Source organism: Paracoccus contaminans (assembly GCF_002105555.1).
GTDB classification, from domain to species: domain Bacteria; phylum Pseudomonadota; class Alphaproteobacteria; order Rhodobacterales; family Rhodobacteraceae; genus Paracoccus; species Paracoccus contaminans.
Genome location: NZ_CP020612.1, coordinates 2,680,399 through 2,734,835, shown reverse-complemented (window position 1 = coordinate 2,734,835; position 54,437 = coordinate 2,680,399). Strand labels below are relative to the sequence as shown.

The following is a 54,437-nucleotide window of genomic DNA, read 5'->3' as shown; positions in this document are numbered from 1 at the left end:
TCTGGCGCGGCTTCGGTGATCGGGCTGTGGGCTGTGGTCGCCGCCGGGGTCCGACAGCGGATCGGGGGGCGATGATGGAGGCCGCGCTGACCACGCTGGTCGCCGAGATACTGAAACAGGGCGTGCTGGCCTGCCTCGCTGCATATTTCTACCTGTCCCGCGAGTCCGAGCGGAAAGACCGCCGCGCGACCGAGCAGGTCGCCACCGAGCTGCTGATGAAGGTCAAGGACCAGCATCACGAGGTCCGCATGGGCGACGTGACTCGCACCTACGAGGTCATGCAGGCCAACGCCAAGATGATCGAGGCGCACACCGCGCAGCAGGCGCAGCTGACAGCCGAGATCCGCGAGTTGGCGCAGGAAGTGCGGCGGCGCCCATGCCTCGACGGGGGGAAGTGATGGCGTGGCGCTGGTTCTCCCGCACCCCAAACCCCAGCGATGCAATCGCCGCGATGGAACAGATTGCCAACAGCCCGGAGCGAGCCTCGGCGACCGAAGCCCAGATCCGCGCGCGACGGGCGCAGGCGAGCCTTCTGGAAATGATGAACTTGGTTGTGGCCTCGACGGCGCGGCCGGAAGGAGGGCGAGATGATCGCTAACGAGGTATCGGCGGCGGTCAACATCGGCCTGGCGCTGGCCGCCATTGCCGCCATGCGCGCCTATTGGCCCCGTGCGCCGCTGCATCCCGGTCATGGGCCGGGCCGCACGTTCTATTTCGCTTTCCTGCTGCTGGGCGTGTCCGTCGCCATGAACGCCGCTGCCTGGGGATTGTGGCGCATCGGCACGTCGGGCGGATTCTGGTGGGCCGAGCCCATGCGGACCTGGTTCGCATGGGGCGACATTCTCTGGAAAGGCACCAGCGCGGCCGGGTTCCTGCTGCTGCTGCGCGCCAAGCTGGACGCACTCGATGAAGACGAGCGCCCCAACTGGAACATGCTGACCATCGCCTTCCACCCGAACAGCGACGCGCTGTTCGTGCGCATCTGCGGCGCTCTGCAGCGTCGATCATTCACGAAGCGAGGCTGACATGACGCGCAAGGAATACCCCGTTCAGGACTGGCGGCCCATCCAGCAGCAGCTGCGCGCCCTGTCGTTTTACAGCGGCACGATCGACGGCGCCCGCGGCGCGCTGACCAACGAGGCGATCGTCGCCTTCAAGCGCAGCCTCGGGTTCGCCGCCACGCCGTATTACGGCCCGCTGACCCATGCGCGCCTCATGTCCCAGCCCGCCGCTGAATCGGTCATGCCGTGGATGAACGAGGCGTGGGCCGTGCTGGGCGTCCACGAGGTGCGGGACAAGTCCCGGCTGCGCGCCTGGTTTGATAGCGCCGTCGCATGGATCGACCCGGCCGAAATCCCTTGGTGCGGCGCCTTCGTGGCGACGTGCTTGCGGAAGTGGAAGCCCGAGATCGAACTGCCCGGCAACCCGCTGGGCGCCCGCCAGTGGGGCGCATGGGGCGTGCGGTGCAAGCCGCAGGTCGGCGCGATCGCCGTCTTCTCGCGGCCGGGCGCAAGCTGGTCCGGCCACGTCGGCTTCCTCGTCGGCGAAGGGGTGGGTGTCGTCCACGTCTTGGGGGGCAACCAGTCAAACGCCGTCACCGTGGCGCCGATCAAGAAGGACCGGCTGATCGAAACCCGTTGGCCGTCCCTCGCCACCCCCGCCGATCGCCCGCTGCCGTTCAACAAGGTGGCCGGCCGCATCAGCAGCAACGAAGCCTGACAGGAGAACACCGTGAACCTGAACCTCTTTGCCCTCGCCGTCTTCATGGGCATCGCCGCCGGAGGCGCGGCCCACGCTGGCATCGTCACCGACGCGATCGCGCCGCAGGTCCATCTGATCGTCGCAAGCCTCGTCACGCTGGCCCTCGGCTATGCCTGGGGCGTGCTGTCCCGGTTCGTCAGCGCCCGCGCCGCCGCGGCCAATGCCAAGGCCGCCGCTGAACGCACCCTTGCCGACCGCGCCGCGATCCTGGCCGAACAGGAACTGCGCAAGGCCAAGATCGAGCAGTTGACCGAGTTCGGCATCCGCTGGGCCAAGGCGAACGTCGACCGTCTGACCCCGGCGCTGGCGCCGATGAAGCAGGCCGATGATCTGGTGACGGAATACCTCGAGGCGCTGACGCGGCGGAACCCGGATCTCGCCGCCTATATGCGCCTCGATCGGGCATCCGCGACCGAGCGCCTGGCCGACGCAATCACCGACGCCCTGACCGCCATCGGCCAGCCGCCGGCCACTGGCGCGGTGTCCGGGCAGTTCTGAATCGACGGGACGTAAGCCCCCCGAGCGACGAGCCCCGGCCATGCGCCGGGGCTTTTCGTTGGCGGAAATGTGCGGAACATTCTGGTCCACATGATGCGGCACGCGGCATCCCATATTGCCAGCATCAGCGCATTTTCCGGGAAAAATGGCGGAGGGAATGGGCCTCCAATCCAACCTTCTCCACCTTAAGTCATTGAAAGTCATTATGTTTAAATCTCGGCAATCTTCAGCTTGCGCTTCCACATGACGCGATTAGCGCAGACCTTGCGCATATCCCCCTGGGGGGATAAGAGCGCACGATGTCCGAGTCAGCCCAGCACAGTTCGCACCCCCATATCATCAACCGCCTCAAACGGGCGGAGGGACACCTCAGATCCATCATCGCCATGCTGGAGGCGGAGAAGCCCTGCGCCGAGATCGCGGGCCAGATCAAGGCGGTCGAAAGCGCTGTCACAGCCGCCAAGCGGATGCTGATTCACGACCACATCGACCATTGCCTGGGGCACGGCGGCGAGAGCGATCTCGTCGAATTGCGCGCGCTGGCCAAACTTCTCTGAGAGGCACCATGCTCGCCGTCCTTGCCAACCGCACGTACCGTCATCTGTTCGCCGCGCAGGTCATTGCGCTGATAGGCACCGGCTTGGCCACGGTCGCTCTCGGGCTTCTGGCCTGGGATCTCGCGGGGGCCGATGCGGGGGTGGTGCTCGGCACCGCGCTTGCGATCAAGATGGTCGCCTATGTGACGCTTGCGCCGATTGCCTCGGCCTTTGCCGACCGGGTGCCGCGACGGGCGATGCTGGTGGCGCTCGACCTGATCCGGGCGACGGTCGCGCTGGCGCTGCCTTTCGTGTCCGAGGTCTGGCACATCTATGTGCTGATCTTCCTGCTGCAGGCGGCATCGGCTGGCTTCACCCCGACCTTCCAGGCGACGATCCCGGACGTTCTGCCCGACGAGGCCGAGTACACGCGGGCACTGTCGCTCTCGCGGCTGGCCTATGATCTGGAGAACCTGCTCTCGCCGATGCTCGCGGCCGCGCTGCTGACGGTGGTGAGCTTTCCGGTCTTGTTCGGCGGCACCGTCATCGGCTTTCTGGCATCGGCCGCACTCGTGACGACCGTCACTCTGCCGTCACCCCGGCCGACGCAGCCGCGCGGTATCTGGGACCGGACCACCCGCGGCATCCGCATCTATCTCGCCACGCAGCGCCTGCGGGGGCTGCTTGCGCTAAACCTTGCGGTGGCCGCAGCAGGGGCCATGGTGATCGTCAACACGGTCGTGCTGGTTCAGGCGCGGCTTGGCCTCGGCGAAGAGCAGGTGGCGCTGGCACTCGCGGCGTTTGGCGGCGGCTCGATGGTCGCGGCGCTGCTGCTGCCGCGGCTGCTCGACCGAATGCCGGACCGACCGCCGATGATTGCGGGTGCCATGATCCTCGTTTGCGGAACGGCCCTCGGCCCGCTTGTCGGATCGCTGCCTGCGCTGATGGCGCTGTGGCTTGTCATTGGCTTCGGCTACAGCCTGACACAAACACCGACGGGGCGGCTGCTGCGCCGTTCCGCCCAGCCAGAGGATCGGCCGGCGATCTTCGCCGCCCAGTTCGCGCTCAGCCATGCCTGCTGGCTTCTCACCTATCCGCTGGCGGGCCGGTTCGGGGCCGCATTCGGTCTGGATGCGACCTTTCTCATCATGGCGGGCCTCGCCTCCCTCGGGGTGGCGGGCGCACTGAAGCTCTGGCCTGCGGCAGAGGCGGAGGTTCTGCCGCATGAACACCCCGATCTGCCCGAAGGCCATCCGCATCTGTGGGAACATGGAGAGGGCGGCCACAGCCACGCCGTGGTGATCGACGACCTGCATCGGCAATGGCCGCGCCGGCGGGCCTGACCGGTTCCTCATGGGCGATCTTGCCGTTTATGGCGGCCTGTTTCTGGCTGCCTTCACCGCTGCGACTCTGCTCCCTGCCCAGTCCGAGGCACTGGTTATGGGTCTTTTGCTGGCCGACTACGCGCCATGGCTGGTGCTGGCCGTAGCAAGCGTCGGGAATGTCCTGGGTTCTGTGGTCAACTGGTTTCTCGGGCGAGGGATCGAACGTTTCCGCGGCCGCCGCTGGTTTCCGGTGAGCTTCGCCGCACTGGCGCGGGCGGAAGGCTGGTATCTCCGCTACGGCAGATGGTCGCTGCTGCTGGCCTGGGCGCCGATTATCGGCGACCCGCTTACTATCGTAGCGGGCGTGCTGCGCGAGACCTTCCTGGTATTCCTGCTCCTCGTCAGCATCGCGAAGATAGGCCGCTACCTTATTCTGGCAGCAGCGACCTTGGGGTTCGGCTGACTATGGCTCTGTGTGTGCCTCGACTCGCAGTGCGAGCTGCGGCTTCTGACCTTCAATCCGGAGAAGGCCTGAAATGCTGTCTCCGTTCGGGGATCGGCGCTCGCTGCCCTTGTCCATCCCGAAACGCCGAGTTCACCTCGCCGGTTCTCGCTTCAGATCACGAACACCGGCGCGAACCCGCCACCTGGCGTCCTGAAGTTCGTGGTCTGACCTTGATAAAGGCGCGCGGCCACCAGAAGCACCTGCCCTTCGTAGGTGTACAGTCGCACGTCCATCTTGCGCCTCTGGGGTGTCTCGTCGATCTTGATCATGCGTTCGCTGGGGCGGACCAGCGTCTGGGCTACGTATCCGCCCTCCGCGATCTCCGCCCAAGCTCCTTTCGTCAGCTTGTCGCCACGATAGACCGCCTTGCCGCCATGCCCGCCGGTCGGCTTGAAGAACAGGTCCCTGCGGGATTTCCAAAGTGCGTCAGCGTTATCGGGATTGACCAGGACGGTGCCTGGAACGGCATCAAGCAGGGCGCGAAGTCTCGGCTCCACGCCCCAGGCCTCCAGCGTCGCGGGTTTTGAAAGAAGCGAAAGGTTGCGCTTGTCGGCAAGGAGCGCGTGGTTGTGCGGATTCGGCGTCACAACCACCGCGCCGTCCCGGTAGGCTTCCTGCAATGCCTTGTGCTCGGGCTGATCGAAGGCGAAATCGGTGACCCGGTTGTAAACGAGGTCGATTCTCTTTCCATCGACGCTGAGCCGACCATCGTCGTAGCGAAGTTGGCTGGCATCGGCGATGACCGCGTCTACCCCTCGTGCCGCGAAAACCCGCCGCGCGAGCACGAATTCGGGATAAAGATACTGTTCCGGCGGATTGTCGTCGACGATGGCGATGCGTTCTGGCGCGCCCGTTCCACGCTGCCGAATCCATTCGTTCTGGAACATGCGGAACGCCGCGTCCTCAAAGGATAGCAGCGTCGGGGGGATGTCCATTTCGGCACAACACGCGCGCTGCGCCCTTGCAAGAAAGGCATTGAGAAATGCCCCGCCGGCGTTGGTATTGATCTCGATCAGCCGGGGGCCGTCTTCGCCAAGATGAAAGTCGTAGCCCATCAATGCCCCGATCGGACCGTGATCCGCCCGCGCGATTTCCGGCGCCCAGGAAAGGACCGCGGCTTTGTATGCCGCGAGTTGGGCGGTGGTCTCCACAGCCGCTGCGATCGCGCGCATCTCATCCACGGTGGTGGCCGAAAGGAACACCGGTACGTGCGAGAACAGATGGGCTTTGGGGCGGATGAACGTCTCGAAGAATGCCGGCTCACCGGCCTCGCGCTCCATCGCTTCGCGCAGCGATGGAAGGTCCAGTGTAACGCAGAAGCAGTTCTTGTTGAGCCGGTCCGTGCGGTCCTGAACCCGCTTCGATGAACTGGAGCCGGGATTGTTCATCGAGGGAAAACCCGAGGCGGCGCCAAGATCGAGCGCGCTTCAAATGCCAAGTAAGCCATGAATAATCCCACGAACATCCCTCCCAAAGGTTTCGCCATCAGGTCGATCCAAATATGCCGCTTCTGTTCGGCGGCCTCAACTGTGACCGGTGGGCCTCGGGAAGTTGCACTGCCGGTCGCACGGGCAGCTCCATCCCGAAGGTGCCATCAGTGTGGTTGCGACACATTCTCCTGGTAGGTCCGCTCGCGCTCTGGCCAGGTGCTCTTGATATAGGCGAGGACAACCCGGATCTCGGCGTCGCTGAGAAGATCGGCAAACCCCGGCATGTCGCTCTCATAGCCGCCCCCGACGATGGCGGCCGTGCCTTCCCTGACGATGCGGAACAGGATGTCATCGGGATGGTGCCACGTGTGGCCGCCGGCATCGTGCGGTGGCGCCGGGAGACGCCCGGACGGAAGGGGTGTCTTCCAGTCCGGCTGCCCCTCCAGGTCCGCACCGTGGCAGGAGGCGCATTGGTCCGCATAGACCTGCCGCCCCTGCTCGACTTCTGCAGATGCCGCGGCGGTGGAGGTTGTCCGGGCCTGATGCCATCCAGCGAGGATCGCCAGGATCAGGCCGCCGAGGAGCAATCCGAGCCACAAGATGTTACGGAGTTCTTTACTCATGAGTTGCATGATTGGTGGCGAGGAATTTCTATTGGCTATATGCCGAGGATGAAGTTCTGCCAGAGGCGCGACGCTTGGGGCAATGGACATTCCCGTGACCAGCGCCTATCTTTCCGGGATGTTCTCGCGCCTCGTCACCATGCTGGCCGTGCTCGTGATCGCCTTCATGACGACGGCGACGTCTGCGCATGCGGCGCGCCTGAGCGCAGGGCCGGATCACGCGGCGCATGTCAGCGAGATGACGCAGGTTGCGACCGGCAGCGACCGTTCCTGTGACGGCGAACAGCACTGCGGATCGATGGATGCTGGAAGCTGTGAGTTGCTTTGTTCAGGTCTTTCGGTCTTTCTGACATTTCCGAGGGAAGACTCGCCCAGCGTTTACGCGCCTGCCAGCCATGCCCTGCCAACTGCTAAAACCGTCGCCAGTCGGGCACCTGGACTGAACGAACGACCTCCCAAGCTCCGTCTCCTCTGATCGCGTCCGGGCCACGAGGCCCGCGGCGTCCTGTCGGTTTTGATGAACGGGACAGGCTGTCCCGAGGAGACGACCATGAATACCCTTTCACGACGCGGCTTCCTTGCCGCTGGCGCCGCCATGCTGGTCTATGCGCACCTACCGCGCATCGCGGCGGCGCAGGGCGCCGCCCCGCTGTCGCTGCGTGCCGCCACCCGGACGCTCGACATCGACGGTCGCGCCGCCACCGTCTGGGGTCTTGCCGGGCCGGCCGGACAGGGTCTGACACTTGATCCCGGCGCGCGGTTCCGGGTGAATCTGCGCAACGATCTCGATGTTGGCACGCTGATCCACTGGCATGGCCAGATCCCGCCCAACGCGCAGGATGGCGTGCCCGAAATGCCTTTGCCGATGCTCGCCCCTGGCGAGACACGCGCTTACGACTTCGCGCCGCTTCCCGGCACCTACTGGATGCACGCGCATGTGCCGATCCACGAGATGCGCCTTCTGGCAGCGCCGCTGATCGTGCGCAGCGCCGAGGATGTCGCCGCCGACCGCCAGGAGGTGGTGCTGTTCCTTCACGATTTCTCGTTCAAGGCGGCCGAGGAGGTGATGGCCGAGATCCTCGGCGGCCATGGGACCGCCGACGGTCACGGGGGCGGCCACGGCGCGGGCGTGGGCGGCATGGCGGCCATGGGTCAAGGCGCGATGGGGAACACGCCGATGGGCGGCATGGATCACGGCGCCATGGACGGCATGGCGATGGACCTTAACGACTACGACTGGGACGCCTATCTGGCCAACGACCGCACGCTGTCGGACCCCGAGGTGGTGCAGGTCGAGCGCGGCGGGCGCATCCGCCTGCGGGTGATCAACGCCGCCGCGGCGACGGTGTTCTGGATCGAGACTGGCGAAGCGCAGGCCCGGCTCGTCGCGGTGGACGGCCATGCCGTTCAGCCGATTTCCGGCACGCGCTTCGGCTTGGCCATGGGCCAGCGGCTCGATCTCGAAATCGACCTGCCGAACGCGGGCGGCGCCTGGCCGATCCTCGCGCTGCGGGAAGGCGCGCGCGAGCGCACCGGGCTGATCCTTGCCACGCAGGGCGCCGACGTCCGACGCATCGACACCATGGCGGAGGCCGAAGCGCCTGCCTTCGAAACCGACCTTGCCCAGGAATCGCGCCTGATCTCCGCCAATGCCCTGCCGGATCGCCCGGTGGACCGCCGCCATATGGTGATGCTAGGCGGATCGATGCAGCCCTATGTCTGGACCATCAACGGGGCCGTCTGGGGCCAGCATCGCCCGCTTGCCGCGCGCAGCGGCGAGCGGGTCGTGCTGTCCTTCCACAACATGTCGATGATGGGCCACCCGATGCATCTGCACGGGCATGTGTTCCAGGTCGTCGGGCTGAACGGACGTGCGGTCCGCGGCGCGCTGCGGGACACGGTCTATTTGCCGCCGATGTCGATGGTCGATATCGCGCTGGACGCGGGCGAGGCCGCACGCTGGATGCTGCATTGCCACCACATGCCGCATCTCGAGACCGGCATGATGACCGAATTCGCAGTCAACGCATGATCGGGCAAACCGCCAAGGAGGCGTGAGAAATGGCCAGCAAGACAGATCACCATCACCACAACCACGGCCATGTGCACGATCACGCGCATGACCACGCCGCCGTCGCGCGGGACGACACGCACAAGGTCAAGGACCCTGTCTGCGGCATGATGGTCGACCCGCACACGACCGAGCACAAGGCCGAGCATGCCGGCCGGCCGTATTACTTCTGCTCCGCCGGCTGCCGGGCCAAGTTCCTGGCAGAGCCGGAACGTTACCTCGATCCGGCGACCGCGGCGGCCACGGCAGAGCCGGTGCCCGAGGGGACGATCTATACCTGCCCGATGCACCCGGAGATCCGGCAGGTCGGCCCCGGCTCCTGCCCAATCTGCGGCATGGCGCTGGAGCCGGTGCTGGTCAGTCTCGAGGCCGGACCCAACGAGGAACTGATCGACATGACACGTCGGTTCTGGATCGGACTGGCGCTGACGATACCAGTGGTCGTCCTCGAAATGGGCGGCCATTTTCTTGGCTTGAGCCATTATGTCGGCCAGCTGACCTCGAACTGGCTGCAACTGATCCTCGCAACGCCGGTCGTTCTCTGGGCCGGCTGGCCATTCTTTCAGCGCGGCTGGCAGTCGCTGGTCAACCGCAGCCTCAACATGTTCACCCTGATCGCCATGGGCACCGGGACCGCCTGGATCTACAGCGTCGTCGCCACAGTTGCGCCCGGTATCTTTCCCGATGCGTTTCGCCAGCATGACGGTTCCGTCGCGGTCTATTTCGAGGCGGCGGCGGTCATCACCGTGCTGGTGCTGCTCGGGCAGGTGTTGGAACTGCGGGCGCGAGAGAGCACCAGCGGCGCCATCCGCGCGCTGCTCGACCTCGCCCCCAAGACCGCCCGGATCATTCGCGACGATGGCATGGAGGAGGAGGTTCCGCTCGACAGCGTGCATGTCGGCGACCGCCTGCGGGTGCGTCCCGGCGAGAAGGTGCCGGTCGATGGCGAAGTGCTGGAAGGCCGCAGCGCCGTCGATGAATCGATGGTGACGGGTGAATCGATGCCTGTGACCAAGGAGGCCGGTGCATCGGCCATCGGCGGCACCATGAACCAGTCCGGCGCGCTGGTGATCGAGGCGCGGAAAGTTGGCCGCGACACCATGTTGTCGCAGATCGTCCAGCTTGTCGCCGAGGCGCAGCGGAGCCGCGCGCCGATCCAGCGCCTCGCCGACCAAGTGTCGGGCTGGTTCGTGCCGGCGGTGATCGTGATCGCGATCCTTGCCTTCATCGCCTGGTCGATCTGGGGCCCGGAGCCGCGTTTCTCCTTCGGTCTGATCGCTGCCGTGTCGGTGCTGATCATCGCCTGTCCCTGCGCGTTGGGGTTGGCGACGCCGATGTCGATCATGGTCGGCGTCGGCCGTGGCGCGCAGGCGGGCGTGCTGATCAAGAACGCCGAGGCGCTGGAGAATATGGAGAAGGTCAACACCATCATCGTCGACAAGACCGGCACTCTGACCGAGGGCCGGCCCGCTGTGACCGCCATCGTTCCGGCTGCTGGCTTCAGCGAGGACGAGGCGCTGCGGCTTGCCGCCAGTGTGGAGCGGGCCAGCGAGCATCCGCTGGCGCTGGCCATCGTCCGCGCCGCCGAGGAGCGCGGGATCGCGACGGCGCCGGTTGCGGATTTCGACTCGCCGACCGGGAAGGGCGCGCTCGGGGTGGTCGAAGGCAAGCGCATTCCGCTTGGCAATGCGAAGTTCCTCGCCGAGCAAGGCGTCGATGTCGCTCCGCTCGCCGATGAAGCCGACCGGCTGCGCGAGGACGGGGCGACCGCGATCTTCATGGGGGTGGATGGCCGCGTCGCCGCGATCTTCGCTATCGCCGATCCGGTCAAGCCCTCGACGCCGGAGGCGCTGGCCGCGCTGAAGGCGCAGGGCATCCGCGTGGTCATGCTGACCGGCGACAACTGGACCACAGCGAAGGCCGTCGCGCGCCATCTCGGCATCGACGAGGTCGAGGCCGAGGTTCTGCCCGATCAGAAAAGCGCGGTCGTGCAGCGGCACAAGGCGGCGGGCGAGGTGGTGGCAATGGCAGGCGACGGCGTCAACGATGCACCGGCGCTGGCCGCTGCGGACGTTGGCATCGCCATGGGCACCGGCACCGATGTGGCGATGGAGAGCGCGGGTGTCACGCTGCTGAAGGGCGATCTGACCGGCATCGTGCGGGCGCGGCGGCTGTCGCAGGCGGTCATGGGCAATATCCGCCAGAACCTGTTCTTCGCCTTCATCTACAACGCGCTCGGCGTGCCGGTCGCAGCCGGGGTCCTCTATCCGTTCTTCGGCATCCTGCTGTCTCCGATCATTGCGGCCGCCGCCATGGCGCTCTCATCGGTCAGCGTCATCACCAATGCCGCTCGGCTGCGGAGGGTGAAGCTATGACGATGCCGGTGCCACGGCCCTCGGTTTGCCCATCACTCCCTTGTGAGCCGGATGCGGACCGTGACGGCGAGACAATACATCCATGAAAAAAGGTGTGACTATGAGAAACGACAGCAACATCAGCCGGCGCGCCATTCTGGCCGCTGCCGGCGCGCTGCCCCTGCTGATGTCCACGGCCGGCTGGGGACATGCCGAAACGCTGCCGCTGGTGAGCGTTACCAAGGATCCGTCCTGCGGCTGCTGCGATGGCTGGGTCGCGCATATCGAGGCCGCGGGGTTCCCGGTGCGGGTTGTGGAATCCACCGACATGGACAGCTTCAAGCAGCGCCTCGGCGTGCCGGCCGAACTGGCATCGTGCCACACCGCCGAGGTGGACGGCTATGTGATCGAGGGTCATGTGCCTGCCGCGGCGATCCGCCGCCTGCTGGTCGAGCGGCCTGACGCGACGGGGCTGGCCGTTCCCGGCATGCCTGCCGGCTCGCCCGGCATGGATTTCCCGGGCGTCGATCCCGAGCCGTATGAAGCGTTCCTGTTCGGCCCGACCACCCGGAGCTTCGGGCGCTTCCTCGGTTCGCGGGAAATCTGAAAGGCGCCGCCGACATGAACGCCAGGCTCGCGGATGATCTCAAACAGCACCTCGCTGTGGCGGCCTGCCTCCGTCCGCGGGGCTGGCGCCCCACGTCGGGTGGCGCGCGACGTGAACGCGACATCGCGCAGGGCCGGCGTGCCGCCGGCAAGGAAGGTGGCGCATGACCGAACGGGCGGGGGTCAAATTTCGGGCGAGTTGCGGCCGACTGCGCCGGTTTGCGATCTGCATCCTGCTGCTTGCCATCGGCGCACTGGTTCTGCAGGTCCCAGTCCATGCGAGCCCGACCGGACACGCCATCCACCAGCAACAGGCCGCTGCCCAGGCAAGCCACTGCACCCAGCATCACGTGTCGGACGACCATGGCGCCAATCAATCGGCAGGCTGCGTGAACACGGACAGTAGCCCAAACCTTGCGGATTGCTGTCAGACCTGTCTGACCGCCGCAGTTCCCGTCGCGCCGCCGGAGTTCGGCCCGCCGACGAGCGGTGAGGCTTTCACGGTTGTGCGCCCTGACCCGCACGACCGATTCCCCGAAGGCATCCTGAGACCACCACGTCCTATCGCTGCGTGATGCGCAGGGGATCGCCGCGAGAACGAATGTTGTCTCCGGCCGCTCCTGTGCAAACCCGAAAGACCAGCGAACAGAACGGAGAACCGCGACCCGAAACCCCGGGTCAGCGCTCTGGATCCAAAGGATGAAATCAATGAACCGAACCGCAATCGCCCTTTCCCTCGGCGTCCTGGCAGGCCTGCCTGGCGCTGCCCTCGCTCAGGCCGGGCATGACGCCCACCACCCGGGAACCCCGCCCGCGCAAGTGCAGCAGGCTCCCGTGCCGACGCCTCCCTCAGGCCAGATGGCTGGCATGCAAGGGATGATGCCAGAGCAGTGCCAAGCCATGATGCAGGCGATGGCCCCGGAATGCATGAGCGCGATGCACCAGATGATGCAGGGCGGAATGATGCAGGGGATGATGGGCGCGCCGAACGAGGGTGCCGCCCCGGCCAACGAAAGCCTTCCGGAGTTCACCCGGGCCTACGTCGAATCGATGAATGAAATGCACGGGCCGATGATGGACGGCGTCATGGCGGATGATCCGGATGTCGCCTTCGTCCGGGGCATGATCCCCCATCATCAGGGCGCGATCGACATGGCCCGGATCGTCCAGCAATACGGGGACGACCCGCAGACCAGGGCATGGGCGGACCAGATCATCGCGGCGCAGGAAGCCGAGATCGCCGAGATGCAGGCATGGCTGGAGGCGAAGGCCGGCGACGCGCCGTCGCCCTTTGCTCAGACCGGCGGAACGGTCTACTCCGCCAACGAGGGCGGCAATTCCATCAGCGCCTTCGATCTCGGCACGGGGGCGTTCGTCACGGTTACGATCCCGGTCGCGCCTCACAACGTCGATCTGACGCCGGATGGCAAGCTGCTGCTGGCGGTCGGAGATCCTGCCGCCGAGGGGGATCACGGCTCGGACGGCCATGGGCACGGCGCGGAGGGCGCGGCCGAGGGTCTGCTGGTCATTCTCGATCCGCGGGACCTCTCGGCGCCCACGGCGACCGTGACGGTAGGCTCGCACCCGGCCCATGTGGTCGCTGACCGGCAGGGGCGCGCTTTTGTCTCGCTGGCCGGCGGCAACGAGATCGCTGTGGTCGACCTCGCAAAGGCCGAGGTCATCGGGCGCATCGCGACGGGGGATTATCCGCACGGCCTTCGCCTCAGTCCCGATGAGAGCCAACTCTATGTGGCTAATGTCGAGGATGGCTCGGTTTCCGTCATCGACACGCAGGATCTGACGGAAGTTGCGCGCATTCCGGTGGGCGCAGCGCCCGTTCAGGTCGGGTTCACGCCGTCTGGCGATCAGGTCTACGTCTCTCTCCGGGACGAGAACCGTGTGGCCGTCATCGACACCGCCTCCCGCGAGGTGACGAACAGGATCGACGTCGGGCCGAACCCGATCCAGATGGTCGCGACACCGGATGGGGCCTACGTCTACGTGGCCAACCAGGGCACCGACGCGGAGCCTAACAACACCGTTTCCGTGATCGACACCGCGACCGGTCAGGTCGTGAAGACCCTCACCACCGGCGGCGGCGCCCATGGAGTCTCGGTATCGACCGACGGGGCATTCGTGTTCGTGACCAACATAGCCGACGATACCGTGTCGATCATCGACGTGGGGAGCCAGGACGTCGTCAAGACCCTACCAGTCGGTGATCGCCCGAACGGCATCGTCTACGGCGGCGCGGCCCGCTGAGTCTCTGGCGCCGGGGTTCACTCCGGCGCCAGCTTTCGACCACCGTTTTCACGATCGACGATGACCGTAAGGCTCGATGACGCGGGCATGACGTTCGCGAGCTTGCTTGCCTCCGACGGCCTTCCGGCGGCGGGGGCGCCCGCAAACCTCTAACGGCCGATGCGCCCGTTTGTTAACTTCTTCCAGACGTCCTTCCGACTTGCCTGGAGGAGACGAGAGGGGCGCTGATCCATCAGCGATATCATGCGCCGCGGACCCGGCTGAGCGCTTTTTTTGCGGCCTGCGATCCCGCGTGACGGCGTACGCAGCAAGCCTATCGGCATTGCGGGGATGTCCGATCAGCAGGTTGCCACTCTGCCTCGGGTTGGCTCGCTGCCCGCCGGCCGAGTCTTGGCAGCGGCGGCGCGCTGGTCTAGACGGCAACAAACCCGCTTGGACCCGGTGCAATTCCGGGTGGCTCTTCCGGCCGCCGATCCGCCGGACAACCTGTTTTCACCAGACACACAAGACGGCACCGATCCGGGTGCCGCCACAGGACGGTTCATGACTTTCTTCCCTAATTATCGCGACGAATGGCTTGGCAACATCCGAGCCGACATCCTTTCGGGCCTCGTCGTCGCCCTGGCGCTGATCCCCGAAGCGATCGCATTTTCCATCATCGCGGGCGTGGACCCCAAGATCGGCCTCTACGCCAGCTTCTCCATCGCCGTGATCACCGCCATCGTCGGCGGGCGGCCTGGGATGATCTCGGCCGCGACCGCTGCGACTGCGGTGCTGATGATCACCCTCGTGAAGGACCACGGGCTGGAATACCTGTTAGCTGCGACGGTGCTGGCGGGGCTGATCCAGATCGGCGCGGGACTGCTGAAGCTGGGCCGTTTCATGCGATTCGTCTCGAAGTCGGTGATGACCGGCTTCGTCAACGCGCTCGCAATCCTGATCTTCATGGCACAGCTGCCCGAGCTCGACCCAACGCGGGCCGGCCCGCTGACCTGGGCGCTGGTCGCAGCCGGGCTCGCGATCATATATCTGTTCCCGACGCTCACCCGCGCGATCCCGTCACCGCTGGTCACCATCGTGGTCCTGACCGCGCTGGCCTGGACAATGGGCTGGGACGTAAGGACGGTCGGCGACATGGGCGCGCTGCCTGACACGCTGCCGATGTTCCTGATCCCCGACGTGCCCGTGACCTTCGAGACGCTGGCGATCATCCTGCCCTACTCGGTCGCGGTGGCAATTGTCGGGCTGCTGGAAAGCCTGATGACCCAGAACATCGTGGATGAACTGACCGACACCGCCAGCGACCGCAACCAGGAATGCATTGGCCAAGGCGTGGCCAACACCGTCACCGGCTTCATCGGCGGAATGGTGGGCTGTGCGATGATCGGGCAGTCGATCATCAACATCAAGTCGGGTGGACGCGGCCGGCTGTCCAGCTTTGCCGCCGGGGTAATCCTGCTGTTCATGGTCGTGGTGCTGGGCGACCTGGTCGCCATCATCCCGATGGCGGCGCTGGTCGCGATCATGGTCATGGTGTCGATCGGCACCTTCTCCTGGTCGTCGATTAGCAACCTGCGCACGCATCCGCTGTCGTCGTCCGTCGTCATGATCGCGACGGTCGTCACTGTGGTTTACACGCACAACCTGGCGATCGGGGTGCTGGTGGGCGTGCTGCTGTCGGGCATCTTCTTCGCGGCAAAGATCGCGCAGCTGTTCCGTGTCACCTCGACGCTCAGCGAGGATGGCCGACACCGCACCTATGTCGTTGAAGGCCAGCTTTTCTATGGCTCGGTCGAGGATTTCATGACCGCCCTCGACTTTCGCGAAGCGGTCGAGCGCGTCACCATCGACGTCAGCCGCGCGCACATCTGGGACATTTCGTCGGTCCAGGCGCTGGACATGGCGGTGCTGAAGTTCCGCCGCGACGGGGCTGAAGTGGAGATCGCCGGCATGAACAAGGCGACCGAGACCATCGTCGACCGGCTGGCGGTCCACGACAAGCCGGGCGCCCTCGACAAGCTCATGGCGCATTGAGGAAGATGACATGACCAACACCATCATCGCCCTGATCGACGGGTCGGACTTCTTGCGCCCGGTTCTGGACCTCGCTGCCTGGGCCGCGACGCGCAACGACGCGCCCGTGCACCTGCTGCATGTGCTGCCGCCCAAGGGGCCGCCGAAGTCCGACCTGTCGGGCGAGATCGGGCTGGGCGCGCGCTCAGCCCTGCTGGGCGAACTGTCGGCGCTGGACGAACAACGTGCAAAGCTCGCACTGGCGCAGGGCCGCGCGGTTCTGGACGACGCCACCGAGATTCTGAAAGCCGCCGGGGTGACGCGCGTGACGGCACAGTTGCGGCAGGGCGACCTGCTGGAGAGCCTGGCCGCGCAGGAGGCCGGGTCGGGCCTGATTGTCGTCGGCAAGCGCGGAGAAAGCGCCGACCGCGCGCCGGGGCATCTGGGATCGAACTTCGAACGCATCGTGCGGGCGTCGAAGCTTCCGGTGTTGATGGCGCCCCGACAGACGCGCGAACACCTGCGTCGCGCGATCCTGGCCTATGACGGCAGTCCATCGGCGCGGCGGGCGCTGGAACGCGTGGCGCAGCTGCCCGCCTATCGCGGCCTCAAGATCGAGATCGTCCGTGTGGGCGACAGCGCGGATGCCCGAACGGCGCTCGATGAAGCGCAGGTCGTGCTGGCACGGGCCGGCATCCCCGCCACGACGCGGCTTCTGCACGGCACGCCCGAGGAGGCTATCCTGGCGCATCTGAAGGACAGCGGCGCCGACGTCCTCGTCATGGGGGCCTATGGTCATTCCCGCATCCGCAGCCTGATGGTTGGTTCCACCACTACGGCGATGCTGCAGAAGGCGCAGGTGCCGGTGCTGCTGGTACGATGATGGCAGCGCCTTCACCCGAGCCACCGCCACGGCGTCATCTCGCGAGACGGACTGGGGGACGGCAAGGAGACGTGCTCTGATGACGATCACGACCGGCGGCACCCAGACCGCGTCGCTATCGGCCGAAGGAAATTTCAGGTTCGCGACGAACATCGTCGATAGCAGCGTCTCGATCATCGACGTCGAGAGCCAGGACGGTCTCGGTCGCCGATCGGCCGAATGGCATTGGCGCCGGCGAATCCGGCCGCGGAGGAGGTGAATGGTGCCAGATGCAGTTCCAGCGCATTTTCACAGCCACCGCTGGAGCAGATCGGCAGGCCATCCTGGCATTGACACCAGGGACATTTCCACTATTCTGGAGATATGGAAAGAGAAGGCACCATCGCGGCCTTGGCCGCGCTCGCGCAGGAGACCCGTCTCGACATCTTTCGGCTGCTGGTGCAGGCGGGCAGCGAAGGACGCGCGGTCGGGCAAATCGGCGAGAAGCTCGGCCTGCCCTCGGCCACCCTCTCGTTTCACCTGAGCCAGCTGAAGCATGCCGGCCTGGTAACGTTCCGCCGTGAGGGGCGATCCTTGATCTACACGGCCAACTTTGCGGCGATGAACGGGCTGATGGCCTATCTCACGGAGAACTGCTGCGGCGGCGATGCCAGCGACTGCGCGGGTGGAGCCGTTGCCTGCGATCCGTTCAACAACACCGGGATCAAGGAGGGCAGCAGCGTATGAGCGCGAACGACACCGACGTCATCATCTATCACAATCCCGACTGCGGCACGTCGCGCAACACGCTGGCCATGATCCGCAACTCCGGGATCGAGCCTCACGTCATAGAGTACCTCAAGACTCCGCCCTCGCGCACGCTGCTGCAACGGCTCGTCGAGCGGATGGGCGTGTCGGTTCGGGACATCCTGCGCGAGAAGGGTACGCCCTACGGCGAACTCGGTCTCCACCTCCCCGGTCTGACCGAGGAGCAACTGCTCGATGCGATCGAGGCTCACCCGATCCTGATCAACCGGCCCATCGTGATCACGCTGAAGGGCGTCAAACTCTGCCGTCCCTCCGAAACCGTGCTCGACCTCCTGCCGTCCCAGACGGGGGCCTTCACCAAGGAGGACGGCGAGAGGATCGCCGATAGCGCGGGCAACAGGCTCGCCTGAAGCCACAAGGACGCCATCGCCCATGTCTGCATTTGAACGTTATCTTTCGCTCTGGGTCGCATTGGCCATCATCGCCGGTCTGGCGCTTGGCCAGATCGCGCCGGGGCTGATGAACTTCCTTGCCGCGCTGGAATACGGCTCGGTCAACTTCGTCGTCGCCGTGCTGATCTGGGCGATGGTCTATCCGATGATGGTGGCGGTGGATTTTCGGGCGCTGGCGCGGGTCCATGAACGGCCCAAGGGTCTGATCATCACGCTGGCCGTAAACTGGCTGATCAAACCCTTCACCATGGCAGCACTCGGCGTCCTGTTCTTCGACTGGATCTTTGCGCCGTTCATCGAGCCTGGCACATCGGGCCAGTACATCGCGGGTCTGATCCTGCTGGGCGCGGCACCGTGCACGGCGATGGTGTTCGTCTGGTCGCAAATGACCAGGGGGGATCCGAACTATACTCTGGCGCAGGTGTCACTGAACGACGCGATCATGGTGTTTGCGTATGCGCCGATCGTGGCCTTGCTGCTGGGTGTCACCGACATCACCGTGCCTTGGGCAACGCTGATCCTGTCTGTCGGCCTGTACATTGTGATCCCGCTCGTCGCGGGTATCGTGACGCGGATGCTGATGACGCGCGGCGCCGCCAATCCGGCCGCTGCCGAAGCCACCGTTGGCGCGTTTACAGCCAAGGTGAAGCCATTCTCGGTTGTGGGCCTGCTCGCGACAGTCGTGCTGCTGTTCGGCTTTCAGGGCGCGGTGATCCTGAGCCAGCCATTGGTCATCGTGATGATTGCGATCCCGCTCCTGATCCAGTCCTACGGGATCTTCGCGCTGTCATACTGGGCGGCGAAAGCCTGGCGTGTCCCGCATAACGTCGCCGCTCCCTGCGCGATGATCGGCACGTCGAACTTCTTCGAGCTGGCCGTCGCGGTGGCCATCGGCCTGTTCGGCCTGAACTCCATCGCCGCCCTTGTCACAGTGGTTGGCGTGCTGGTCGAAGTGCCCGTGATGCTGTCGCTGGTCTGGTTCGCCAACCGGACCACGCACTGGTTCCCGGCTGAGGAAACCGCCATCGGGGCACTCAGAACAAGGGAGCAGAACTGATGTTTCGACCAGCGCCGATTTCACTCGATTGCTCCGTCGCCCGAGGCCCGCGCGACCTCCTGCGCCATCCCGTTTGACCCCGAGCGCCGCGAGCAGAAGGATTTACAATGCGTTTGCGTCCACTTCCCGATCCCGACCACCTGCCAGCCCTGGACACGCGCTTTGTCCAGAGGCGCCCGGCGATCGGACTTGGACCCGAGGAACACAAACCGCGGATCCTGCTGCTCTATGGCTCGCTGCGGCCACGCTCCTATTCCCGGCTGGCGACCGAGGAGGCGGCGAGGTTGCTGCGCCTCTTTGGCGCCGAGGTCCGCATCTTCGATCCCTCGGACATGCCGTTCCCTGACCAGATCGCGGGCGACGATCACCCGGCGATCCACGAGCTGCGCCAGCATGCTGTGTGGTCCGAAGGCATGGTCTGGTGCAGCCCCGAGCGCCACGGCCAGATCACCGGCCTGATGAAGGCGCAGATCGACAACCTGCCGCTCAACATGGGTGGGATGCGCCCGACACAGGGGCGCACGCTCGCGGTGATGCAGGTATCCGGCGGCTCCCAGAGCTTCAACGCGGTCAACTCGCTGCGGCTCCTGGGCCGCTGGATGCGGATGATCACGATCCCCAACCAGTCGAGCGTCGCCAAGGCGTATGATGAGTTCGACGAGGCCGGGCGGATGAAGCCCTCGAACTACTACGACCGCATCGTTGACGTGATGGAGGAGCTGGTCCGCTTCACCATTCTCACCCGCCGCCATGCGGCACGCCTCGTCGACCGCTACTCCGAAAGGAAGGCCGCAGGAAACGCCGTGGATCCGGCGGTGGACCTCTCTTCGATTGCCACCGCGTCGCAGAAGCGCTCGGCATGAGAGGCGTCGACCATGATGTCGTGGTGATCGGGGGCGGACAGGCCGGCCTTGCGGTCGCCTACTACCTTCGCCGCGCCGGTCTCGATTTCGTGGTGCTGGACGCGGAGGAGCGGCCCGGTGGCGCCTGGCGTCATACATGGGACTCGCTGCGCCTGTTTTCGCCAGCGGGCTACAGCTCGCTGCCCGGCTGGCCCATGCCGCCGAGCCAGACTAAGGGCTTTCCGACCCGCGACGAGGTGATTGATTATCTGACGCGCTACGAACGCCGTTATGAATTCCCGATCGAACGGCCGTGCGAAGTGGAAGCCGTGGAGCGCGACGGCCAACGGCTGCGTCTCCGCCTGAAGGATCAGCGTGGCCTCACAGCACGCGCGGTCGTCAGCGCCACCGGGACATGGGGCGCGCCCTATTTTCCGGACTACGCGGACAGGGAGCTCTTCGGAGGCATTCATCTCCATTCGGCGCACTACCGAAACCCGCAGCCGTTCGCCGGCAAACGGGTGCTGATCGTCGGCGGCGGCAATTCCGGGGCGCAGATTCTCGCCGAAGTGAGCGAGGTCGCCGAGACCATCTGGGTCACGCTCAAGGAGCCGGTCTTTCTGCCTGACGACGTCGACGGCCGGGTTCTCTTCGAGCGGGCCAGCGCGCGGGTGCGCGGAGACTTCGATCAGGCCGCAACCACCACGCTGGGCGACATCGTCATGGTCCCGCCTGTGAAGGAGGCGAGAGATCGGGGCGTGCTCACCTCCGTCCGTCCCTTCGAGCGTTTCACTGCGACGGGCGTGGCCTGGCGAGACGGGACCGAGACGCAGATCGACGCTGTCCTGTGGTGCACGGGTTTCCGTCCTGCAACCGAGCACCTTCTGCCCCTCGGCGTGGTCGAAGCTGACGGGCGTATCGAGGTGGTCGACCAACGCGCTGTCAAGGAACCAAGGCTGTGGCTCGCGGGATACGGGAACTGGACGGGCGCCGCCTCCGCAACGCTGATCGGCGCAGGGCGCACGGCGCGAGAGCTGGCTCCCCGCATCAGGGATTCTCTTGCCGACGCAAGCCTGGCGTCCTGACCGCGCTCGTGCTGGCGGGGTGTCGTACGGGGCTGCGGGATGAACCTACTGCCCGCCACATCCCCGCGCCTGCTCCCGCATGACGGCGTAGTCGCTCAGCATTTCGGCGACCGCAGAACGCTCCGGCAGGAGCGCGAGTTCGTCTGCCGCCCGCGTCTGTAACTCCTGACTATACTCCACGACCGGCGGACAAAGTGCCATGATCCTTTGTTCAGAACCGACCGTCGCGCAGCCGCTCAGCAAGCTCGTCGCGATTGCGAGGACGGCGAGCCGCGGCCTCCAGCATCCGGCGTTGGGCATCATTGATCTTCTCCGTGGTCTCATAGCGTTCGGAGAGGCGGCCAGTGCGCTCGCCGGAACGCCGGAGTGCGAGCAGGAACAGCAGCACCGCGAGCGCGGTGGCGCCGTAGCGTAGCGTCGCCCGCATCCACGGGCTGGCGGCGAACCTGGTCAGGAGCGTGGCGATCATCGACGCCCCCGCTTCCAGTCATCGAGCCGCGCGTAGATCGTGACCGCGATGCCAACGAGCGCCACGGCGATGAACACCCAGCGCAGCGTGTCGAGATAAGACACGAGCGGCAGGATGGCGGTTTGCGTATCCGCCAGCACCTGCTGGGCCATCTCGACTCCGGCTGCGCCCAGCGTCGCCACACCGGCCGCTCCGCCACCTCTCATGGTGCGGCTCTCGGCCAGCACTTCGCGTGCGGGCGGGGCTTCCGCCGCGAAGTCAGTCCGCCGGACCGGGAAGCGCTCGCCCCATTGCCGCGCCGGGCCGAGGTCGACATGCATGAAGCCCGACCGGGGGTAGAAGCCGAACCCGAGGAAGCCAACCTCCCGCGCAGCCGCCTCGAACGCGACAGGATCGTGGTTCGCCACGGCGATGTCGAACGCCGTGCCGTCGAGGTGCTTGGAACGCGTTGCGCCACCGACGGCGCGGTTGTGTTCGGGGCTGCGATAGGCCGAGCGGACGATCAGCGGCTTGCCCAGCCGGTCGCGCAGCGCCTGCAGCCTGTCGAGCGCGGGTTCGTTGATCAGCAGCTTGCCGGTGCCCCGGCAGGCGATCTCGGCGGGCGAGAAGTTGGGCCAGCGCCACGCATTCTTCGGCACGTCGCGCCAGTGGCGGTGGAAGGTCGTGGTCATGGGGTTCTCCAGAAATGAAAAACCCGCCTCGAGGGCGGGTGTGGGTGAGCTGATGGTTTGAGGCGTTGTGCGGCTACGGGCTGCCGCGGAAGATCTTCAGCTTGATGGCGATGCCCGCCAGCAGCGCCAGCATGACGCCGGTGGTGATCATGCGAACGGCGGTCTGCATCGCGGTGCGCCGCACCAGCCGGATGCAGTCCACCAGGGAGCGCAGATCGCGGATGTCGAGCGCGGCTTCGTCGCCGTCGAGGCCGACATCGGAGAGTGCGCGCCTTGCGCCTTCCTCGGCCGCCCGCGTCAGGATCGCCTCGAACTCGTGGTCCGGCATGCGCACATAGCCATCGGATCGGGGCGGTGTCATGGGATCATCTCCTGCTTTTCAGCCGATATTGCAGCCAGTAATTGACCATCAGCCCTCGATACGGTGCTGCGATCGGCGGGGGCGGCGAGCCGGAACCCGGCCGCCCCGAAAACGTCCGGACAGGCGGCCTGTGGCGTGGTAAATTTGATCTGGAACGCGCCTTCCACGAGTTGTCGTCCATTCCCTGTAGCGCGATGTTTCTACCGACAAGGACACACCCATGAAGGCAGTCTGGCTTCGCCCGCCGGGCAATCTTGAGGCCCTCCGGATGGAGGACATGGCCGACCCCGGTGATCCCGGACCCGGCGCGATCCGCGTCCGCCTGCACGCAAGCTCGCTCAACTTTCATGACCTGCTCGTCGTCAGCGGCCGCATGGCGCCGGCCACACCGCTCGGCGAGGGCCGCATCCCGATGTCGGACGGTGCCGGCATGGTCGAGGCGGTCGGCGACGGGGTGACCGAGTTCGCAGTGGGCGATGCGGTGATCTCCCTCATCTTCCCGCAGTGGCAGGACGGCGGCGCGGCAGTCGCCAGCTTCTCCGGCACGCCCGGGGACGGCCTCGACGGCTACGCCCGCGAGGCGGTCATCGCGCCCGCGACCTGGTTCACCCAGGCGCCCCGCGGCTACAGCCATGCCGAGGCGGCCACCGTGGTCGTTGCCGGGCTCACCGCCTGGCGGGCGCTGGTCGTTGACGGCGGCCTGAAGCCCGGGGACGTCGTCCTGACGCTGGGTACGGGGGGCGTGTCCATCTTCGCCCTGCAGCTCGCCAAGGCCATGGGCGCGCGGGTGATTGTCACTTCCTCGTCGGACGCCAAGCTGGAGCGCGCCCGGGCGCTGGGGGCCGACCACACCATCAACTACCGCACCACCGAGCAGTGGGCGGGCGCGGTCTTGGAGCTGACCGAAGGCCGGGGCGCCGACCACGTGATGGAGATCGGCGGCCCGGGGACGCTGTCGCAGTCGATGGAGGCGTGCCGCATCGGCGGCCGCATCGCCATGATCGGCATCCTGACCGGCGCCAAGGGCGAGGTCCGCACCGGCCTGCTGATCGGCCGCCAGCAGCGGCTGCAGGGGCTGCTGGCCGGCAGCCGCAAGCACCAGCAGGACCTTGTCCGGGCGCTCGACGGGCTGAGCTTGCGGCCGGTGATCGACCGCACCTTTCCGCTGGAGCAGACGGCGGACGCATTCCGCTACGAGATGTCGGGACAGCACTTCGGGAAGATCTGTCTGGAAATCTGAGGCCGACGGCACAAGGGCATGGCCGGGTCCGAGTTCAGAAATCCGTCTCCACATACACCCCGGAGCAGTCGTAGGCGACGGCGGCCGCGGTCGCCCCGTTGTTCAGGTAAAGCCGGGGCGAGAGGAACTGGGTCGCGGCGGGCAGATCGGCGGCGATCTCCTGCTCGAAGACAGCGCCGGTGACCTCGTTGACGAGCCTGACCCAAACCGATGCAGCGTTTGGCGCGGCGGCGATGAACAGCGTCAGAACGCCGCCGGTTGCGACCGCGAATGCGGCGCCCATGTCGGTCAGGGTGGGCGCGCCGGTGGCGTCATTCGCCACCAGTTGCCAGTTGGCGTGCGTCCCGCGCTGGAAGCCGATGCCGATGCAGTTGACGACCGTGGCCAGCGTCAGCGTGATGGCCAGCGCGGCGGTGGAGCCGTAAAGGCCGAAGAAGCCCATGCCGGTGGCCTGCAGGGTCGTCAGCGAGAGCCGCGTGACAAACGTCCAGCCCCCGAGACCCGCCGCATTGCCGCGCCAGCAGGCCCAGCCCGCGGAGCGCTGGTCGGCGACCGAGTCAACCACCGCGGCCGAGGTCAGACGCCAGCGCCGCATCGAGGTGGCAAGGCTGGTGGCGGCAAGCGCCGGAGTGGAGACGGTGCCGACCGAGGTGATCGGCAGGCCTTCGGTGTTGATCGCGGTGTTGGTCGAGGGCGACCAGTTGGCGATGCGGTTCACCCCGAAATGCGGCTGCAGCGGGAAGTCCCGGCCCGAAGGCCGCATGACGTCGATCCAGGGGGCGCCCGCGCGGTTGCGGGCATAGACGGCGGCCTTGCCCGAAGGCGGCGGGATCGGGGCCGCACTCAGCCCCGGCAGGATCGTGGGTTGCGGCAGTTCGACCTGACCGCTGGTGCGGTCGATCTTCAGGGCGTCATGGAATGCCGATCCATCCGGGCTGACCTTGACGCTGAAATCGTCACTGCCCAGAAGCCCCACCAGAGCCCGTGCCGAAAACCCGGTCTTGAAGGCGAAGGCCGCGTCGTTGCCGGTGCCGGCCTTGTTGACCGTTGCCTCCACCCCGGCTCCGGCGTTGTTCAGCAGCACGGCCGGCGTATTGACCGACAGGCGATTGTAGTCGTCGGCCGTGGCCCCGCCGAGGCCCAGCAGCTGGGCCGTGAGGTTGGCCTGCGACATCCCGACCTGCGTGACGGCATTGGCGAAGGTGACGGTGGGCGTGTTGATCACCGTGGTCCCGCCTGCACCGGCCGTCGCCGAGCCGATGTTGATGACCGTCGTCGACCCGGGCGCGCCACCGGTGCCAAGGTTCACCGTCTTGGTGGCGCCGGAGGCCGTGGCGCCCGACCCCATGGCGTAAGTGGCGGTACCCGTTGCCGTGCCGATGCTGGCCGAAGCCGCCGAGACGGTGACGGTGCCCGAGGCCGTGAGGGTGCCGGAAAAGGTCTTGTTGCCGGTGAAGGTCTGGGTGCCGGCGAGGATCGCCAGTTCCGAAGAGGTGTTCGGCAGGGTGAAGCTGCGCGTCGTGCTGGTGCTGATCCCGGAGAGCGAGAACACGGCCTTCCTGGTCGGATCGGCGTCGTTCACGAGGCTGAAGACGGCGTCCGAGACATCGCTGGGCGCGCCGACCGTCTGCCAGGTCGCGCCGGTCCAGACCAGAAGCATGCTCTCGTCCTCGACCCATGCCCGCCATCCCGAGCGTGGCGGCAGACGCAGCCAGGCGCCGTCGGTCCAGACCGCCACGTTCAGGTCCCAGCCCGCCCAGTCGCCCGTCGCGCCCGAGCCGACGATGTAGCGGTCACCATCAGCGGGGCTACCGGGCGGCGCGGTCAGGTCCCGGTCGAGAACGGAGAGCTGCACGAGCCCGTCGAGGATCCGCAGCGCCTCGTTGTGGGTGACATGCTTCTGGGCCTGCGCCGCCAGGATGTAGGGCAGCAGGAGATGGGTCGTGGCGTCGGACATGGGATGGCCTTCAGAGTGTCAGCGTGACGGTCTTGGGCGCGCCCCGCCCGACGAGGGCGGAGAGCTGGGAGATGCGGATAACGAGCGTGTCGCCGGGGGCGAGCGGCGCGCCCCAGTCGGCGGTCTGCTGCGCGGCCGTGTAGACCGCGCTGGTCGTCGCCGTGCTCAGCACGCGCTTCACAGCAGGGCCGTCGAGGATCTCGACCTCGTAGACTTCGAGTTCCTCGGCCAGCGGCACCTCGAGCCCGCCCCAGTTGTCGGCGACCAAGGCGCGCGACCGGCGCGTCCAGCGGATGGTCAGATCGCCGGGCGTGCGCGGTGTGCGCCACGGCTGCTCGACATGAGCGACCGAGAACGACCGAAGCCCGGCGCCCGTGGGCGTGAAGGCCTGCTCTACATAGGTTTCGTCGCTGACGGGGCGGCTCGCCGGGCCGATGCGCCAGTTCCACGGGATGCCGAGATCGGCCTCAGCGATCGGCAGAGATGCGAGACTATCGTCCAGCACCACCACGCGTGCGCCTGCAGGTGCCGGGTTGCCCATCGCACCTTCGGTGCCGCGCTGGCCGCGCAGGAGCCGGGTCAGGCGATACCGGCCGGGCGCCAGCAGTTCCGCCGCGCCCGCCTGAACGATCTCCCACACGCCGGGCGCGCTCTCGATGGCCAGCGCGTTGGCCCCGCCGAACAGGGTCAGGTCCGTGACGCTCTCCAGCGTGCCGGTGAGCAGATCGACCACCAGCGCGTTGCCGAGGTCGAAGCGCGACGTCGGTCCCGCAAAGAAGTCCGGGACCAGTGTGCCGATCCGTGCGCGGCTGCCGAACGTGTTCAGCAGCTCAAAGCCATCCGTGGAGGGGCTGCGGAACACCGCCATCTCGCCGGGCCAGGGAACGGCGTGCGCCGCGACAAACGGCCGATGCGCGGGCTGATCCTCGGTCAGCTGCGGCAGGTCCATCAGCACCGCATCCGGCGCGCCGAACACCACGGCCCGCGTCAGCGACGCCGCGCGGGGATCGCCGGGGGGCAGGTCGTAGGTCGCGCGGTCCTGGCGGACCGCCTCGATGCCGCGCGCCTCCGCGTCGGCGATGGAGACGAACCGCAGATCGACGAGCCGCCCGTCATGCTCCAGCCGGATTGGGTCGGCCGGATCCAGCGCCAGGCGAGAGGGTGGAAGACGGAACGCCGCCGTCTCGCGCCCCACCCACGCCTCCATCAGCGCACGGCGGCAGCGGCGCTCGGCCTCCTCGGGCGGCACGGCCATCGGGAAGGACTCGGAGGCAATCCGCGTCGTGTCCACGGTGATGCGCCGCGCCTCGACGAGGGCCGCGTCGTAGTCCTCGTCGGCGCGCGCGACCTGCCACTTCAGCGCCTGCGGCAGTTCGGTCTCCTGGCCGCGGGTCAGTTCCAGCACGTCGCCCTCGCGGGCGGCCACCAGATCGTCGGGTGAGAGGGTGGCGACGGAGGCCCGCCCGCGCATGACGAAGCGGATCACGCCCTCGGTCTCCACCGCGTCGAACCCGAAATGCCGCGACAGCGTGGTGATCGAGGCGCGCGGGCTTTCGAGCGCCGTGATGGCGTAGCCTTCGACCGCGCCCCAGAGGCCGGAGACGTCGATCCGGGACTCGGGCAGCCCGGCGCGCAGGCAGAGGTGGCGGACGAGTGCCGCGAGCGACACCGCCCCGAGGCGACCCGTAAGCCAGTGACCGAGCCGCCAGTTCGCCCCGTCCGTCCAGACGTCGGTCAGCGCCGGGAAGAACGGGTACGGCCGTGCGTCCCAGGTCCAGGCGGCGCATTCGGGGACATGCACCATCCGGCCGCCGTAGACCGAGGACACCGGGTTGTGCGCGGCCTCGCCCCACCAGAGATACGTCGCCTCGAGATAGGCGCGCTGGATCGCATCGTCGCGCCAGCCCCGCGAGAAATGCGGCGTGAAGCTCTCCGAGGACTTCGGGTCAAAGAAGACGTTGGGCTGGTTGGTGCCCCGGTCGATGGCGGGACAGCCGAGTTCGGTGAACCAGATCGGCTTGGACTGCGGCGCCCACGCGGTCGGCGTTCCGCTCTCCACCCCGCCTGGGCGGTCGTAGTGCGCGTTCGACCACCAGGCGCGCAGGTCCTTGTAGCGGAACACCCATGGCTTGCCGGCGGCACCATCGGTGATCGGGGTGCGAACCTGCGCAGTGCGGGCGGCCGCGCTGGCATAGAACCAGTCGAAGCCTTCACCGCCCGCGATGTTCGTCTGCAGGTATCCCCGGTCGTAAATCGCGGGCCAGCCCTCGGCCGCGTCTGCATGGTCGAAGCCGTCCCGCCAGTCGGAAAGCGGCATGTAGTTGTCGATCCCGACGAAATCGATCTCCGGATCGGCCCAGAGCGGATCGAGATGAAAGAACACGTCGCCCGAGCCGTCACCCGGCTGATGGCCAAAATACTCGCTCCAGTCGGCAGCGTAGCCGATCTTGGTGCCGGACCCGAGGATCGAGCGCACATCCGCGAGCAGATCCCGATAGTCCTGCACCGCCGGATAGCTGGATGGCCCCGAGCGGATGGTCGTCAGCCCCGGCATCTCGGTGCCGATGAGGAAGGCATCGACACCGCCCGCCGCCGCGCAGAGATGCGCGTAGTGCAGCACCATGCGGCGCAGGCCCCAGTCGCCCGGCGCCCCGGTCCACGAAACCGACTGACCCGAAACGCTGAAGCTGGCGGGCGTTGCCGCGCCGAACAGCGCCGCGACCTGCGCGGCCGCAGTGGCGGTTTTGTCCACCGTCCCCGCGAAACCAGCGGCAGGCGAACACGTGATCCGCCCCCGCCAGGGGAACGCGGGCTGGCCGGTCTCGGCGGCGTTGTCGGAATAGGGGTTCGGCAGCGTGTTGCCGGGCGGCACGTCCATCAGGATGAAGGGATAGAAGGTGACCCGCAGCCCGCGCGCCTTCATCTCCTGGATCGCCTGCACCACCGCGAAGTCCGACGGCGTGCCGCCATAGACCGGGCGGTCCTGGTCGTCGCGGCTGACGAGGACGGCGTTGGCACGGCTGACACCATTGACCGACCAGCTGGCGGGCGTGGTCGACTTGGCCGACACCTCGACGCCAGGCCGCACCTTGCACGATCCCGCGCGCAGATCGTCGCCGAACCAGGCGACGACGAGGCTGACGCTCTCGACCGCAGGCGCCATCGCCTGCAGCCGGTCCAGCGCCACCACCATGTCGGTGGCATCCGGCAGCGCGTTCAGGTTCTCCGCCTGCGTTGCGCCGCCATCGGTCTTGCGGATCGCCTGCGTCGCGTAGGTGAACTCGCCCGAGGCCGGGATCATGGTGACGGCGCGGGTCAGCCCCTCGGCGGTGTCGGGGTCGGCGAGCGGCCGGAACACCTCGAAGGAAAGCTGCGGCAGGCGGTTGCCGTAGTTCGAGAGCGCCAGTTCCTCGAAGACCACATAGGCCGTGCCGCGATAGGCGGGCGTGCTGGCCGCGCCCATCTTCGCGGTGATGAACGGATCGGCGGTCTGCGCCTCGTCTCCAGAATACCAGCGCCAGGTGACGCCGGAGAGGTCCATCGGCTTGCCGTCGGCCCAGACGCGGCCGATGCCGGTGATCGGGCCTTCGCACAAGGCAACGGCGAAGCTCGCGTAGTAGAGATACTCGGTCGTCCTGACCTTGCCGCCCCCGCCACCCTTGCCGCCGCCCTGTGTGGTGGTCCTGGTCTCCTCGCGGAAATCCGTCGCCCAGATGATGTTGCCGCCCATCCGCATCCGGCCGTAGAGCCGCGGGATCACCGCGCCCTCGGTGGCCGAGGTGATGCGCAGCGTGTCGAGCCGCGCGCCCTCGATGCGCTGCGTGGGCGCCAGCGACGAGATGATCCAGCTGTCGACGACCGAGCCGATGGTCGAGCCGATGAAGCCGCCAATGGTCGCGGCGCTCACGCCGAGGATCGCGCCGCCGATCGAACCGCCAATGGCGGCGCCGGCCGCGCCGAGGACGAGGGTAGCCATGTAGGGATCCCATATCTGACGGCCGAAGACGACATTCCGCCGTCCTGCACGGCTGGGTGCAGCGTCTATCGTTGGCTGTGCCGCAGCTGGCTGCGGCCGATCCTCAACGGGTGAAGGTCGACGGCGACGGTTCCGGGCTGGACTGGCGCTGGCCCTGCTGTTCGAGCAGTCGCTCGACCATGGACCTCACGGCTTGCATCTGGACGCCGTTGCGCGTTCGCCATCTGTCGCCGCTGTAGCCCCAGAAGTCCCAGCACCCTCTGGGATTGCCTGGTGCTTCAGTCGCCTGCGGGTAAAGGACGACAATCCGGTTCGCCGCCGCCCAGCGATTGTAGCCCGCGTCACGAACGAAATCGTCGTGGACCCGCTCGTCACCTCGCGCGTCCGCATTCTGTCGACAGCCGTGGAACGCGACATGCAGCCGGCATTCCTCGGATCGGCAAACGTCTGGAATGTAGATGTAGCCGGCGCCGCTCAGGCCAGCTGACGGCGACGGCTGGAAGAACTCGGCCTGGTCGAAGGCGAGGAGGCTGCCCGCGTCGTGGGGATCGACCGGGTCCTGGACAAAGCCGTCAGGATAAAGATGCCGGAGCAGCCTCTCGGCTGCGTCGAAGCCGCACTCGATCACGAAGGGCGGCGCGTGCTCGGCGCAATCCACCCGCTCGAACCGACTGTCGGCGGCGAAGCTCTTGACCGGGATGCCATGGTTGGCCGGGCGGGGTGGATTCCCAGGCTCGATGTCGAGCGCCCCAGCATCCACGCCGAGAAGGCGATAGAGATCGGCGAGGCTGCCGGCGACTGCGGCCGGAACCACCGCATCGAGCTCCCCGCGGAACAGCCACACCCGATCGTCGGCGACATGCGCAGGATCGTCGATCTCCCCGTCCTGGTGTGCGGCCTCAATCAGTTTCCGGACGTCCTCGGCACGCGGAGGGTTGGGACGAAGACCCCAGTAGCGGTCTCCGAAGTAATGCGTGCAGGCGACCACCGCCGCGGAGGTACGGTCCAGCTTCCAGAACGGCCAGAACGGGTTCTTGATGACCTCCACGCAGCCATAGGGGCCGCCGGCGAGGATGCCGGCGCCCGCCACGGTCTGGGAGAAGGCTATGTGGAACTGGTGGGCGAAGAACCCGCCGGACGAGAGGCCGGAGACTGTCACCGACGCGGGGTCGAGCCGGAGGTCCGTCGGCATAGGCTGCGAAACCGAGAGCGGCGGCGGATCAGGAATGTCGTCGTGGCCAGCTGGCGACGGGTTCGCGCCGAGCAGCAGAACTGCGATCGCGTGCCATAGGCGGTTCAAGTGCATCTCGTCTCCATGCGGCCCGTCATGAGGGATTCACGCCCGCAACTGCAGCCGACAGCAACATGGCCCGCTCCCCGGCTGAGACCGCATGAACGTAGCAAGTTCCCAACAGCCAACCTTCGTCTTCCGCAGCCACCCAGGGTGCATCAATTACATGCGTCTGCGCGGACGAGGAGAAAGTGCCTTTCCCGCTCGTTGCGCGTGAGCCTGGCCGCCGCCTCGAACTCGGACCGAGCCTCGGCCAGTCGGCCACAGCGAAACAGCAAATCGCCTCTTGCGGCCGGCAACGGCGCGTAGTTGCGAAGCACGGGGTCGTCAACGATCTCGTCGACCAGACGCAGGCCGGCTTCGGGGCTGAAGGCCATGCCGTGCGCAACAGCGCGATTGAGATCGACCACCGGCGAGGGCATCACGGCGCGCAGCCGGTCGTAGAGCCCCGCGATGCGCGCCCAGTCGGTATCGGCCGCCTTTCGCGCACGCGCATGGCAGGCGGCGAGCGCGGCCTGCAGGACGTAGGGACCGTCGCCCCCGAGCGCCTCGGCACGAGCAAGCGCGTCGAGGCCGCGGCGGATCAGAAGCTGGTTCCAGCGCGCCCGGTTCTGCTCGGTCAGCGGTATCAGGGTGCCGTCCGGACCCGTGCGCGCCGCCAGACGCGAGGCCTGGATCTCCATCAGGGCCAGCAGGCCAAGCACGTCGGCATCGTTGGGCATCAGCCCGGCCAGGATGCGGCCGAGCCGCTGCGCTTCGCGGCAGAGGTCCGTCCGGACCAGATCGTCGCCCGCTGTCGCGGCGTAGCCCTCGTTGAAGACGAGGTAGATAACCTCCAGCACCGAGGCGAGCCGCGCCGCACGCTCGGCGCCGCGCGGCACCTCGAAGCTCAGATCGGCCTTCGCGATGGTCCGCTTGGCGCGGACGATGCGCTGGGCGATCGTCGCCTCGCTCGTGAGGAAGGCACGGGCGATCTCGTCCGTCGTCAGTCCGCCCACGATCCTCAGCGTGAGCGCCGCGCGGGCGTCGGCAGAAATCATGGGGTGGCAGACCGTGAAGATGAGACCCAGCAGTTCGTCGCCGAGATCGTCATCGATGGCCGCCTCGATCCCCTCGGCCGCGTTGTCGACAAGGCCGACCCATTCCTGCGCGATCTGGTCGTGCTTGCGCGCGCGCATCTTGTCGCGGCGCAGCGCGTCAATGGCGCGGCGCTTGGCGGTCGTCATCAGCCAGGCGCCCGGATTGGCCGGGACGCCGACCCTGGGCCAGTCGGACAGAGCGACGACCAGGGCGTCCTGAGCCAGCTCCTCCGCACGATCGACGTCGTGGACGACGCGGGCCAGGCCGCCGATGAGCCTGGCCCGCTCGATGCGGAAGATCGCCTCGATCACCCTGTGGGTCTGGCTTTGCGCCATTCCGCCTTGTCAGCCAAGGTGACATCGTAGGCAAGCGAACTGCGCCCGGACGTCTCAGCTGCCGGCGAGCCTCTGCCGGGTCTGCTCATGAAGCTCCCGGACCTCGGGCGTCGGCGTCACGACCTCGATGATGTCGGCGAGTTCGTACAGCGGCCGGATCTCGATCTCGCTCGGTCCCGGCATCGGATTGGGGCAGCGCTTCACCCAGGCGACCGCCTCGTCCATGTCCCTGACCTCCCAGAGCCAGTAGCCGGCGACCAGCTCGCGCGTCTCGGCGAACGGACCGTCGATGACCCTCCGGCCGGGACCGTCGAACGCGACCCGCTTGCCCTGCGAGGAGGGCTTGAGGCCGTCCCCGGCGAGCATGACGCCGGCGTTGACCAGCTCCTCGTTGAACTTGCCCATGGCCTCGAGCATCTCCCCCTCCTCGGGTGAGCCCTGGAAGCCTCCTTCGCTGTATTCGGTCGCCTTCACCAGCACCATGACACGCATCGTCCGTCTCCTTGTCTGAGCCCGCCTCACTCGGCTGGCATGAGGTCGACGAACGATGACGCGGAAAATCGACATCGCCCGAGAACTTTTTTCCGTCACCCGTCATCGGGGGAACAGGAAGGCGAAGGCGATGCGCCGCCGCCAGGCGTTGGTGAGCGGCTCCTCGATCACGCCGAGCCGCTCATAGGCGTGGAGGAAGCTGTTGGGACAGGTCAGGATCCCGACATGCTTCGCGATGGCGCGGGGCTTCATGCGGAAGAGCACCAGCGCGCCCGGACCTGCCGCCGCGGGTTCCACTTCGATCATCATCCGCCGCGCGCCCTCGGCCAGAACCTCGCGCGGGCCGGTCTCGCCCCAGTCCCGGCTGTAGGGCGGGATCGGGAATGGCTCGGGACCGACGACCTCGCGCCAGACGCCCCGGGCCAGCCCGAGGCAGTCGCAGCCGACGCCGCGCAGGCTGGCCTGATCATGATACGGCGTGTCGAGCCAGGACCGTGCGATGGCGACGACGCGCGCGGGGTCGGCCGATGCGAGAGGTTGCGTCACAGCACGCCTCCCTCATGCCCGCCATCCTTCGTGGCGTAGCGCAGCACGGCATCTTGGCCGGGGATGTGCGGGAAGCCGCGGAAGTTGGCCGTGTTGGCGAACTTCGCCCCGCAGGTCTCCATGCGCTTGTCGCAGCCCGCACGGATGATGAAGGCGTCGCCCTCGGCGATCGCGCGCACCGGCGCTTCCAGCAGGGTCAGGACGGCAATCCCGTCCGTGACGTCATGGCCCAGCACCTCGGTGCGCCGCCCGGCGTTCGCGCCGCTCGTCCATTCCAGCGTGCCGAAGGTGAACCAGCCGGACGTGAATGCGCCCAACCCCGAAGCAGTGAAGGCCCGGTCGCGCAGGAGATCGATGACGGCGCCCGTGCCCTTGAAGGCGGTAGCCTCCAGCTCGACGCCGCAGCGCGCATCGCCAAGCGCGGCATCGCAGGTCGCCTGGAAGGTCCGCCCGACCGTCTGGCCGAGCACATGGGCGAGCGACCGCACCTCGGCCACAAAGGCGAGCCGCCCGCGCCGGATCTGGCCGATGGCCCCACGCCGCATCAGGACGCGCTGGCCAGTGTCGGCCCAGTTCACCCGCCAGACCTCGACCTCGGCGTTGTCCCAGCGGCCGTCGAGGATGTCGGTCTCGGTGATCCTGTCGGAGGTCAGCACGCCCTCGGCGTCCTGCGCATCGACCGACAGGTCCGATCCTGAGCGGACCTCGAAGGCGGTGAGTCCGCTCTCGGGCTCGAAGTCGGTCCCATCGAGGGCGAGCGTCCGGTCGTGGTCGGTGAAGCCGAAGGTGACGGCGTCGGCGCGGCTGATGCGCCAGCACCAGGCGAGCGTCGTCGTGCCCTCATCGAGATGGGCCTGCAGGGCGGGAGCGAGGGATTTCATCGGCGCAGTTCCAGCAGCGGAATGGAGGTGATCGAGCCGAGCCGCTCGAGATCGAGCGTGACGTCGAGCGCATCGGTGTCGAAGCGGACCGGCACGTCGAACGCGAAGCCCGCGGTGATCGCGACGCCTGCGCCCGGTCCCGCGCCAAAGCTGACGACACCTGTCGTGGTGTCGACCGACCAGCCAGACGGCTGCTCCACGCCGCCGAGAGCGATGCGCACGCTGCCTGCCACTGGCTTGGCGATGGCGCGCGTCCAGGATTGCGCGCCGGACGTGTAGCGCTTCACCAACTGGAATTGCGTTGTCGTGGCGTCGCCGGTGCCGATCGCCTGGTCGGCGGGCGACGGCGTGCCCGAGGGCAGGCAGGACTTGTGGTCGCCCCAGTCCTTGAAGCGGAAGCCGTGGAGCCGGCCGTTGCGGGCTTCGAAGAAGGCCACGACCCCCGCCAGATCATCCGCGCGGCGGATGCCGTAGGCCACGTCATAGCGGCGGCGCGAGTTCGCCCAGCTGGCGTTGCGCTCCTCGTCGCCGGAAGCCAGCTCCACGATCTGGGTGCGCCGCTCCGGTCCGCCGCGCGCGCCGCGGCTGATGTCGTCCGGAAACCGGACTTCGTGGAAAGCCATGACTGATCCTCACATGCCCCTTCGTCCGAGCGAGACCGCGCGGGCGATGTCGGCCGCGATCTGCGTGCGGGATTGACGGAAGCTCTCGGCGTCCCGGGCGTTGATGTGCACCGTGACGTTGCCGCCATTGCCGTAGCCCGCAGCTTCGCGTCGGGAGAGTACCCGCTCGCCGCGCTGCAGGATTGCGGGCACCTCATCTGGCCGCAGACCCGCCCAGCCGCCATTGTGCATGCGCGGCGCCCCGGCGAAGGCCAGCGCCGGGACCATGCGGCGGGCGCCCCTGGCGCCGACCACACCGCCCGCATGCAGGACGTCGGCGAAGATCCCGCCCCCGCCACTCAGCGCGCCGGACAGTGCATTGGCGATGGGACCAAGGATGAACCGCCGCGCCGCGAGCTTCGCCAGATCGGCGAGCAGCGCCGTGACGAGATCACCGAACTTCAGCTTGCCGGTCTTCACGAACTCGCCAATGGCGTTCTCGGCACCCTGAAACGCGCCGACCAGCGCAGTGCCGATATCGCCGCCGATCTCGCGCGCCTTGGCGGCGTAATCGGCAAGCGTGGCGCTGACGGCGGCCCAGCCGGTGACAGCCGTTTCCGCCCCCGCAGCCGCATCCGCCCCGGCCTTGCGACCAGCGGCGCCGGCGCGACCCGCGGCACCGGTGGCGCCGTCCAGCGCATCGCCCAACTGGAGGGCGCCGCCCGTCGCATCGTCGAGCGCATCCCCGGCTTCGTCGCGGGTGCCGGTCACCGCATCCTTCAGCGCCTGCCAGCTTGCCATCGGCCGCGACGCGGCATCGGCCAGCATGCCGGCCGCCTCGCGATAGCCCTCGGCGCGTCCGCGCGCGGCATCGGCCATCGCGCCCAGGCCGGTGTCGGGGGCGGTGACATAGGTCTTGCCCAAGGCAGCGGTGAAGGCGTCCGCCGCAGCGGTGCCAGCCGCCGTTGCAGCCCCCTCGAACGGGTTCGCGACCCGCCCCAGAGCCACCGGGGCGAGCGTGCCGATCCGCACCCCACCGTCGCCTACCGCCCAGTCGGGCAGAAGGTCCAGCGCGGCATTGAGCCCGCTGATGAAACTGTTGATCCGGGTGACAACGCCGTTCAGCATCGCCTCCACGCCGCCGATCAGGCCGTTCGCGGCCTGGAAGGCGAAGTCGCCGATGGCCCCGGGCAGGCTGCCCCAGATCGCCACCGCCCCGTCATAGGCGCCCTGAAACACCGCGATGCTGCGGTCACCGAAGCTGACCACTCCGGTCACGGTGTCGTCGAGCAGAGTGAAGATCGTCGCCTTCAGCCCTTCCCAGGCGGCGCCGATGCGGGCCATCACCGCATCAAAGCGCAGCCCCATGCGGTTCCATGCCTCGGCCGCCAGATCGGCGACGAGGCGGAAGGCCTCGCCCAGCCCACCGACCTTCTGCACGACATTCATCAGCTGGTAGATCAGCTCGCCCGCCAGCACGATCAGGGCGCCGATGCCGGTGCGCACGATGGCGCCGCGCAGCACCGTCAGCGCACCGGAAAGCGTCAGCGTGGCGACACGCGCCGCAAGGAAGGCCGCGACCCAGCGCCCGGCCATGAAGCCGGCGAAGGCGATGCCGATGGCGGCGAGGCGTTCCATGTTGTCGGCCACCGCGATTAGCGCCGTGGCGACCATGGACGAGGCCCCGAACACCTGATCCCACGTCCCGACCAGCTGCATCGCGGCATTGCCGATCAGGGTGAAGGCATCGCCGATGGTGGCGGGCATGCCGTCGGCCTCGTCGCGCAGCCGCTCGAGATTGCCGATCAGGGCTGTCCGGATCACCGCGCCGGTGACGCGGCCCTCGGCGCCCGCCTGGCGCAACCCGGTGACGGTGGTGCCGAGCTCCGCTGCGAGCAGCTGCGCGACGCGGCCGCCCTGCGCGATCACGGTGTTGAGGTTGTCGCCCGAGAGCTTTCCCAGTGCCATGGCGCGGGCCAGCGCCGTCTGCACCGAGACCGCACGCTCGCCCTTGGCGCCCGAGACCACCATGGCGTTGTTCAGCGCCTCGGTGAAATCGAGACTCTCGCGGGTGGAAAGCCCCAACTCGCGCAAGGCCGTGGCGTTCGCCAGCCAGGACTCGGTCGTCTGCTCGATGCCGGAATAGGTCCGCCGTGCCATCGCCGCGAGGCGCTCCATCACCGCCGCCCCGCGCTCCTGCGAGCCGGTGGCGAGATCGACGCGCGAGCGCAGGTCGGTCCAGCTGTCGGCATATTGGACGACCTGCCGGATCGACAGCGCCCCGGCGACGATGCCGGCAAGGCGCCGCAAAACCATGCCAGTGACATCGGCCTGCCGTTCGATCCGCTTGAAGCTGTTCTCGCCGGCATCGCCGACACCCTGGAACTCGGCCTTCACCTGCCGCCCGCCTTCGGCGACGAGGCGGACCGAGACGCGTTTCTGGGCCATGGATCAGTGTTCCTGACGAGCGCGGCGACGCTTTCGGGCCGGGTTCATCGCTCCGGCACCGGCGACGACCGGTCACCGGACGCCATCTGTTCGTTGAGTTTGCGGACCGTCACCGCCTCGATCTCGGGCAGGCATTCGGCAGCGATCAGCGGATCGACCCCGAGCGCCTGCGCCATGGCGAGCGCCGCGCCCATGTCCCAGCCGAGCACCGTGGCGCCGCCCATGCCGGCGGCGATGCGAAGCTGTCCGGTCAGGCGCTGCGCCAGATCCCAGAGCTGCCAGCCCTCGAGTGTCTGCGGCCGGTTCAGCCGCGCCGGGCAGTCCGGGCACGAGGCCCCGCCGCCCTCGCAGGGCTCGCAGGCTTTGCAGTAGGCGTCGCCCCCGCCGAAGTGCCATTCGGCAAGGGCGCGGAGGCGTTTTTTTCCTGCTCCAGCATCAGATGCGGCGCGAGGCAGCGGGTCTGGAAGGCCTCGAATACCGGCCAGATGTCGAGAAGCGCGTCGATGCCTTCGGGGCTGACGGGGACGGGATTGCCGCTCGCATTGCCGACGCCCTCCCAGTCGGTGACGACGTGGCGAGCGACGGCCTTGGCCATAACCAGCGCCTGCTCTTCCCGGTTTGCCTCCTCGGGCAGCGCCTCGACGGCCGGGTCGTTGCGCGCAGCGACCATGATAGCGGTGGTGACGGGCAGGACATGCAGGCGCAGGTCATGACCGAGATCGAGCCACTTCGGCGCGCTGGAAAGATCAAGACGGATCATGGTCAGTAGTCCTCCACATCATTGACGAGAACGGCGGTGCACATCCGCCCCAGCGTGGCGTCGCGGGCGGCCTGCCAGTCGAAACTGGCCTGGATGCCTTGCGGACCGCCGATCTCGATGCGCGGGCGCGGCAGATAGACCGCGTGGATGGTGAAGGTCAGGCTTTCGCCGGAGATCAGGCTGTAACCGAACTCCAACTCGCAGGGGGTGCCGTTGATCGCCTGGCTGACCAGCGTGCTGTCGGCGAAGCGGACCTCGGTGCGGCCGGTCAGCGCGGCGATGGAGGGATCGGCGCCGTCGATCATGCCGTCCGCGCGGATGGTCTCAATCCGGTCGAGGTTGTTGGCATAGGTGATCTCGGTCGAGATCACGTTGCCCAAGGCGGTGCCGTTGCGTTTGATCGCGCCGTTGAAATGGCCGAAGCGGATCAGGTCCAGTTCGGCCGGTGTTCCGGCGCTGCTGGTCGTGGCGACCGTCTCGCCCTGCGCCACCAGCCGCGCGGTGGCGGTCAGCAGGCCCGAGCGCTGCATCTGCCAGCTGAGCTGGTCCAGCACCACGCCGGAATACATGGCATAGCGCGGCACCTCGGGCATGGCCGTCTCGATCGCCATGCTGGGGAGCGTCCAACTGCCGGACTGAAACGTATGGGTATATGGGCCGGGCGAGTTCCCGGTGGTGACAGGCGCCCCGAAGGCCGCCTTCAGCCAGAAGCCGAAAGCCTGGGAGTCGATCGGCACGACGACATCGCCATCCGCCGTCACCGCATCCTTGACCGGCGCCAGCGGATCGCGGCCGTAGCCCAGAAGCTCCGAGTTCAGCAGCGGTTGCTCCGCGCCGAGCGACGTGCTGGCGAAGGGCGTCTTGGTGAAACCGCCGGCCGGCGGCGTGCCATAGGTCGTCTCGAACGCGAGCGCCATCCGCGCCCGCGCCCCTTGGGCGCGTGCCATGTCCGTCTCCTTGTCTAAGGGGTTCAGCCGAGTGGGTCGGCCGTGGAATAGTGCAGCACCACCGGGATGACGGCGGCCTTCAGGCTGGCCGCGCCGTCGACGGGCAGATCGACCGGCTGCGGCGCCTCAGCCTCGACCCAGTCGCAAAGCCCGCCCAGCGTGCGGTCGGCGGCAAGCGCCGCGCCGATGCTGGCGCAGAGCGTGTCGAAGGTGGCGTCACGGCTCGCGCCCTGAACGACCGCCTCGATCTCGGCGCGGTGCTGGTAGTGGTAGGTGAGCGGCGACAACGTGGCCTCTGGCTCGCCCGGTTCGCCGTCGCGTAGAATCAGCAGCCCCTCCGCCGACACGCGCTCGGGCAGGACCCCGCCCCGCAGGGCGGTGGCGGGCAGCGCCGAGAGCCGCGCGTGCAGCGCGGCGAGGATGGTTTCGCGGGTGGTGGGCACCGAAGGTCTCTAGACAGTTGACATGTGCGAGGGATGCGACGACCCGTGCATCGTTTCTAGCAAAGTACCGGTCTTACCGAGTACCAGACGTCTGAGAGTGCCAGAAGCGGATCAGCATTTTCCATCGCCCCGCTTCAGCGAGCCCGCGTTCTTCCCAAAATTGCATTGATAGCATTCGGCCTGAATGTTGCTGATGTCATTTGCGCCGCCGTGATAGACGGGGAGCTTGTGCCCTTTCGTCCATACCGACTTATATCGCGGGTCAGGACGCGGAGGGATCTCTTCCCAAGCCCGACCACATTCGACGCACTTCGGGGACTGAGCGAGCAGAGCGCGCCACTCCGTCGATGTGTGCGTGCCACCGTTCGCTCTCAGTCGCGCATTGCGGAGTTTGCCGCGCGCGTTGCGGCAGTCCATGCAACGGTTCCAATTGTTGAAGCGGCTACCACCACATTTCGTACAGGTACTAGCGGTCCCATTTTCTTCGCGCATACGAGGGCGCACTACGGTAGCGTTGCTTGACAGGATAGCTGAAGGGCGGCGGATCTGAGCCGGCCTTGCGAATCGAAGGAGTCGCGCACTCTACAATGTCGCTTGTTTCAAGTACAGCGGGCCGGGCTCGCTGCGTTTGCCGACGATGTAAGGCGATCCTTCCGCAAAGCGCGTCATCGCTTCACTGTAGGGGAACCCGAGGAGTGCGCCGTCAAACCGTGTTGCGAGGTCCGGCACCGCGCGGGCAAAAACACCTTTTCGGCGATGATCGGGGGCAATCCAAATCCACCCGATCACATGGGACGCATGGTACCGGGTTTGTGTGTAGATCCCCGCACCGCCCAATGCTCGGCCCTCCGCGTCGGAGAATATCGCCCCAATTGCTCCGGGAGCAACTTGATAACCCTTAGGCGCCCAGTCTGCTTGATCATAACCCATCTCGCGCTTGAACCGGCGTGCGATGCCATAGAGCTTTTCGTGAAGGAAGTCCGGATCACTCCGCTGGAAGATAATCAACCCACTCACTGGGTCCGCCAGGTCTGCGACCCTTGGATCGGGTGTTGGGCGATCCGGTGATGTGACCTCTTCATGACGCTCGGCATGAAGCGCAATATTCTCCGGATCGTCAGGGACGTACAAGTAACCACAGTCGGGGCATTTCACCGGCACGAGAGCCTCCATCAATGTGCTGTGGCTGGTCTGCATGAAGATGCAACAGCAGAGCGCAAGAACTGGTCTTTTCGCCCGGGTGACGCATAGCCGCAAGGTCTCGCAGATGTGCCACTAAATCAGCTCACCCAGTGCACCACGATCAGCCCCGGTACCGCGTCATGCGCCCGCGCGGCATCTCGCGCGAGGTCCAGCCGCTTCTTCAGCCTGACTTGCGGCACCAGCAGGAAGATCGGCGCGGTGACCTTACCCCGCCCGGTCTTCGACCGTGACGCCACGGCGCGTCCCTTCGCGTTCAGCCGCCCCTCCGCCACCAGCAGGCTCGGACCTGTGCGGCGATAGACGAAGCGCAGGCGCAGGCCGGTGCGACGTTCCCATTCACCGGGCGTGATCCGCCCGCTCCGGAGGGACTTGCCCGCCGCAGGCGTCGGGATCGCGAGCCAGAACCCGTCCTTCGAGCGGATCAGCGGGCCGGTGTCGTGGGCGGCGACGATGACCGGAGCCTTCGACCAGACCAGCGCGGCGGCGTTCAGGCTCAGCCGGCCCTTGGGATAGGCTTCCGAGCGGATGGTGCGGGCGAGCCGCGCCCCGAGACCCGCGCCGGTGATCTGCGCGCGCCAGGCTGATTTCAGGCCGGTTCCGGCCTCGCGCATTGCCGTGGTGACGGCCTTTTCACCCGCCCGAGTCTCCGCCTCCATGATGCGGGCAATGCTGCCGATGATGTCAGCCTTCAGCTTCATGGCAGATCACGCGGGCCTCAGATCGACGGTCCAGACCAGCCGTTCGCGGTCGCGGAGGGGCTCGCCCTGAATGAGGAACGCGTCGCCCTCGATCTCGATGCGGTCGCCGGGGCGCGGCTGCTGCACCTCGGCGACGCGCAGATCCATCCGCGTGGTTTCCGACCAGAGCCGCGCGTCGCCGAACTCGGTGATCGCGTCCGCCCGCCGGGCGACGACACGCACCAGAACAGGCGCCCCGCCGTCGGCGATATAGACCGCATCCCGGGCGATATTCGGGTCGGCGAAGAGCGTGTCGACAGCGGCGGCGAAGGCGGACATCACGTCCGCCGCGCCGAGCGCAGCACCTGCGGGCGGGTGCAGATCGGCAGCGGATTGCTCTCGATCTCGAGCCGCACCCATTCGTCGCGATCCCGGTCCGGAATGGTGCGGGCGTAGAGCGGCAGACCCAGCGTGTTCACCGTCTCGAAGGTGTCGGCGGGGGCGTGGTAGATCTCGAACAGCCCCTCGACGCCTTCGGGATAGAAGAAGGCCTTGTCGGTCGGCACGCCGAAGCCCGCGCCACCGCGGTAGCGGCGGAAGGTGATGCCGCCGAAGCTGACCTCGTCGGCCACCCGGCCACGCAGATCGGCCGCTGCAGCGGTGTTGAGATAGGTCTCGCGCACCTCCTTGTGCGCCACCAGATCGGCAAAGAAGGCCGAGCCGCATTCCGCACGAACTTGCACTGCACCCGCCGCAAGCCCGCCCATCGACGCCTCGACATCCTCGATCAGCGCCTGGCAGCGCTTCCGGAGCGCGCCCGAGGCGGGCGAGGCATTGTCGAGGTCGAAGTCGATCTCGGCGGCGGGCGTGATGCCGAACTCGGTGAAGTAGCTGATCACCGTCGCACCGTCCTTCGGATCCTTCACGATGCCCTGAATGCCGTTCAGCAGGTGGTACTCGAAGGTGGCCTCGGCATCCTGGCGCAGACGGCCGAGCTTGCGGGCGACCTCGCTCTGCACCTGCTGGGCCGCCGTTTCCGAGCCGAAGTCGCGGATGCCCTGGATCTCGGACGCCCAGAGCACGTCCTGCTTCTTGAACTGGCGGCAGACGAAGGCGCGCATCTCGCGCCGCTCCGGAACCTGCTGTTCATAGGCCGAGCCGCGCTCGGAGAACGGGATCAGCGACAGCGTGCCGTCGCGGCTCTCGATCACGACGGTGCGGGACCGCACGCCGCGGGGGCTGAAGAGGTTCGAGCCCGAGAGCAGCGCCGGCTTGTAGGGGATATTTTCCAGCGCGCGGGTGAGTTCGATGATAGTGAAGGCATCGCCTTCGAAGATGTCCATGGTCGCCATGGGAATGCCTCCGGTTCAAGGATGTCGGACGCGCGGGCCAGAGCCGCGGGTCAGCGGACGAGGATGCCCGCAGCGATGAGCGCCGTATGGGCGGCCGCGATCTCGCCTTCGCTCGGTGTGCCGGCGAAGACGAGATCGTGGCGGTTGACGATCGCGGGACCGCGGACCACGGCGACGGCGAGCGCATCGCCGTCCGAGGCGTCGGCCTTGCCCCAGAGCACCGCGACGGCGGTCTCGGTGCCGTCGATGGCCGTCGGATCGTGGGCGGCGTATTTGCCGGAGGCGGTGATCCTGCCGAGCACGGTGCCGGGCTCGAGCGTGCCGGTTGCAACCGTGATGGTCTCGCGGGTGTAGTCGCGGAACGCCTCCCAGACGAGGAAGCCGCCGGGATGCGGGGTCTCGGTGAGCGTGGTCATGGGTCATCCTTTCAGCCTGAAGGTGCGGGCGACGATCTCGCCCCAAGGGCGGGTGTTTGATGGGCGGCCCGGTTGCGCGTGATGGCCGGCAATCTCGGGTTCGGCCTCGGCCCTGGCCGCAAGGAGCGCCGCGCGGACGTGGTCGAGGTCCGCATCGCTTTCCAGAAAGCGCCCGGCCATCTGCGGCTGTCCGGCAAGGCGGCAGAGATCGACGACGGCGCGGGCGTGCGAGATGGCTTCGCCGCGGATCGCCGCGGGATCGGGCGGTGCGCCGCCGGGTGGTGGCGTCCCGACCGGCGGCTGCTGAGCGTCGGTCTCGGTGATCTCTTCTTCCCCAGCGCCGGAGGCCTCATTGCTCTCCGCGGCTGCGCCGGTGGCCTCGTCGGCATCGGTGCCGGCGCCGTCGTTGTCGTCACCATCGTTGTCGTCGGCGCTGCCGGTTTCAGCCGCGACCGCTTCGGCCAGCGCCGGCGGCGCGTTGCGGAAGCGTCCGACATCGAAGCGCGCAGCGATCCGCACCGGTTCGGCTAGCCGGTCGGCAAAGCCGAGCGCCAGCGCCTCGCTGGCATCCAGCCAGGTCTCGGCAGCCATCAGCGCCGCAATCTCGTCGGCGGGGCGGCCCGACTTCGCGGCATAGCCGGCAGCGAGGCTGCCACCCACCTTGTCCAGCGCCTCGGCCATGGCCCGCATGTCGGCGGCCGTACCCATCACGAGCCCCGCGGGATCGTGGATCATCAGGAAGGCGTTTTCCGGCATGACGATCTCGTCGCCTGCCATCGCGACGTAGGACGCCGCCGAGGCGGCAATGCCGTCGATCCAGACGGTAACCGTGCCCGCGTGCCGCTTCAGCGCGTTGAAGATCGCCACCGCATCGAAGACCGAGCCGCCCGGGCTGTTGAGCCTCAGATCGATGGGCGTTCCCTCGGGAAGCGCGCCAAGCTCGGCCAGGAACCCCTTGGCCGACACCCCGTAGGCGCCGATCTCGTCATAAATCGCCACTTCCGCGCCGGTTGCCCGGGCGCGGATCGCATACCAGCTGGCCATGCTCTCACTCCTGTTCAGATGTGCCGTGGGTGCCGGGACCAGCGCCGGTGCTCCCATCGCTGCCCGCATCCGGCAACTGCGCCGGTGTCGCCCGCGCGCCCTGCGTCTCGCCCGGACTCGTGCGGTAGCGGAGCCCCAGACGATCGACGCGCTGCGCGTCGGCCGCGTTCTCGCGGTCCACGTCCTCGACGTCGTAGCCGGTGGCCTCGATCACCTTGCGCCGCGAGGTGATGCCGGCTTCCATTGCCAGCACCTGCGCCTGGATGTCCTTGAGCGGATCGACCCAGTCCCAGCGCGGCGGAATCCACTGCACCGGCCGCGCGGCGACCGGATCGTCGAGATCGAGCGCGCCCGAGAGCACGGCCGTCTCCAGCCAGCGCCGCCAGACCGCGCGGCAGAGCTGGTGCACGATGACGCCATGCTGCAGCTGTCCGATGCGCCGCCGGAACTCGACCAGTTCCGCCCGCAGGCTCGAGTAGTTCGCCTGCCGGACGTCGCCGGTGACCAGGTGATAGGGCAGCCCGAGCGAGGCGGAGACGGCGAGCAGCGTCCGGTACTGGAACGCCTCGTAGCCACCGCCGACATCGGCGGGCGACGAGAACTTCACGTCCTCGCCGGGCAGCAGCACCTGCATGGTGCCGGGCTCGAGGCTGGCGATGGCCGTTCCGTCCAGACCCGCCTCGACCTCGCCCATCAGCGGCTCTTCCGGGGCGGTCTTGGTGATGAAGCCCGCGAACATCGCCGCGGTCTTCTTCCGGTCAAGCTCGGCGTCGTCATACTGGTCGAGCAGGAACAGCCGCACCATGGCGGGCGCGACATGCGGCAGCCCCCGGATCTGGCCCGCGTCGATGGGCCGGTAGATGTGCAGCACGTCCGCGGCCGGGGCGCGCACGGTCTCCGGAATCACCGAGCCCTGATCGGTGCTGTCGCCCGGATGGCGGCGGCGGAAGTGATAGGCGACGCGCCGGCCGATCGCGTCGAACTCGACCCCGCAGCGGATGCGGTTGCCGGAGGGCAGCACCTCCGTCTTCTCGAAGGGCAGCATCTCGGATTGCAGAAGCTGCAGTTGCAACGGCACCAGCAACCCGTCATCGGCCCGGCGCGGGCGCAGCCGGACGAAGCATTCGCCGGCCACGAACATCTCGCGCGCGACCATGGCCTGCAGACCGTAGAAGTCGGTCAGCCCGTCGGCATCGGCCTCGTCGGTCCAGGCGAGCCAGAGCCGCTGGACCCGGTCCCGCAGGTCTGCGTCCCCGATCAGCGAAGATGGTTTGATGCCGTCGCCGACGAGGTTCGACGCGAAGGCCTCGCAGGCGTTGGCGGCGTAGCCGTTGGTCACCACCAATTCGCGCGAACGTGCCAGCAGCCGCGGGCCGCCGGAAGCGACCAGCGTGTTGATGTTCTCGAGCGGCGGGTTCCAGCCCCGCAGCCGGCGCTTCGCCATGGCGCCTTCGAGGCGGGCGCGCATGGCAGCCGGACCGCCGGAAGGCGGGCGGCGGAAGCGGTCGAAGAGGCCCATGGCGTCAGAGCCCCTTCGTCGTCGTCACGCGGACCTGCCGCACGATCCGGCGCCCCTCCGTCGCCGCGATCTCGCGGTTCAGCGCCTCGATGGCACGGTCGATCTCGGCGACGCTGCGATAGTCCACCGTCTTGCCGTCGTAGCTGACCCGCGCCACGCCCGAGGCGCGCTGCGCGGCCAGTGCCTCGCGGCGGGCACGGAGTTCTGCGGCCGTGGCCATGGATCACCTCATGTAACTGGAGTGCACGGTCCGTCGCCGCGGTGCAGGTCGGCTCTGAACAGGCGGCGTGTTTCCCGGCCCGGCGCTGGATGTGTCCGGCGCTGCCACACCGAGCTGCCCTTCCAGATCGGCCCAGCGCGCCTCGGGCCAGCGATCCGCACCGAGGATCCACGCCGCCGCGCGGGCATAGACCCGGCAGTCCAGCGCCTCATTGCGCTCGCGCAGCTTCTGCCATTCGAGCCTGGAGAAGCCGCGTCTCGTGCGGACTGTCACCAGCTGCTCGGCGGTCAGCTGCTTCAGCCATTCGCTGTCCGCCCAGTCCGGCAGGTGGATCGTGCCCGCGGGGAACGTCGCACCTGCGCTGATGTCCTCGGCGGTTGGCCGATCCTGCCGCAGGAAGCGGTAGGTCTCCGCCTTGAAGGTCGAGGTGGCGACCGTCCAGAGACGCGCCCCGCGCCGGAGCCGCTTGCCCGCGATGGTGGCGTCGACATAGGTCGGCCCCGTCACCGGGCTCGTCCGGGCGAAGCCCTCGACGCCCTTCACCGGCGCCACCTGCGCGAAGCCGACCTTGCGCGACCAGGCATAGACGGCGGAGGTCTCGAACCCCGAGTCGATCGCGAGCCGCGCCAGCGTCATCGGCTGGCCGGAGGCGTGTTCCCATGTCCGGCCGAGCAACTCGGTCAGCTGCTGCCAGCAGGCAGGATCGCCGGGACCACCCTCGATCACGAGGTGATCGACGAGCCAGCTTTCCAGCCCGCGGCCCCAGGCCCAGACATCGACCTCGATGCGGTCCTTCTGCACGTCGGCCCCGGCGGTCAGTAACAGCCCGCCCGCAGGGACAGTGCCCGGCTTCCACGCCTCGCGACGATCATAGAGCCGCTGCCAGTCGGGGGCTTCCCCGGTCTCGACCCATGTCTCGCCGAGGATGGTGTTGCGAAACGCCTTGATCGCTTCGTCCGACCCCTGTGCCGCGCCCCATGCCCGCACGATCCGCTCCCAGCTGAGCCAACCGATCGGCGAGTAAAGCGCCGAGAGGTGATACCCGACCGTGGTCGGATCGGCGGGCGTGGCGGTCGCCCGCCATTCGCCACCCTCCAGCATCGCCGTCTTGTGGTGTTCCGCGATTGCCGTGTCGCAGCACTCGCAGTGATACTCCACCGTCTCCGGGCGGCCCTTCTGCCAGCGCAGCCGGTCGAACTTCAGCCACTGCATCACGCCGCAATGCGGGCACGGCACGAAGAACCGGCGCCGGTCGCTCGCCTCGTACTCGCGCTCGATCCGGCTCAGCCCGCGGATCGTTGGCGTCGAGACCAGCAGCACCTTGCGCCGGTGGGCGAAGGTCAGCGACCGCGCCTCGGCCAGCGTGACCGGATCGCCTTCCTCGTCGGCCGATGCCGGATAGGCGTCGACCTCGTCGAGGAAGATGTACCGCGCCGGGGTGGACCGCAGCCCGACCGCCGAGTTGGCCCCGGTCATGATCAGGATGCCGCCCGCGAACTCCTTGGACAGCATGGTGTTGCCCGCGTCGCGGGAGCGCGCGGGCTTCACCCGCTCGCGCAGCTCCGGGCTCTCGTCGATCAGCGGGTCGATCCGCTGGCGCGAGTTGCGCTTGGCCAGCTCCACCGTCGGCTGGACCGCCAGCATCGGCCCCGGCGCCTGGTGGATCGCGAACCCGATCCAGTTGTTGCCCGCCTCGGTCGCACCGACCTGCGCGGCCTTCATGAATACGACCCGCTGCGTGGGATCGCCGGGCGACAGCCGGTCCATGATCTCGCGCATGTAGGGCGTGCGCACCGTGCGATATCGCCCCGGTTCGGCCGAGGCGCGGCCCGAGAGCATCCGGTGCCGGTCCGCCCATTCCGAGACGGTCAGGTCCGGGTCGGGCCGCAGCCCGTTACCCCAGGCGCGCAGGATCTCGCCCGCGCCGTCGAAGTCCGTCAGGCCGCCAGGATCATCGCCGCTCTCACCGGAAATCGGGCCGGACCTCGGCGAGTTCGTCGAGGTGGGCGCGTACATGTTTCTCCAGGACCTTCTGCATCGCGGCTGGCTCCACGGTGATCTGCTGGCCCGTTGCGTCGCTGCACGCGGCAGAAAGCTCGGCCGCCATCAGCGCCGCCGCACGCGCGGGCCAGTTCACCCATGCGTCCCGTTCCTCCCGCGCCAGGCGGAACACCAGCGCCAGCGCGCGGGCCCGCTCGATCAACTCCCCCTTCAGCTTCTGGAGCCGGATGCGCCGTTCCTGCGCCTTCAGCACCTCGTTCGCGGTCTTGGCCTGCAGGAAGGTCGTCCCGCCGCCGACGGCGGGGACCGCCAGACCCTGTTCGCGGAGCGTGTCGCCGACGGCGGCCACCGCGGCCTCGGGGACGGGCTTCAGCTTCGGCGCGGGCGGCTTCCTCGTCTTGGACGGGTCCGTCGTCTCGGCACGCCGGGCGTCGCTGGCCGCCGCGTTGATGCTGCCGTCGGGATAGAGGACCAGCCGCTCGGCAGTCTTCGCCTTCTGGATCGCGCCCCGCGACAGCCCGACATGGGCGGCGTACTGGCGCTCGCTCATGCCCTGCATCGACGGCTCCGATTGTCATTCAGATTCAGGTGCCTGCGGAGTTGATAAGCCTCCGCAGCGGAGCGAACGTCCATCCCACAAGGACGATGAAACTCACCCGGAGCCACCACGATGACCCGCCGCGCGACCGACAACACGAAAGCCCTCGACGCCTTCCTCGCCGCGACGACCGAGATCGACGCGATGCTGGAGCGGCTCGCCGCCCTGAGCGCGGACCATTTCGAGACCCACCCCGACGAGATCAACTGGGGCCATGTCGGCACACTGAACCACTACCGCGCCAAGCTGCGCGAGATCACCGACATGGCCTTCAGCGAAGGCGAACACGCCGAGTGAGACGACCCGCTCCCGGTCCCGCCCGCCGACTGGCGGGCTCGGCCTCGTAGAAGGGCCCGCATCCCGCGCGCCCGATACGGGAGACGACGATGACCAAGCTTTCCGACACCCAAGCCATGATCCTGAGCGCCGCCGCCCAGCGGCCCGAGCACATGGCCCTGCCGCTGCCCGAGAGCCTGCGCGGCGGCGCCGCCGCCAAGGTGGTCGGCGCGATGCTCGCCAAGGGCTTCCTCGAAGAGGTCGACGCCGACATGCGCAAGGGCGAGCCCGTCTGGCGCGAGACCGGCGACGGCCACGGCATCACGCTGGTCGCCACCGACGCAGGGCTCGCCGCCATCGGCATCGAGCCCGAAGACGCGGACACCGCGCCTGCGGGCGCGACGGACGCGCCGACCGAGGAGCCTGCGCCGGACACCCCCACCGAGACCGAAGCCGCGCCCAAGGCGCGCACGCCGCGCGAGGGAACCAAGCAGGCCACGCTGATCGCCATGCTGCGGGCACCGGAGGGCGCGACCATCGAGGAGATCATGGCTGCGACGGGTTGGCAGTCGCACACGGTCCGCGGCGCGATGGCCGGGGCCCTGAAGAAGAAGCTCGGGCTCGAAGTGACATCGGAGAAGGTCGAGAACCGGGGGCGGGTGTACAAGCTCCCTGCCGCCTGAACCACCCGACCTCGATCAAGTGATGGCCGCCGTCCCATGTGGGCGGCGGTTGATCATCACGACATCGACGTTTCAAAGCCTGCGCGAGGGATTGATCTGTCTCAATGACTGCTCGGTCCGTTGCTGCGACACTCGCCTCGACAGAATGACATGGGAGACAAAGATGGCGATGATGAAGGCGGCGGTATTCGTGGAACCAGGGCGGATCGTGCTGGACGACAAGCCGATCCCGGATGTCGGCCCGCTCGATGCGCTGGTGCGCATCACCACGACCACGATCTGCGGGACGGATGTCCACATCCTGAAGGGCGAGTATCCGGTGGCGAAGGGTCTCACCATCGGTCACGAGCCTGTGGGCGTGATCGAGAAGTTGGGCTCGGCCGTGCAGGGCTATGCCGAAGGGCAGCGGGTCATCGCCGGCGCGATTACCCCCTCGATGTGGTCGAACGCCTGCCAGTGCGGACGCTGCTCGCAGGACGGTGCGGGCACGAAGCACGGCTGGAAACCGCTGGGTGGCTGGAAGTTCGGCAACACGATCGACGGTGCTCAAGCCGAATACATCCTGGTTCAAGACGCGATGGCCAACCTCGCGCCGGTGCCGGAAACCCTGAGCGACGAACAGGTACTGATGTGTCCCGACATCATGTCCACCGGCTTCGGCGGTGCCGAGAGCGGCAGAATCCGCATCGGCGACATGGTGGCGGTGTTTGCGCAAGGGCCCATTGGGCTGTGTGCAACGGCGGGCGCGCGACTGATGGGGGCCGCGAAGATCATCGCGGTGGACCAGGTGCCCGAGCGGCTGGACATGGCGCGCAGGATGGGCGCGCATGAGGTGGTGGATTTCTCGAAGGTCGATCCGGTGGACGAGATCCTGCGGATCACGGACGGCCGCGGCGTCGATGTCGCCATCGAGGCGCTGGGGCTGCAGGCCACCTTTGAGGCGGCGCTCCGTGTGCTGCGGCCGGGCGGCACGCTGTCGAGCCTCGGGGTCTATTCCGGCGATCTGAAAATCCCGCTCGACGCCTTCGTCGCAGGGCTTGGCGACCACACCATCATCACCACACTCTGCCCAGGCGGCAAGGAACGAATGCGGCGGCTGATGTCGGTGATCGAATCCGGCCAGGTGGACCTCGGCGCGATGGTCACTCACCGCTTTCGGCTTGATGACATCGAGGCGGCCTACGACCTCTTCGCAAACCAGCGCGACGGCGTGCTGAAGGTTGCCATCACCCCATGACGGCGTCCCGGCCCGGTTTCGCTGGTCCTTAACGCTGTTTCTTGCGGCGTTGCATGTTCAGCGACAATCGCGCGTTCACGGCGGTAAGATCCCGCATAGCCGATTAAGCCTACCGCTTGCGCATCGCCTCGAACGTCCGCCGCAGCAGGTAGCCGCGGACCAACGACACGCCGACGAAGGCGAGGCCGATGGTCAGGTGCTCTGCGAGCCCGGTCTCGATCCCGAACCACGGGAACACAATGATCTGCGTGGCGATGGCCAGCACATAGCCGACCACGACATTCGTCGCGGACTCGACCATCGACATGGCGCGGGATTGTCTCATCGCAGCCCCTCCGGCAGGCTTTCCAGAAACGCCGTCACGAACTCCGCCGCGAGCGGCGGCACGATCGCATTGCCGTAGCCCCGCAGGAGCCCCATGCGGCCGGGTATCCCATCAGCCAGCGGGAATGTTCCGGGCTCAACCGGTCGCCAGCGCCCATCCCGGCAGAAGATCCAGTCAGGATTTCGCCAGACGCCGTCCGTCGCGCTGGCCCCGGCGGGGTGGGTGATTTCGACCAGTCGATCAGCTTCACCGTCCTGCGGCTCGCATCGGTGTTGCCACCTGTGTTGCAATTGTCCGTGGCCGGTGACCCGGCCATCGGCGTCGGCCAGCCCGCCAGCCAGACCTGCCGCCCCATCAGCGCGTTGATCGGGACGTTCGGACATTCCGATCCGTCCTTGTAATCCCGCGCCGAGGCCGTGGCCCAGCCCGCCCGGTGTTGGCCCGAGGGCGACGGCGCCGAAGAACAGCCGCTGGCGGATATGCGGGGCGCCGATGCCCGCAGCCGGCAGATCGGCCGCTGCGACGGCGTAAGATGCCGTTTCCAGGTCAGCCGCCAGAGCGTCGAACCACGCCCAGCCAGCCGGACCCGCAGCCGCCACGCGAGCCGCGCCGCCAACCGGTCCGAGCACCGCCGCGCTGGCGACCTGCTCGCCGAAGACGAGCTCCGGGCGGCAAGCTGCGACGAGCCGCAGGAAGGCGGGGGCGAGATGGCGGTCATCGTGCTGTCCCTTGCGCTGCCCGGCCACGCTGAACGGCTGGCAGGGAGGCGAGCCGGTCCAGACGGACAGATCCTCGGCCACGCCGGCAAGGCGCAGCGCATGGGGCCAGCCGCCGATCCCGGCGAAGAAATGGCATTGCGTGAATCCCCGCAGATCGTCGGGGGCGACATCGAGGATGGACCGCTCGTCCACCACACCGTCGGGCAGCTGCGCGGCGGCGATCAGTTCCCGCAGCCAACCACAGGCCGCGGGATCGGCATCGTTGTAATAGACGGCCATCAGGCGGCAGCTTCGACCTTGTCGCCCAGCCGCTCGCTTCTCACCTGCGCGAAGGTCCGGCCATCGCCGTCGAGGATCGCGTCGCGGCCGGTCTCGGCCTGCCAGCGTTCGACGGCGACATCGACATAGGCGGGGCTGATTTCCATCGCGAAGACGCGCCGCCCGTTGGCCTCGCCCGCCATGATCTGCGACCCGGAGCCCGAGAACGGCTCGTAGCAAAGCCCGCCGCGCGCAACATGCTGGCGCATCGGGATTCCGAAAGCATCGAGCGGTTTTGGGGTCGGGTGGTCGGGGCGCTCTTCCTTGGCGAAGGACGGCATCTCCCATGTCGATGGCAGCGTCTGCTCGGCCACCTTCGGCGGACGGTTCGGGCGGCGCCAGCCCATGAAGCAGGGCTCGTGTTTCCAGAGGTAATGGGAGCGGGTCAGAACCCCCCGGTCCTTCACCCAAATGATCTGCTGGTGGACGAAGGCTCCGGCCTTTTCCCAGCAGGCTTCCAGCATCCCTTGACGGCGAGAGGCGTGCCAGCAGTACCAGGCGGCATCCTCGGTGATCGCCTCGGCCACGGCCGCGGCGATGAAGCCGTCGTAAAGCTCGGCCCCCTGCGAGCTGTCGTCCCAGGTCGTGCCGTAGGAGGCAGACCAATCCTTGTTGCGGGTCGGATGGTTGGAGCCGTCGTAATCGACGAGATAGGGCGGGTCGGTCGCGAACAGGATCGCCCGCTCGCCATTCATCAGGCGGCGCACATCGGCCGCGCTGGTGCTGTCGCCGCAGAGGAGGCGATGGTCACCGAGGATCCACAGATCGCCCGTCCGCGACGCCGGGTTGCGCGGTGGTTCCGGGATGGTCACCGGCGGCACGGAGCCACCGGCGCCACCTTCTTGCCCGTCCCCCTCCGGCACGAAGGCCAGCAGCTTGTCCAATTCGCCGTCGGAGAACCCGACCAGCGACAGGTCGAAATCTTCCGCCAGCAGGTCGTTCAACTCCGCCGAGAGCAGCGCCTCGTCCCAGGTGCCGAGTTCGGTCAGCTTGTTGTCCGCGATGCGGTACGCCCGCCGCTGCGCCTCGGTCAGATGCCCGAGCACGATCACAGGCGCTTCGGTCAGCCCCAGCTGCGTTGCGGCCAAGACCCGACCGTGGCCCGCGATCAACTCGCCGTCCTCGGCGACGAGGCAGGGCACGGTCCAGCCGAACTCGGCCATGCTGGCGGCGATCTTGGCGACCTGCTCCGCGCCATGCGCCTTCGCGTTCTTCGCGTAGGGCTGCAGGCGCGCAAGCGGCCATTGCTCAATCCGCTCGGGGGCGAAGCTCAGCGTCATGGGCGGGTGGTTCCCGATGTTCAGGTGGATGCCGGCTGGACCCCGGACACCGGATGCCGCGCTGGACTCCACTCGGGGTCCAGCGGCGTCCGGGGTATCCGGCCCAAAGGCCAGCGTTCATTGGGGTTGCGCGGGTTCAGGCCGCGCTGGCTTCCGGGTGGCTTCCCAAAAAATCGGCCCTGTCGCTGGCGATACGTCGCGCTTCGCCCGCCAGCATACGTTTCGGTCCCGAAAGGAACCGGAAAACAAAGGCTTGGCTGTCTGGACCCCGGCTGGACCCCTCGGTGGACCCCCGAAGCCAGCGGCAGCGGTGTGCCCCGCGCTCCTCTCCCGAGAATATCCCGTTTGTAGGCCGCAGCCGGGGTGCGGTGAACCCTTTCCAGTGTCTCTCCGAAAATCGTCTCACATGACGATCTGTCTTGACAGCCGGTCGGCGTTCTCGATCACGAAGCGCTTCGACCGCTTACGAGAAGGCACGCGCCCGTTGAGCCGCCAGGTGATCAGCGCGATGCCGTACTGCCAATGGCGGTTCGCAGCCGGCCGGCTCAGCCCGATTTCCCAGCCGATCTTCTTCCAAGGCGTCCGGTTCGCGCGCAGCCAGACGATCCGAGCGTCATCCTTCTCCAGACAGCGCAGCCAGAGCATGGCTTCCTCCGCCTCGGTGATCTGGCGCGGGCTCGGGCGCGGCCGCCGCATTCGGGGTTCCTGGCCGACCTGGTCGGCGAAGCTGTGGAAGTACTCGGGCCAAGCGTTGAAATAGCCCTGCGGCTTGATCTCGGGCAGCGACCGGAACACGTCGGCCGCGCTCTCGAGCCGATCCTCGACCATGGTGGGCGTCCAATCAGCCATGGACGGCCTCGCGGGTCTCCATGCGCGGGCCGTAAAGCTTCTCGCCGAGTTGGCGGACCAGCTCGCGCTCGGGCCAAGTCAGGCGGTGGTCGTCGACGGAGACGGCGAGCAGCCCCTGTTCCTGCCAGCCATCCCGCTTCACCTGATCGGGATCGCGGCGCTCGCCGCCGT

62 protein-coding genes and 1 other annotated feature (2 of these 63 only partly in view) are annotated in these 54,437 nt (G+C 67.6%); of the genes, 27 read left to right on the top strand and 35 right to left on the bottom strand.

Annotated elements, in window-relative coordinates; translation table 11 throughout:
- The 9 genes from B0A89_RS13075 to B0A89_RS13040 all read left to right on the top strand — a co-directional run.
- Window positions 1-75, top strand: partial view of a hypothetical protein gene (locus B0A89_RS13075; protein WP_085378485.1) — the end only. 300 nt of this gene lie to the left of the window's left edge; the window shows 75 of its 375 coding nt (coding positions 301-375); the start codon falls outside the window, past its left edge; it ends in the stop codon at window positions 73-75.
- Window positions 72-398 (top strand): hypothetical protein, encoded by a 327-nt coding sequence (locus B0A89_RS13070; protein ID WP_085378484.1) that lies wholly within the window; start codon window positions 72-74, stop codon window positions 396-398. Before B0A89_RS13075 ends, B0A89_RS13070 begins: the two co-directional genes overlap by 4 nt.
- The gene (locus tag B0A89_RS14760; RefSeq protein ID WP_157115343.1) at window positions 398-598 is read left to right on the top strand and encodes a hypothetical protein; all 201 of its coding nucleotides are present in this window, start codon (window positions 398-400) and stop codon (window positions 596-598) included. The genes B0A89_RS13070 and B0A89_RS14760 overlap by 1 nt, the downstream gene beginning before the upstream one ends.
- Window positions 588-1,025, top strand: coding sequence for a hypothetical protein (locus tag B0A89_RS13065; RefSeq protein ID WP_085378483.1), 438 nt, complete (start codon window positions 588-590; stop codon window positions 1,023-1,025). Before B0A89_RS14760 ends, B0A89_RS13065 begins: the two co-directional genes overlap by 11 nt.
- Before the next feature lies 1 nt (window position 1,026).
- Window positions 1,027-1,719 (top strand): NlpC/P60 family protein, encoded by a 693-nt coding sequence (locus B0A89_RS13060; protein WP_085378482.1) that lies wholly within the window; start codon window positions 1,027-1,029, stop codon window positions 1,717-1,719.
- 12 nt (window positions 1,720-1,731) lie between these two features.
- Window positions 1,732-2,259: a hypothetical protein gene (locus B0A89_RS13055; protein ID WP_085378481.1), complete on the top strand. Its 528-nt coding sequence runs from the start codon at window positions 1,732-1,734 to the stop codon at window positions 2,257-2,259.
- Between the two features lie 299 nt (window positions 2,260-2,558).
- Window positions 2,559-2,816 carry a metal-sensing transcriptional repressor gene (locus B0A89_RS13050; RefSeq protein ID WP_085378480.1) on the top strand — a complete coding sequence of 86 codons (258 nt, stop codon included), beginning with the start codon at window positions 2,559-2,561 and terminating at the stop codon, window positions 2,814-2,816.
- 8 nt (window positions 2,817-2,824) lie between these two features.
- Window positions 2,825-4,138 carry an MFS transporter gene (locus B0A89_RS13045; RefSeq protein ID WP_085378479.1) on the top strand — a complete coding sequence of 438 codons (1,314 nt, stop codon included), beginning with the start codon at window positions 2,825-2,827 and terminating at the stop codon, window positions 4,136-4,138.
- 10 nt (window positions 4,139-4,148) lie between these two features.
- Entirely contained in the window at window positions 4,149-4,583 is a 435-nt protein-coding gene (locus B0A89_RS13040) for a YqaA family protein (RefSeq protein ID WP_085378478.1), read from the top strand.
- Between the two features lie 152 nt (window positions 4,584-4,735).
- Here the strand turns inward: B0A89_RS13040 and B0A89_RS13035 are convergent, their stop codons facing one another.
- A complete protein-coding gene (locus B0A89_RS13035; RefSeq protein WP_085378477.1) occupies window positions 4,736-6,013 on the bottom strand; it encodes an ATP-grasp domain-containing protein in 1,278 nt (425 codons plus the stop codon).
- Between the two features lie 206 nt (window positions 6,014-6,219).
- Complete coding sequence (locus tag B0A89_RS13030; RefSeq protein ID WP_085378476.1) at window positions 6,220-6,678, bottom strand: c-type cytochrome; 459 nt, start codon at window positions 6,676-6,678, stop codon at window positions 6,220-6,222.
- A gap of 94 nt (window positions 6,679-6,772) precedes the next feature.
- Here B0A89_RS13030 and B0A89_RS13025 point away from each other — a divergent pair, with 94 nt between their 5' ends.
- The 14 genes from B0A89_RS13025 to B0A89_RS12965 all read left to right on the top strand — a co-directional run bounded on the left by B0A89_RS13025 (window position 6,773) and on the right by B0A89_RS12965 (window position 21,050).
- Complete coding sequence (locus B0A89_RS13025; RefSeq protein ID WP_240558557.1) at window positions 6,773-7,153, top strand: hypothetical protein; 381 nt, start codon at window positions 6,773-6,775, stop codon at window positions 7,151-7,153.
- A 75-nt stretch (window positions 7,154-7,228) separates the two neighbouring features.
- Window positions 7,229-8,710, top strand: a complete 1,482-nt coding sequence (locus B0A89_RS13020) for a multicopper oxidase family protein (protein WP_085378474.1) — start codon at window positions 7,229-7,231, stop codon at window positions 8,708-8,710.
- Window positions 8,711-8,739: 29 nt separating this feature from the next.
- The gene (locus tag B0A89_RS13015) at window positions 8,740-11,124 is read left to right on the top strand and encodes a heavy metal translocating P-type ATPase (RefSeq protein WP_085378473.1); all 2,385 of its coding nucleotides are present in this window, start codon (window positions 8,740-8,742) and stop codon (window positions 11,122-11,124) included.
- 100 nt (window positions 11,125-11,224) lie between these two features.
- Window positions 11,225-11,710, top strand: a complete 486-nt coding sequence (locus B0A89_RS13010; RefSeq protein ID WP_085378472.1) for a DUF411 domain-containing protein — start codon at window positions 11,225-11,227, stop codon at window positions 11,708-11,710.
- A gap of 163 nt (window positions 11,711-11,873) precedes the next feature.
- A complete protein-coding gene (locus B0A89_RS14755; protein ID WP_126156116.1) occupies window positions 11,874-12,284 on the top strand; it encodes a hypothetical protein in 411 nt (136 codons plus the stop codon).
- Between the two features lie 133 nt (window positions 12,285-12,417).
- A complete protein-coding gene (gene copM / locus B0A89_RS13005; RefSeq protein ID WP_205949753.1) occupies window positions 12,418-13,971 on the top strand; it encodes a CopM family metallochaperone in 1,554 nt (517 codons plus the stop codon).
- Window positions 13,972-14,402: 431 nt separating this feature from the next.
- Window positions 14,403-14,458: a sequence feature (sul1 is cis-regulatory element that is thought to sense ions involved in sulfur or methionine metabolism; They are found in Alphaproteobacteria), on the top strand.
- Between the two features lie 56 nt (window positions 14,459-14,514).
- A complete protein-coding gene (locus B0A89_RS13000; RefSeq protein WP_085378470.1) occupies window positions 14,515-16,005 on the top strand; it encodes a SulP family inorganic anion transporter in 1,491 nt (496 codons plus the stop codon).
- Window positions 16,006-16,015: 10 nt separating this feature from the next.
- Window positions 16,016-16,867, top strand: a complete 852-nt coding sequence (locus B0A89_RS12995; protein WP_085378469.1) for a universal stress protein — start codon at window positions 16,016-16,018, stop codon at window positions 16,865-16,867.
- Between the two features lie 79 nt (window positions 16,868-16,946).
- A complete protein-coding gene (locus B0A89_RS12990) occupies window positions 16,947-17,126 on the top strand; it encodes a hypothetical protein (RefSeq protein ID WP_085378468.1) in 180 nt (59 codons plus the stop codon).
- A 104-nt stretch (window positions 17,127-17,230) separates the two neighbouring features.
- Window positions 17,231-17,593, top strand: coding sequence for an ArsR/SmtB family transcription factor (locus tag B0A89_RS12985; protein WP_085378467.1), 363 nt, complete (start codon window positions 17,231-17,233; stop codon window positions 17,591-17,593).
- Window positions 17,590-18,024 (top strand): arsenate reductase (glutaredoxin), encoded by a 435-nt coding sequence (arsC, locus tag B0A89_RS12980; RefSeq protein ID WP_085378466.1) that lies wholly within the window; start codon window positions 17,590-17,592, stop codon window positions 18,022-18,024. The genes B0A89_RS12985 and arsC overlap by 4 nt, the downstream gene beginning before the upstream one ends.
- A gap of 22 nt (window positions 18,025-18,046) precedes the next feature.
- A complete protein-coding gene (arsB, locus tag B0A89_RS12975) occupies window positions 18,047-19,123 on the top strand; it encodes an ACR3 family arsenite efflux transporter (RefSeq protein ID WP_085378465.1) in 1,077 nt (358 codons plus the stop codon).
- A gap of 107 nt (window positions 19,124-19,230) precedes the next feature.
- A complete protein-coding gene (gene arsH, locus B0A89_RS12970) occupies window positions 19,231-19,986 on the top strand; it encodes an arsenical resistance protein ArsH (protein WP_085378464.1) in 756 nt (251 codons plus the stop codon).
- Window positions 19,983-21,050, top strand: coding sequence for an ArsO family NAD(P)H-dependent flavin-containing monooxygenase (locus B0A89_RS12965; RefSeq protein WP_085378463.1), 1,068 nt, complete (start codon window positions 19,983-19,985; stop codon window positions 21,048-21,050). The genes arsH and B0A89_RS12965 overlap by 4 nt, the downstream gene beginning before the upstream one ends.
- 211 nt (window positions 21,051-21,261) lie before the next feature.
- On the opposite strand, the gene B0A89_RS12955 is transcribed toward B0A89_RS12965, so the two are convergent.
- The 4 genes from B0A89_RS12955 to B0A89_RS14750 form a co-directional block, all read right to left on the bottom strand.
- Window positions 21,262-21,519, bottom strand: coding sequence for a hypothetical protein (locus B0A89_RS12955; protein WP_085378461.1), 258 nt, complete (start codon window positions 21,517-21,519; stop codon window positions 21,262-21,264).
- Window positions 21,516-22,190 (bottom strand): YcbK family protein, encoded by a 675-nt coding sequence (locus B0A89_RS12950; protein ID WP_085378460.1) that lies wholly within the window; start codon window positions 22,188-22,190, stop codon window positions 21,516-21,518. The genes B0A89_RS12955 and B0A89_RS12950 overlap by 4 nt, the downstream gene beginning before the upstream one ends.
- 73 nt (window positions 22,191-22,263) lie before the next feature.
- Window positions 22,264-22,551, bottom strand: a complete 288-nt coding sequence (locus tag B0A89_RS12945; protein ID WP_085378459.1) for a DUF6127 family protein — start codon at window positions 22,549-22,551, stop codon at window positions 22,264-22,266.
- Window positions 22,548-22,718, bottom strand: a complete 171-nt coding sequence (locus tag B0A89_RS14750; protein WP_157115342.1) for a hypothetical protein — start codon at window positions 22,716-22,718, stop codon at window positions 22,548-22,550. The genes B0A89_RS12945 and B0A89_RS14750 overlap by 4 nt, the downstream gene beginning before the upstream one ends.
- Window positions 22,719-22,771: 53 nt before the next feature.
- Between B0A89_RS14750 and B0A89_RS12940 the strand changes: the two genes are divergently transcribed.
- Entirely contained in the window at window positions 22,772-23,791 is a 1,020-nt protein-coding gene (locus B0A89_RS12940) for a zinc-dependent alcohol dehydrogenase family protein (protein WP_085378458.1), read from the top strand.
- 34 nt (window positions 23,792-23,825) lie between these two features.
- Here the strand turns inward: B0A89_RS12940 and B0A89_RS12935 are convergent, their stop codons facing one another.
- The 24 genes from B0A89_RS12935 to B0A89_RS12825 all read right to left on the bottom strand — a co-directional run bounded on the left by B0A89_RS12935 (window position 23,826) and on the right by B0A89_RS12825 (window position 48,540).
- Window positions 23,826-25,748, bottom strand: a complete 1,923-nt coding sequence (locus tag B0A89_RS12935) for a DUF2793 domain-containing protein (protein ID WP_085378457.1) — start codon at window positions 25,746-25,748, stop codon at window positions 23,826-23,828.
- A gap of 10 nt (window positions 25,749-25,758) precedes the next feature.
- Entirely contained in the window at window positions 25,759-29,724 is a 3,966-nt protein-coding gene (locus tag B0A89_RS12930) for a baseplate multidomain protein megatron (RefSeq protein ID WP_085378456.1), read from the bottom strand.
- Between the two features lie 103 nt (window positions 29,725-29,827).
- Window positions 29,828-31,030 carry an extracellular catalytic domain type 2 short-chain-length polyhydroxyalkanoate depolymerase gene (locus tag B0A89_RS12925; protein ID WP_085378455.1) on the bottom strand — a complete coding sequence of 401 codons (1,203 nt, stop codon included), beginning with the start codon at window positions 31,028-31,030 and terminating at the stop codon, window positions 29,828-29,830.
- Between the two features lie 143 nt (window positions 31,031-31,173).
- Complete coding sequence (locus B0A89_RS12920; RefSeq protein ID WP_085378454.1) at window positions 31,174-32,430, bottom strand: RNA polymerase sigma factor; 1,257 nt, start codon at window positions 32,428-32,430, stop codon at window positions 31,174-31,176.
- A 54-nt stretch (window positions 32,431-32,484) separates the two neighbouring features.
- Complete coding sequence (locus B0A89_RS12915; RefSeq protein WP_085378453.1) at window positions 32,485-32,922, bottom strand: YciI family protein; 438 nt, start codon at window positions 32,920-32,922, stop codon at window positions 32,485-32,487.
- Between the two features lie 102 nt (window positions 32,923-33,024).
- Window positions 33,025-33,468, bottom strand: a complete 444-nt coding sequence (locus B0A89_RS12910) for an NlpC/P60 family protein (RefSeq protein ID WP_085378452.1) — start codon at window positions 33,466-33,468, stop codon at window positions 33,025-33,027.
- On the bottom strand, window positions 33,465-34,349 hold the full coding sequence (locus tag B0A89_RS12905) for a DUF2163 domain-containing protein (RefSeq protein ID WP_085378451.1): 885 nt from the start codon (window positions 34,347-34,349) through the stop codon (window positions 33,465-33,467). The genes B0A89_RS12910 and B0A89_RS12905 overlap by 4 nt, the downstream gene beginning before the upstream one ends.
- Window positions 34,346-34,972 carry a DUF2460 domain-containing protein gene (locus tag B0A89_RS12900; protein ID WP_085378450.1) on the bottom strand — a complete coding sequence of 209 codons (627 nt, stop codon included), beginning with the start codon at window positions 34,970-34,972 and terminating at the stop codon, window positions 34,346-34,348. Before B0A89_RS12900 ends, B0A89_RS12905 begins: the two co-directional genes overlap by 4 nt.
- 9 nt (window positions 34,973-34,981) lie before the next feature.
- Window positions 34,982-37,399: a tape measure protein gene (locus B0A89_RS12895; RefSeq protein WP_085378449.1), complete on the bottom strand. Its 2,418-nt coding sequence runs from the start codon at window positions 37,397-37,399 to the stop codon at window positions 34,982-34,984.
- Window positions 37,400-37,443: 44 nt separating this feature from the next.
- Window positions 37,444-37,623, bottom strand: coding sequence for a DUF7697 family protein (locus tag B0A89_RS12890; RefSeq protein WP_085378448.1), 180 nt, complete (start codon window positions 37,621-37,623; stop codon window positions 37,444-37,446).
- 80 nt (window positions 37,624-37,703) lie between these two features.
- A complete protein-coding gene (locus tag B0A89_RS12885; protein ID WP_085378447.1) occupies window positions 37,704-38,159 on the bottom strand; it encodes a hypothetical protein in 456 nt (151 codons plus the stop codon).
- A gap of 2 nt (window positions 38,160-38,161) precedes the next feature.
- A complete protein-coding gene (locus tag B0A89_RS12880; protein ID WP_085378446.1) occupies window positions 38,162-39,106 on the bottom strand; it encodes a phage tail tube protein in 945 nt (314 codons plus the stop codon).
- Between the two features lie 23 nt (window positions 39,107-39,129).
- Window positions 39,130-39,549 (bottom strand): acyl-CoA transferase, encoded by a 420-nt coding sequence (locus tag B0A89_RS12875; RefSeq protein WP_085378445.1) that lies wholly within the window; start codon window positions 39,547-39,549, stop codon window positions 39,130-39,132.
- Between the two features lie 111 nt (window positions 39,550-39,660).
- Window positions 39,661-39,966: an HNH endonuclease gene (locus B0A89_RS15475; RefSeq protein WP_169712170.1), complete on the bottom strand. Its 306-nt coding sequence runs from the start codon at window positions 39,964-39,966 to the stop codon at window positions 39,661-39,663.
- A gap of 165 nt (window positions 39,967-40,131) precedes the next feature.
- The gene (locus B0A89_RS14745; protein WP_157115341.1) at window positions 40,132-40,746 is read right to left on the bottom strand and encodes a hypothetical protein; all 615 of its coding nucleotides are present in this window, start codon (window positions 40,744-40,746) and stop codon (window positions 40,132-40,134) included.
- Between the two features lie 83 nt (window positions 40,747-40,829).
- Window positions 40,830-41,450 carry a DUF6441 family protein gene (locus B0A89_RS12865; RefSeq protein WP_085378443.1) on the bottom strand — a complete coding sequence of 207 codons (621 nt, stop codon included), beginning with the start codon at window positions 41,448-41,450 and terminating at the stop codon, window positions 40,830-40,832.
- Between the two features lie 6 nt (window positions 41,451-41,456).
- Window positions 41,457-41,768: a head-tail joining protein gene (locus B0A89_RS12860; protein ID WP_085378442.1), complete on the bottom strand. Its 312-nt coding sequence runs from the start codon at window positions 41,766-41,768 to the stop codon at window positions 41,457-41,459.
- The gene (locus B0A89_RS12855) at window positions 41,768-42,772 is read right to left on the bottom strand and encodes a major capsid protein (RefSeq protein ID WP_169712169.1); all 1,005 of its coding nucleotides are present in this window, start codon (window positions 42,770-42,772) and stop codon (window positions 41,768-41,770) included. The genes B0A89_RS12860 and B0A89_RS12855 overlap by 1 nt, the downstream gene beginning before the upstream one ends.
- A gap of 59 nt (window positions 42,773-42,831) precedes the next feature.
- The gene (locus tag B0A89_RS12850; RefSeq protein ID WP_085378440.1) at window positions 42,832-43,197 is read right to left on the bottom strand and encodes a head decoration protein; all 366 of its coding nucleotides are present in this window, start codon (window positions 43,195-43,197) and stop codon (window positions 42,832-42,834) included.
- Window positions 43,198-43,200: 3 nt separating this feature from the next.
- On the bottom strand, window positions 43,201-44,241 hold the full coding sequence (locus tag B0A89_RS12845) for a head maturation protease, ClpP-related (protein ID WP_169712168.1): 1,041 nt from the start codon (window positions 44,239-44,241) through the stop codon (window positions 43,201-43,203).
- Window positions 44,242-44,245: 4 nt separating this feature from the next.
- Window positions 44,246-45,760, bottom strand: a complete 1,515-nt coding sequence (locus tag B0A89_RS12840) for a phage portal protein (protein ID WP_085378439.1) — start codon at window positions 45,758-45,760, stop codon at window positions 44,246-44,248.
- A gap of 4 nt (window positions 45,761-45,764) precedes the next feature.
- Window positions 45,765-45,980: a phage head-tail joining protein gene (locus tag B0A89_RS12835; protein ID WP_085378438.1), complete on the bottom strand. Its 216-nt coding sequence runs from the start codon at window positions 45,978-45,980 to the stop codon at window positions 45,765-45,767.
- A 3-nt stretch (window positions 45,981-45,983) separates the two neighbouring features.
- A complete protein-coding gene (locus B0A89_RS12830; protein ID WP_085378437.1) occupies window positions 45,984-47,996 on the bottom strand; it encodes a phage terminase large subunit family protein in 2,013 nt (670 codons plus the stop codon).
- Complete coding sequence (locus tag B0A89_RS12825) at window positions 47,944-48,540, bottom strand: hypothetical protein (RefSeq protein ID WP_085378436.1); 597 nt, start codon at window positions 48,538-48,540, stop codon at window positions 47,944-47,946. The genes B0A89_RS12830 and B0A89_RS12825 overlap by 53 nt, the downstream gene beginning before the upstream one ends.
- A 111-nt stretch (window positions 48,541-48,651) precedes the next feature.
- Here B0A89_RS12825 and B0A89_RS12820 point away from each other — a divergent pair, with 111 nt between their 5' ends.
- The 3 genes from B0A89_RS12820 to B0A89_RS12810 all read left to right on the top strand — a co-directional run bounded on the left by B0A89_RS12820 (window position 48,652) and on the right by B0A89_RS12810 (window position 50,775).
- On the top strand, window positions 48,652-48,876 hold the full coding sequence (locus B0A89_RS12820; RefSeq protein ID WP_085378435.1) for a hypothetical protein: 225 nt from the start codon (window positions 48,652-48,654) through the stop codon (window positions 48,874-48,876).
- An 89-nt stretch (window positions 48,877-48,965) separates the two neighbouring features.
- Window positions 48,966-49,538 carry a DUF3489 domain-containing protein gene (locus B0A89_RS12815; protein WP_085378434.1) on the top strand — a complete coding sequence of 191 codons (573 nt, stop codon included), beginning with the start codon at window positions 48,966-48,968 and terminating at the stop codon, window positions 49,536-49,538.
- 163 nt (window positions 49,539-49,701) lie between these two features.
- Complete coding sequence (locus B0A89_RS12810) at window positions 49,702-50,775, top strand: NAD(P)-dependent alcohol dehydrogenase (protein ID WP_085378433.1); 1,074 nt, start codon at window positions 49,702-49,704, stop codon at window positions 50,773-50,775.
- A 109-nt stretch (window positions 50,776-50,884) separates the two neighbouring features.
- Here the strand turns inward: B0A89_RS12810 and B0A89_RS12805 are convergent, their stop codons facing one another.
- From B0A89_RS12805 to B0A89_RS12785, 5 genes are all read right to left on the bottom strand, one after another.
- Window positions 50,885-51,100: a DUF7220 family protein gene (locus tag B0A89_RS12805; protein WP_085378432.1), complete on the bottom strand. Its 216-nt coding sequence runs from the start codon at window positions 51,098-51,100 to the stop codon at window positions 50,885-50,887.
- Window positions 51,097-52,098 (bottom strand): DNA cytosine methyltransferase, encoded by a 1,002-nt coding sequence (locus tag B0A89_RS12800; protein WP_085378431.1) that lies wholly within the window; start codon window positions 52,096-52,098, stop codon window positions 51,097-51,099. The genes B0A89_RS12805 and B0A89_RS12800 overlap by 4 nt, the downstream gene beginning before the upstream one ends.
- Window positions 52,098-53,417, bottom strand: a complete 1,320-nt coding sequence (locus B0A89_RS12795; RefSeq protein WP_085378430.1) for a site-specific DNA-methyltransferase — start codon at window positions 53,415-53,417, stop codon at window positions 52,098-52,100. The genes B0A89_RS12800 and B0A89_RS12795 overlap by 1 nt, the downstream gene beginning before the upstream one ends.
- A 402-nt stretch (window positions 53,418-53,819) precedes the next feature.
- Entirely contained in the window at window positions 53,820-54,266 is a 447-nt protein-coding gene (locus tag B0A89_RS12790; RefSeq protein ID WP_085378429.1) for a DUF6362 family protein, read from the bottom strand.
- A protein-coding gene (locus B0A89_RS12785) for a hypothetical protein (RefSeq protein WP_085378428.1) crosses the window boundary here: on the bottom strand, window positions 54,259-54,437 show its 3' portion. The gene runs 22 nt beyond the window's last position; 179 of the gene's 201 nt are visible here — the last part of the coding sequence; the start codon falls outside the window, past its right edge — the gene reads right to left on this strand; it ends in the stop codon at window positions 54,259-54,261. Before B0A89_RS12785 ends, B0A89_RS12790 begins: the two co-directional genes overlap by 8 nt.

Bases quoted from the DNA above. Each gene is read 5' to 3' on its own strand.
- B0A89_RS13070 (WP_085378484.1), top strand. From the start codon at position 72: ATGATGGAGGCCGCGCTGACCACGCTGGTCGCCGAGATACTGAAACAG.
- B0A89_RS14760 (WP_157115343.1), top strand. From the start codon at position 398: ATGGCGTGGCGCTGGTTCTCCCGCACCCCAAACCCCAGCGATGCAATC.
- B0A89_RS13065 (WP_085378483.1), top strand. From the start codon at position 588: ATGATCGCTAACGAGGTATCGGCGGCGGTCAACATCGGCCTGGCGCTG.
- B0A89_RS13060 (WP_085378482.1), top strand. From the start codon at position 1,027: ATGACGCGCAAGGAATACCCCGTTCAGGACTGGCGGCCCATCCAGCAG.
- B0A89_RS13050 (WP_085378480.1), top strand. From the start codon at position 2,559: ATGTCCGAGTCAGCCCAGCACAGTTCGCACCCCCATATCATCAACCGC.
- B0A89_RS13045 (WP_085378479.1), top strand. From the start codon at position 2,825: ATGCTCGCCGTCCTTGCCAACCGCACGTACCGTCATCTGTTCGCCGCG.
- B0A89_RS13040 (WP_085378478.1), top strand. From the start codon at position 4,149: ATGGGCGATCTTGCCGTTTATGGCGGCCTGTTTCTGGCTGCCTTCACC.
- B0A89_RS13035 (WP_085378477.1), bottom strand. From the start codon at position 6,013: ATGAACAATCCCGGCTCCAGTTCATCGAAGCGGGTTCAGGACCGCACG.
- B0A89_RS13030 (WP_085378476.1), bottom strand. From the start codon at position 6,678: ATGAGTAAAGAACTCCGTAACATCTTGTGGCTCGGATTGCTCCTCGGC.
- B0A89_RS13020 (WP_085378474.1), top strand. From the start codon at position 7,229: ATGAATACCCTTTCACGACGCGGCTTCCTTGCCGCTGGCGCCGCCATG.
- B0A89_RS13015 (WP_085378473.1), top strand. From the start codon at position 8,740: ATGGCCAGCAAGACAGATCACCATCACCACAACCACGGCCATGTGCAC.
- B0A89_RS13010 (WP_085378472.1), top strand. From the start codon at position 11,225: ATGAGAAACGACAGCAACATCAGCCGGCGCGCCATTCTGGCCGCTGCC.
- B0A89_RS14755 (WP_126156116.1), top strand. From the start codon at position 11,874: ATGACCGAACGGGCGGGGGTCAAATTTCGGGCGAGTTGCGGCCGACTG.
- copM (WP_205949753.1), top strand. From the start codon at position 12,418: ATGAACCGAACCGCAATCGCCCTTTCCCTCGGCGTCCTGGCAGGCCTG.
- B0A89_RS13000 (WP_085378470.1), top strand. From the start codon at position 14,515: ATGACTTTCTTCCCTAATTATCGCGACGAATGGCTTGGCAACATCCGA.
- B0A89_RS12995 (WP_085378469.1), top strand. From the start codon at position 16,016: ATGACCAACACCATCATCGCCCTGATCGACGGGTCGGACTTCTTGCGC.
- B0A89_RS12990 (WP_085378468.1), top strand. From the start codon at position 16,947: ATGACGATCACGACCGGCGGCACCCAGACCGCGTCGCTATCGGCCGAA.
- B0A89_RS12985 (WP_085378467.1), top strand. From the start codon at position 17,231: ATGGAAAGAGAAGGCACCATCGCGGCCTTGGCCGCGCTCGCGCAGGAG.
- arsC (WP_085378466.1), top strand. From the start codon at position 17,590: ATGAGCGCGAACGACACCGACGTCATCATCTATCACAATCCCGACTGC.
- arsB (WP_085378465.1), top strand. From the start codon at position 18,047: ATGTCTGCATTTGAACGTTATCTTTCGCTCTGGGTCGCATTGGCCATC.
- arsH (WP_085378464.1), top strand. From the start codon at position 19,231: ATGCGTTTGCGTCCACTTCCCGATCCCGACCACCTGCCAGCCCTGGAC.
- B0A89_RS12965 (WP_085378463.1), top strand. From the start codon at position 19,983: ATGAGAGGCGTCGACCATGATGTCGTGGTGATCGGGGGCGGACAGGCC.
- B0A89_RS12955 (WP_085378461.1), bottom strand. From the start codon at position 21,519: ATGATCGCCACGCTCCTGACCAGGTTCGCCGCCAGCCCGTGGATGCGG.
- B0A89_RS12950 (WP_085378460.1), bottom strand. From the start codon at position 22,190: ATGACCACGACCTTCCACCGCCACTGGCGCGACGTGCCGAAGAATGCG.
- B0A89_RS12945 (WP_085378459.1), bottom strand. From the start codon at position 22,551: ATGACACCGCCCCGATCCGATGGCTATGTGCGCATGCCGGACCACGAG.
- B0A89_RS12940 (WP_085378458.1), top strand. From the start codon at position 22,772: ATGAAGGCAGTCTGGCTTCGCCCGCCGGGCAATCTTGAGGCCCTCCGG.
- B0A89_RS12935 (WP_085378457.1), bottom strand. From the start codon at position 25,748: ATGTCCGACGCCACGACCCATCTCCTGCTGCCCTACATCCTGGCGGCG.
- B0A89_RS12930 (WP_085378456.1), bottom strand. From the start codon at position 29,724: ATGGCTACCCTCGTCCTCGGCGCGGCCGGCGCCGCCATTGGCGGTTCG.
- B0A89_RS12925 (WP_085378455.1), bottom strand. From the start codon at position 31,030: ATGCACTTGAACCGCCTATGGCACGCGATCGCAGTTCTGCTGCTCGGC.
- B0A89_RS12920 (WP_085378454.1), bottom strand. From the start codon at position 32,430: ATGGCGCAAAGCCAGACCCACAGGGTGATCGAGGCGATCTTCCGCATC.
- B0A89_RS12915 (WP_085378453.1), bottom strand. From the start codon at position 32,922: ATGCGTGTCATGGTGCTGGTGAAGGCGACCGAATACAGCGAAGGAGGC.
- B0A89_RS12905 (WP_085378451.1), bottom strand. From the start codon at position 34,349: ATGAAATCCCTCGCTCCCGCCCTGCAGGCCCATCTCGATGAGGGCACG.
- B0A89_RS12900 (WP_085378450.1), bottom strand. From the start codon at position 34,972: ATGGCTTTCCACGAAGTCCGGTTTCCGGACGACATCAGCCGCGGCGCG.
- B0A89_RS12895 (WP_085378449.1), bottom strand. From the start codon at position 37,399: ATGGCCCAGAAACGCGTCTCGGTCCGCCTCGTCGCCGAAGGCGGGCGG.
- B0A89_RS12890 (WP_085378448.1), bottom strand. From the start codon at position 37,623: ATGGGCGGCGCCACGGTGCTCGGCTGGGACATGGGCGCGGCGCTCGCC.
- B0A89_RS12885 (WP_085378447.1), bottom strand. From the start codon at position 38,159: ATGATCCGTCTTGATCTTTCCAGCGCGCCGAAGTGGCTCGATCTCGGT.
- B0A89_RS12880 (WP_085378446.1), bottom strand. From the start codon at position 39,106: ATGGCACGCGCCCAAGGGGCGCGGGCGCGGATGGCGCTCGCGTTCGAG.
- B0A89_RS15475 (WP_169712170.1), bottom strand. From the start codon at position 39,966: ATGGACTGCCGCAACGCGCGCGGCAAACTCCGCAATGCGCGACTGAGA.
- B0A89_RS14745 (WP_157115341.1), bottom strand. From the start codon at position 40,746: ATGCAGACCAGCCACAGCACATTGATGGAGGCTCTCGTGCCGGTGAAA.
- B0A89_RS12865 (WP_085378443.1), bottom strand. From the start codon at position 41,450: ATGAAGCTGAAGGCTGACATCATCGGCAGCATTGCCCGCATCATGGAG.
- B0A89_RS12860 (WP_085378442.1), bottom strand. From the start codon at position 41,768: ATGTCCGCCTTCGCCGCCGCTGTCGACACGCTCTTCGCCGACCCGAAT.
- B0A89_RS12855 (WP_169712169.1), bottom strand. From the start codon at position 42,772: ATGGACATCTTCGAAGGCGATGCCTTCACTATCATCGAACTCACCCGC.
- B0A89_RS12850 (WP_085378440.1), bottom strand. From the start codon at position 43,197: ATGACCACGCTCACCGAGACCCCGCATCCCGGCGGCTTCCTCGTCTGG.
- B0A89_RS12845 (WP_169712168.1), bottom strand. From the start codon at position 44,241: ATGGCCAGCTGGTATGCGATCCGCGCCCGGGCAACCGGCGCGGAAGTG.
- B0A89_RS12840 (WP_085378439.1), bottom strand. From the start codon at position 45,760: ATGGGCCTCTTCGACCGCTTCCGCCGCCCGCCTTCCGGCGGTCCGGCT.
- B0A89_RS12835 (WP_085378438.1), bottom strand. From the start codon at position 45,980: ATGGCCACGGCCGCAGAACTCCGTGCCCGCCGCGAGGCACTGGCCGCG.
- B0A89_RS12830 (WP_085378437.1), bottom strand. From the start codon at position 47,996: ATGTACGCGCCCACCTCGACGAACTCGCCGAGGTCCGGCCCGATTTCC.
- B0A89_RS12825 (WP_085378436.1), bottom strand. From the start codon at position 48,540: ATGCAGGGCATGAGCGAGCGCCAGTACGCCGCCCATGTCGGGCTGTCG.
- B0A89_RS12820 (WP_085378435.1), top strand. From the start codon at position 48,652: ATGACCCGCCGCGCGACCGACAACACGAAAGCCCTCGACGCCTTCCTC.
- B0A89_RS12815 (WP_085378434.1), top strand. From the start codon at position 48,966: ATGACCAAGCTTTCCGACACCCAAGCCATGATCCTGAGCGCCGCCGCC.
- B0A89_RS12810 (WP_085378433.1), top strand. From the start codon at position 49,702: ATGGCGATGATGAAGGCGGCGGTATTCGTGGAACCAGGGCGGATCGTG.
- B0A89_RS12805 (WP_085378432.1), bottom strand. From the start codon at position 51,100: ATGAGACAATCCCGCGCCATGTCGATGGTCGAGTCCGCGACGAATGTC.
- B0A89_RS12800 (WP_085378431.1), bottom strand. From the start codon at position 52,098: ATGGCCGTCTATTACAACGATGCCGATCCCGCGGCCTGTGGTTGGCTG.
- B0A89_RS12795 (WP_085378430.1), bottom strand. From the start codon at position 53,417: ATGACGCTGAGCTTCGCCCCCGAGCGGATTGAGCAATGGCCGCTTGCG.
- B0A89_RS12790 (WP_085378429.1), bottom strand. From the start codon at position 54,266: ATGGCTGATTGGACGCCCACCATGGTCGAGGATCGGCTCGAGAGCGCG.